Annotated in this window: 56 protein-coding genes and 2 pseudogenes (2 of these 58 only partly in view); 34 read left to right on the top strand and 24 right to left on the bottom strand. The window is 59.0% G+C overall.

What is annotated here, in order from left to right:
- From FGE05_RS18170 to FGE05_RS18160, 3 genes are all read left to right on the top strand, one after another.
- Nucleotides 1-552, top strand: partial view of a DegT/DnrJ/EryC1/StrS aminotransferase family protein gene (locus FGE05_RS18170; protein WP_139647084.1) — the final stretch only. It extends 627 nt beyond the left edge of the window; the window shows 552 of its 1,179 coding nt (coding positions 628-1,179); its start codon lies beyond the left edge, outside the window; the stop codon is at nt 550-552.
- 279 nt (nt 553-831) lie between these two features.
- Nucleotides 832-2,826, top strand: coding sequence for a nucleoside-diphosphate sugar epimerase/dehydratase (locus tag FGE05_RS18165; RefSeq protein WP_139647082.1), 1,995 nt, complete (start codon nt 832-834; stop codon nt 2,824-2,826).
- A 113-nt stretch (nt 2,827-2,939) separates the two neighbouring features.
- Complete coding sequence (locus FGE05_RS18160; RefSeq protein WP_139647080.1) at nt 2,940-3,272, top strand: helix-hairpin-helix domain-containing protein; 333 nt, start codon at nt 2,940-2,942, stop codon at nt 3,270-3,272.
- A gap of 274 nt (nt 3,273-3,546) precedes the next feature.
- Here FGE05_RS18160 and rffA read toward each other — a convergent pair whose 3' ends face one another.
- The 6 genes from rffA to FGE05_RS18130 all read right to left on the bottom strand — a co-directional run bounded on the left by rffA (nt 3,547) and on the right by FGE05_RS18130 (nt 8,840).
- A complete protein-coding gene (rffA, locus tag FGE05_RS18155; RefSeq protein ID WP_139647078.1) occupies nt 3,547-4,686 on the bottom strand; it encodes a dTDP-4-amino-4,6-dideoxygalactose transaminase in 1,140 nt (379 codons plus the stop codon).
- Between the two features lie 80 nt (nt 4,687-4,766).
- Complete coding sequence (locus FGE05_RS18150; protein WP_139647076.1) at nt 4,767-5,732, bottom strand: lysylphosphatidylglycerol synthase transmembrane domain-containing protein; 966 nt, start codon at nt 5,730-5,732, stop codon at nt 4,767-4,769.
- A 125-nt stretch (nt 5,733-5,857) separates the two neighbouring features.
- Nucleotides 5,858-6,100, bottom strand: coding sequence for an acyl carrier protein (locus FGE05_RS29885; protein ID WP_176563019.1), 243 nt, complete (start codon nt 6,098-6,100; stop codon nt 5,858-5,860).
- Nucleotides 6,101-6,364: 264 nt separating this feature from the next.
- A complete protein-coding gene (locus FGE05_RS18140; protein ID WP_139647072.1) occupies nt 6,365-6,994 on the bottom strand; it encodes a hypothetical protein in 630 nt (209 codons plus the stop codon).
- Nucleotides 6,991-7,887 carry a DapH/DapD/GlmU-related protein gene (locus FGE05_RS18135; protein ID WP_139647070.1) on the bottom strand — a complete coding sequence of 299 codons (897 nt, stop codon included), beginning with the start codon at nt 7,885-7,887 and terminating at the stop codon, nt 6,991-6,993. The genes FGE05_RS18140 and FGE05_RS18135 overlap by 4 nt, the downstream gene beginning before the upstream one ends.
- A gap of 2 nt (nt 7,888-7,889) precedes the next feature.
- Entirely contained in the window at nt 7,890-8,840 is a 951-nt protein-coding gene (locus tag FGE05_RS18130) for a glycosyltransferase family 2 protein (RefSeq protein ID WP_176563018.1), read from the bottom strand.
- A gap of 290 nt (nt 8,841-9,130) precedes the next feature.
- Between FGE05_RS18130 and FGE05_RS30140 the strand changes: the two genes are divergently transcribed.
- The 4 genes and pseudogenes from FGE05_RS30140 (at nt 9,131) to FGE05_RS18115 (ending at nt 12,266) form a co-directional block, all read left to right on the top strand.
- Nucleotides 9,131-9,274, top strand: coding sequence for a hypothetical protein (locus tag FGE05_RS30140; protein WP_257225675.1), 144 nt, complete (start codon nt 9,131-9,133; stop codon nt 9,272-9,274).
- Between the two features lie 8 nt (nt 9,275-9,282).
- A pseudogene (locus FGE05_RS30135) lies at nt 9,283-9,531 on the top strand (transposase); the annotation flags it as partial.
- Nucleotides 9,532-9,671: 140 nt separating this feature from the next.
- Nucleotides 9,672-11,315, top strand: coding sequence for a hypothetical protein (locus tag FGE05_RS18120; RefSeq protein ID WP_257225674.1), 1,644 nt, complete (start codon nt 9,672-9,674; stop codon nt 11,313-11,315).
- 99 nt (nt 11,316-11,414) lie between these two features.
- The gene (locus tag FGE05_RS18115) at nt 11,415-12,266 is read left to right on the top strand and encodes a DUF1989 domain-containing protein (RefSeq protein ID WP_139647064.1); all 852 of its coding nucleotides are present in this window, start codon (nt 11,415-11,417) and stop codon (nt 12,264-12,266) included.
- A gap of 79 nt (nt 12,267-12,345) precedes the next feature.
- Here FGE05_RS18115 and FGE05_RS18110 read toward each other — a convergent pair whose 3' ends face one another.
- Nucleotides 12,346-12,513 (bottom strand): DUF2897 family protein, encoded by a 168-nt coding sequence (locus tag FGE05_RS18110; protein ID WP_003183831.1) that lies wholly within the window; start codon nt 12,511-12,513, stop codon nt 12,346-12,348.
- Between the two features lie 257 nt (nt 12,514-12,770).
- Between FGE05_RS18110 and kdpF the strand changes: the two genes are divergently transcribed.
- The 6 genes from kdpF to FGE05_RS18080 all read left to right on the top strand — a co-directional run bounded on the left by kdpF (nt 12,771) and on the right by FGE05_RS18080 (nt 20,783).
- Nucleotides 12,771-12,860: a K(+)-transporting ATPase subunit F gene (kdpF, locus tag FGE05_RS18105; RefSeq protein WP_003218754.1), complete on the top strand. Its 90-nt coding sequence runs from the start codon at nt 12,771-12,773 to the stop codon at nt 12,858-12,860.
- Between the two features lie 8 nt (nt 12,861-12,868).
- Entirely contained in the window at nt 12,869-14,563 is a 1,695-nt protein-coding gene (kdpA, locus tag FGE05_RS18100) for a potassium-transporting ATPase subunit KdpA (protein ID WP_139647062.1), read from the top strand.
- Between the two features lie 10 nt (nt 14,564-14,573).
- Nucleotides 14,574-16,625 (top strand): potassium-transporting ATPase subunit KdpB, encoded by a 2,052-nt coding sequence (gene kdpB, locus FGE05_RS18095; RefSeq protein WP_139647060.1) that lies wholly within the window; start codon nt 14,574-14,576, stop codon nt 16,623-16,625.
- Nucleotides 16,626-16,679: 54 nt separating this feature from the next.
- Nucleotides 16,680-17,225, top strand: coding sequence for a potassium-transporting ATPase subunit KdpC (gene kdpC / locus FGE05_RS18090; RefSeq protein WP_139647058.1), 546 nt, complete (start codon nt 16,680-16,682; stop codon nt 17,223-17,225).
- 160 nt (nt 17,226-17,385) lie between these two features.
- Nucleotides 17,386-20,037, top strand: a complete 2,652-nt coding sequence (locus FGE05_RS18085; RefSeq protein ID WP_139647056.1) for a sensor histidine kinase KdpD — start codon at nt 17,386-17,388, stop codon at nt 20,035-20,037.
- A 47-nt stretch (nt 20,038-20,084) separates the two neighbouring features.
- A complete protein-coding gene (locus tag FGE05_RS18080; RefSeq protein WP_139647055.1) occupies nt 20,085-20,783 on the top strand; it encodes a response regulator in 699 nt (232 codons plus the stop codon).
- 174 nt (nt 20,784-20,957) lie between these two features.
- On the opposite strand, the gene FGE05_RS18075 is transcribed toward FGE05_RS18080, so the two are convergent.
- Nucleotides 20,958-21,995, bottom strand: a complete 1,038-nt coding sequence (locus FGE05_RS18075) for a patatin-like phospholipase family protein (protein WP_139647053.1) — start codon at nt 21,993-21,995, stop codon at nt 20,958-20,960.
- Between the two features lie 207 nt (nt 21,996-22,202).
- On the opposite strand from FGE05_RS18075, the gene FGE05_RS18070 reads away from it, so the two are divergent.
- The 3 genes from FGE05_RS18070 to FGE05_RS18060 all read left to right on the top strand — a co-directional run bounded on the left by FGE05_RS18070 (nt 22,203) and on the right by FGE05_RS18060 (nt 24,396).
- Nucleotides 22,203-22,493: a hypothetical protein gene (locus tag FGE05_RS18070; RefSeq protein ID WP_024778753.1), complete on the top strand. Its 291-nt coding sequence runs from the start codon at nt 22,203-22,205 to the stop codon at nt 22,491-22,493.
- A 107-nt stretch (nt 22,494-22,600) separates the two neighbouring features.
- Nucleotides 22,601-23,362: a CHAD domain-containing protein gene (locus tag FGE05_RS18065; protein WP_139647051.1), complete on the top strand. Its 762-nt coding sequence runs from the start codon at nt 22,601-22,603 to the stop codon at nt 23,360-23,362.
- A 236-nt stretch (nt 23,363-23,598) separates the two neighbouring features.
- Nucleotides 23,599-24,396 (top strand): acyl-CoA thioesterase II, encoded by a 798-nt coding sequence (locus FGE05_RS18060; RefSeq protein ID WP_139647049.1) that lies wholly within the window; start codon nt 23,599-23,601, stop codon nt 24,394-24,396.
- 13 nt (nt 24,397-24,409) lie between these two features.
- On the opposite strand, the gene FGE05_RS18055 is transcribed toward FGE05_RS18060, so the two are convergent.
- From FGE05_RS18055 to FGE05_RS18045, 3 genes are all read right to left on the bottom strand, one after another.
- Nucleotides 24,410-24,616 (bottom strand): hypothetical protein, encoded by a 207-nt coding sequence (locus FGE05_RS18055; RefSeq protein WP_139647047.1) that lies wholly within the window; start codon nt 24,614-24,616, stop codon nt 24,410-24,412.
- A 309-nt stretch (nt 24,617-24,925) separates the two neighbouring features.
- Nucleotides 24,926-26,407, bottom strand: coding sequence for a methyl-accepting chemotaxis protein (locus tag FGE05_RS18050; protein ID WP_139647045.1), 1,482 nt, complete (start codon nt 26,405-26,407; stop codon nt 24,926-24,928).
- A 232-nt stretch (nt 26,408-26,639) separates the two neighbouring features.
- Nucleotides 26,640-27,446 (bottom strand): TatD family hydrolase, encoded by an 807-nt coding sequence (locus FGE05_RS18045; protein WP_139647044.1) that lies wholly within the window; start codon nt 27,444-27,446, stop codon nt 26,640-26,642.
- A gap of 235 nt (nt 27,447-27,681) precedes the next feature.
- On the opposite strand from FGE05_RS18045, the gene FGE05_RS18040 reads away from it, so the two are divergent.
- The 3 genes from FGE05_RS18040 (at nt 27,682) to FGE05_RS18030 (ending at nt 30,193) form a co-directional block, all read left to right on the top strand.
- Nucleotides 27,682-29,103, top strand: coding sequence for a transglycosylase SLT domain-containing protein (locus tag FGE05_RS18040; protein ID WP_139647042.1), 1,422 nt, complete (start codon nt 27,682-27,684; stop codon nt 29,101-29,103).
- Nucleotides 29,104-29,202: 99 nt separating this feature from the next.
- Nucleotides 29,203-29,637: a DoxX family protein gene (locus FGE05_RS18035; protein WP_139647040.1), complete on the top strand. Its 435-nt coding sequence runs from the start codon at nt 29,203-29,205 to the stop codon at nt 29,635-29,637.
- Nucleotides 29,638-29,887: 250 nt separating this feature from the next.
- Nucleotides 29,888-30,193: a class I SAM-dependent methyltransferase gene (locus FGE05_RS18030; RefSeq protein WP_139647038.1), complete on the top strand. Its 306-nt coding sequence runs from the start codon at nt 29,888-29,890 to the stop codon at nt 30,191-30,193.
- Here the strand turns inward: FGE05_RS18030 and FGE05_RS18025 are convergent.
- From FGE05_RS18025 to FGE05_RS18010, 4 genes are all read right to left on the bottom strand, one after another.
- Nucleotides 30,180-31,067, bottom strand: a complete 888-nt coding sequence (locus FGE05_RS18025) for a hypothetical protein (protein ID WP_139647036.1) — start codon at nt 31,065-31,067, stop codon at nt 30,180-30,182. The genes FGE05_RS18030 and FGE05_RS18025 overlap by 14 nt on opposite strands.
- 136 nt (nt 31,068-31,203) lie before the next feature.
- Entirely contained in the window at nt 31,204-31,701 is a 498-nt protein-coding gene (greB, locus tag FGE05_RS18020; RefSeq protein ID WP_139647034.1) for a transcription elongation factor GreB, read from the bottom strand.
- Nucleotides 31,702-31,735: 34 nt separating this feature from the next.
- Nucleotides 31,736-34,240, bottom strand: a complete 2,505-nt coding sequence (locus FGE05_RS18015) for an ABC transporter permease (RefSeq protein ID WP_139647032.1) — start codon at nt 34,238-34,240, stop codon at nt 31,736-31,738.
- The gene (locus tag FGE05_RS18010) at nt 34,240-34,923 is read right to left on the bottom strand and encodes an ABC transporter ATP-binding protein (RefSeq protein ID WP_139647030.1); all 684 of its coding nucleotides are present in this window, start codon (nt 34,921-34,923) and stop codon (nt 34,240-34,242) included. Before FGE05_RS18010 ends, FGE05_RS18015 begins: the two co-directional genes overlap by 1 nt.
- Nucleotides 34,924-34,933: 10 nt before the next feature.
- On the opposite strand from FGE05_RS18010, the gene FGE05_RS18005 reads away from it, so the two are divergent.
- The 3 genes from FGE05_RS18005 to FGE05_RS17995 all read left to right on the top strand — a co-directional run bounded on the left by FGE05_RS18005 (nt 34,934) and on the right by FGE05_RS17995 (nt 37,156).
- Nucleotides 34,934-35,539, top strand: coding sequence for an arylesterase (locus FGE05_RS18005; RefSeq protein WP_139647028.1), 606 nt, complete (start codon nt 34,934-34,936; stop codon nt 35,537-35,539).
- 56 nt (nt 35,540-35,595) lie between these two features.
- Entirely contained in the window at nt 35,596-35,889 is a 294-nt protein-coding gene (locus tag FGE05_RS18000; protein WP_041020059.1) for a hypothetical protein, read from the top strand.
- Between the two features lie 295 nt (nt 35,890-36,184).
- Complete coding sequence (locus FGE05_RS17995) at nt 36,185-37,156, top strand: L,D-transpeptidase family protein (protein WP_041020060.1); 972 nt, start codon at nt 36,185-36,187, stop codon at nt 37,154-37,156.
- Nucleotides 37,157-37,281: 125 nt separating this feature from the next.
- Here FGE05_RS17995 and oprI read toward each other — a convergent pair whose 3' ends face one another.
- A complete protein-coding gene (oprI, locus tag FGE05_RS17990) occupies nt 37,282-37,533 on the bottom strand; it encodes an outer membrane lipoprotei OprI (RefSeq protein WP_025113130.1) in 252 nt (83 codons plus the stop codon).
- A gap of 603 nt (nt 37,534-38,136) precedes the next feature.
- On the opposite strand from oprI, the gene FGE05_RS17985 reads away from it, so the two are divergent.
- Entirely contained in the window at nt 38,137-38,418 is a 282-nt protein-coding gene (locus tag FGE05_RS17985; RefSeq protein WP_024776680.1) for a GNAT family N-acetyltransferase, read from the top strand.
- Nucleotides 38,419-38,487: 69 nt separating this feature from the next.
- On the opposite strand, the gene FGE05_RS17980 is transcribed toward FGE05_RS17985, so the two are convergent.
- Entirely contained in the window at nt 38,488-39,564 is a 1,077-nt protein-coding gene (locus FGE05_RS17980) for a 3-deoxy-7-phosphoheptulonate synthase (protein WP_003183777.1), read from the bottom strand.
- A gap of 266 nt (nt 39,565-39,830) precedes the next feature.
- Here FGE05_RS17980 and FGE05_RS17975 point away from each other — a divergent pair, with 266 nt between their 5' ends.
- The 4 genes from FGE05_RS17975 to cysB all read left to right on the top strand — a co-directional run bounded on the left by FGE05_RS17975 (nt 39,831) and on the right by cysB (nt 43,382).
- Entirely contained in the window at nt 39,831-40,784 is a 954-nt protein-coding gene (locus FGE05_RS17975; protein ID WP_139647026.1) for a putative 2-dehydropantoate 2-reductase, read from the top strand.
- A gap of 19 nt (nt 40,785-40,803) precedes the next feature.
- Nucleotides 40,804-41,709 carry a 5'-nucleotidase gene (locus tag FGE05_RS17970; RefSeq protein WP_139647024.1) on the top strand — a complete coding sequence of 302 codons (906 nt, stop codon included), beginning with the start codon at nt 40,804-40,806 and terminating at the stop codon, nt 41,707-41,709.
- Nucleotides 41,710-41,796: 87 nt separating this feature from the next.
- Complete coding sequence (locus FGE05_RS17965) at nt 41,797-42,297, top strand: universal stress protein (RefSeq protein WP_024776684.1); 501 nt, start codon at nt 41,797-41,799, stop codon at nt 42,295-42,297.
- Nucleotides 42,298-42,407: 110 nt separating this feature from the next.
- A complete protein-coding gene (gene cysB / locus FGE05_RS17960; RefSeq protein ID WP_041020064.1) occupies nt 42,408-43,382 on the top strand; it encodes an HTH-type transcriptional regulator CysB in 975 nt (324 codons plus the stop codon).
- 6 nt (nt 43,383-43,388) lie between these two features.
- On the opposite strand, the gene FGE05_RS17955 is transcribed toward cysB, so the two are convergent.
- Both FGE05_RS17955 and FGE05_RS17950 read right to left on the bottom strand, forming a co-directional pair.
- The gene (locus FGE05_RS17955; protein ID WP_139647022.1) at nt 43,389-43,871 is read right to left on the bottom strand and encodes a GreA/GreB family elongation factor; all 483 of its coding nucleotides are present in this window, start codon (nt 43,869-43,871) and stop codon (nt 43,389-43,391) included.
- 2 nt (nt 43,872-43,873) lie between these two features.
- A complete protein-coding gene (locus tag FGE05_RS17950; protein ID WP_139647021.1) occupies nt 43,874-44,260 on the bottom strand; it encodes a cytochrome b/b6 domain-containing protein in 387 nt (128 codons plus the stop codon).
- Nucleotides 44,261-44,381: 121 nt separating this feature from the next.
- On the opposite strand from FGE05_RS17950, the gene earP reads away from it, so the two are divergent.
- Both earP and FGE05_RS17940 read left to right on the top strand, forming a co-directional pair.
- Nucleotides 44,382-45,515 carry an elongation factor P maturation arginine rhamnosyltransferase EarP gene (gene earP / locus FGE05_RS17945; RefSeq protein ID WP_139647019.1) on the top strand — a complete coding sequence of 378 codons (1,134 nt, stop codon included), beginning with the start codon at nt 44,382-44,384 and terminating at the stop codon, nt 45,513-45,515.
- 48 nt (nt 45,516-45,563) lie between these two features.
- Entirely contained in the window at nt 45,564-46,133 is a 570-nt protein-coding gene (locus FGE05_RS17940; RefSeq protein ID WP_007955690.1) for an elongation factor P, read from the top strand.
- An 87-nt stretch (nt 46,134-46,220) separates the two neighbouring features.
- On the opposite strand, the gene FGE05_RS17935 is transcribed toward FGE05_RS17940, so the two are convergent.
- From FGE05_RS17935 to FGE05_RS17925, 3 genes are all read right to left on the bottom strand, one after another.
- Nucleotides 46,221-47,234, bottom strand: a complete 1,014-nt coding sequence (locus FGE05_RS17935) for an alpha/beta hydrolase (RefSeq protein ID WP_139647017.1) — start codon at nt 47,232-47,234, stop codon at nt 46,221-46,223.
- 35 nt (nt 47,235-47,269) lie between these two features.
- On the bottom strand, nt 47,270-47,689 hold the full coding sequence (locus FGE05_RS17930) for an organic hydroperoxide resistance protein (protein WP_139647015.1): 420 nt from the start codon (nt 47,687-47,689) through the stop codon (nt 47,270-47,272).
- 360 nt (nt 47,690-48,049) lie between these two features.
- Nucleotides 48,050-48,511: a MarR family winged helix-turn-helix transcriptional regulator gene (locus tag FGE05_RS17925; protein ID WP_139647014.1), complete on the bottom strand. Its 462-nt coding sequence runs from the start codon at nt 48,509-48,511 to the stop codon at nt 48,050-48,052.
- 128 nt (nt 48,512-48,639) lie between these two features.
- On the opposite strand from FGE05_RS17925, the gene FGE05_RS17920 reads away from it, so the two are divergent.
- Nucleotides 48,640-49,407: a sulfite exporter TauE/SafE family protein gene (locus FGE05_RS17920; protein ID WP_217505605.1), complete on the top strand. Its 768-nt coding sequence runs from the start codon at nt 48,640-48,642 to the stop codon at nt 49,405-49,407.
- Here the strand turns inward: FGE05_RS17920 and FGE05_RS17915 are convergent.
- A complete protein-coding gene (locus tag FGE05_RS17915) occupies nt 49,397-50,251 on the bottom strand; it encodes a LysR substrate-binding domain-containing protein (protein WP_024776693.1) in 855 nt (284 codons plus the stop codon). The genes FGE05_RS17920 and FGE05_RS17915 overlap by 11 nt on opposite strands.
- A 97-nt stretch (nt 50,252-50,348) precedes the next feature.
- Between FGE05_RS17915 and FGE05_RS17910 the strand changes: the two genes are divergently transcribed.
- A complete protein-coding gene (locus tag FGE05_RS17910) occupies nt 50,349-50,567 on the top strand; it encodes a DUF1127 domain-containing protein (RefSeq protein WP_041020071.1) in 219 nt (72 codons plus the stop codon).
- 64 nt (nt 50,568-50,631) lie between these two features.
- On the top strand, nt 50,632-51,861 hold the full coding sequence (locus FGE05_RS17905) for a winged helix-turn-helix domain-containing protein (RefSeq protein WP_139647009.1): 1,230 nt from the start codon (nt 50,632-50,634) through the stop codon (nt 51,859-51,861).
- 110 nt (nt 51,862-51,971) lie between these two features.
- On the opposite strand, the gene FGE05_RS17900 is transcribed toward FGE05_RS17905, so the two are convergent.
- Nucleotides 51,972-53,318 carry a class II 3-deoxy-7-phosphoheptulonate synthase gene (locus FGE05_RS17900; RefSeq protein ID WP_139647007.1) on the bottom strand — a complete coding sequence of 449 codons (1,347 nt, stop codon included), beginning with the start codon at nt 53,316-53,318 and terminating at the stop codon, nt 51,972-51,974.
- 127 nt (nt 53,319-53,445) lie between these two features.
- Between FGE05_RS17900 and FGE05_RS17895 the strand changes: the two genes are divergently transcribed.
- Nucleotides 53,446-54,201: a spermidine synthase gene (locus tag FGE05_RS17895; protein WP_041020074.1), complete on the top strand. Its 756-nt coding sequence runs from the start codon at nt 53,446-53,448 to the stop codon at nt 54,199-54,201.
- A gap of 364 nt (nt 54,202-54,565) precedes the next feature.
- A pseudogene (locus FGE05_RS17885) lies at nt 54,566-55,231 on the top strand (DEAD/DEAH box helicase); it runs 1,042 nt beyond the window's last position.

Below are 55,231 nucleotides of genomic sequence, written 5' to 3'. Positions count from 1 at the left end.
TACAAGGACCATGGCAAGAGTTGGAATGCGATCTACGAACGTGAGCATCAACCAGGATTCCGCTGGTTGCATGAAAGCTTTGGTACGAATTGGCGTATGCTGGAATTGCAGGCCGTCGTGGGGCGGATACAGCTTCGTCGCATGCAGAAATGGCACGACAGCCGGATCCGTAATGCTGAGCGTATCTGGTCGCATGCCCGGGAGTTGAAAGGTTTACGGGTGCCCGCTGTTCCTGAGGATCATGTCCATGCTGCTTATAAATGCTATGTCTTTGTAGAGCCGCAGCAGTTGAAGTCCGATTGGAATCGTGACCGTATCATTGCCGAAATCAATGCTCTGGGCGTGCCATGCTTTTCAGGCTCTTGCTCTGAGGTCTATCTAGAGAAAGCTTTTGACGACACGGGGTGGCGGCCTGAGGTACGGCTGCCTGTGGCCAAGGAACTGGGCGAGACTAGCCTGATGTTCCTGGTGCATCCAACGCTTACTGATATGGAGATCCAAAAAACATGCGAAGTGATGCGGATAGTGCTGCAACAAGCTTGTAAGTGCTGAGGATCCAGCCGAAGCTTGATCTGAATCGCCGTATTTGCCTCGGAGGCCTACTGGTTCGAGATGCTGGCGATTTGCCGAGGTTGCTGAGATGGGATCTGTCCCATCGGATCATTCATTATCGATGGTGAGTAAATACATTGACTGGCGCAGAGTTTACGAAGCGTGTTGTATTTTCGTTTTACTGTGCTAATCAGGATTCATGGCGTGACGGGTACGCTAGGAAAAGTATGCTCGTGACAGATAATCAATAGGGGCGTTTTCGAGGTGTTCGACAGGTTTATGGATAAGTTACGCACATTTTTGCTGGGCCTGCCACGTCGTCATAAACGGCTTATTCAAGTGTCCACTGACGTCGTTCTGGTATGGGTCGCATTGTGGCTTTCCTTTTTGGTTCGCCTTGGCCTTGATGATATGGTCAATCCGCTTGTCGCTCATACTTGGTTGTTTCTGAGCGCTCCGGTAGTTGCCATCCCTCTGTTTATACGCTTTGGTATGTATCGTGCGGTAATGCGCTATTTTGGTAATGACGCGCTTGTCGCCATTATTAAAGCCGTGACCCTTTCATCATTGGTTCTGGGCTTGGTCCTATATTGGTATAGCAATCATCAGAATATCGTGCCGCGGTCCATAATTTTTAATTATTGGTGGCTGAGTTTAATAATGATTGGCGGATTGCGGCTGGCCATGCGTCAATATTTTCTGGGGGATTGGTTCGCCGCCGCGCAACATGTGCCGTTCGCTAACCGGGATGACGGACTGCCAAGAGTTGCAATCTTCGGTGCGGGAGCTGCAGGAAATCAGTTAGTTGCAGCATTACGAATGGGGCGTGTCATGCGTCCTGTCGCGTTCATTGATGATGACAGCAGTATTGCTGATCGAGTTATTTCTGGACTGCAAGTTTACAAGCCCAAACACATAGAACAGATGATTGAAGAGACAGGCGCGCAAGAAATATTGCTCGCGATACCCTCCGCCACACGGGGGCGTCGGCGGGAGATACTTGGTTTTTTGGAAGGGTTTCCCCTTCATGTCCGTAGTGTTCCTGGCTTCATGAACCTCGCCAGCGGTCGTGTTAAAGTTGATGATATTCAGGAAGTTGATATAGCAGACCTGCTGGGCCGAGATGCGGTGCCGGCGTTAAGGAGTTTATTGCAGCGCTGCATCACAGATCAGTCGGTATTAGTTACTGGTGCCGGTGGCTCAATCGGTTCCGAACTATGCCGGCAGATATTACTATTGAATCCGAAGACGCTTATTCTTTTTGAGCATAGCGAATTTAATCTTTACAGTATTCTTTCGGAGTTAGAGCAGCGTGTCGAACGTGAGTCGCTGAATGTTCGCCTATTTCCTATCCTCGGATCTGTGCGAAATCAGGAAAAGCTGCTGGATGTGATGAAAACGTGGAAGGTGAATACGGTTTACCACGCAGCCGCCTATAAACACGTCCCTATGGTCGAGCATAATATCGCGGAAGGGGTGTTGAATAACGTAATTGGAACGTTATATACGGCTCAAGCCGCGTTGCAGGCAGGGGTCGAAAATTTTGTCCTGATATCCACTGATAAGGCTGTGCGCCCTACGAATGTAATGGGCAGTACCAAACGGCTGGCCGAGTTGACTCTACAAGCACTTAGTTGCGAAAAGGCGCCAGTGTTGTTTGGCGATAGAACTTGTGTCTCCAGAGTCAACAAAACCCGCTTCACTATGGTCAGGTTCGGCAACGTATTGGGGTCGTCCGGCTCGGTTATTCCTCTTTTCCATAAGCAGATCAAATCTGGCGGCCCATTGACGGTCACTCACCCAAAAATCACTCGCTATTTCATGACGATTCCTGAGGCTTCTCAGCTTGTCATCCAGGCCGGATCAATGGGGCAGGGAGGAGATGTTTTTGTTCTCGATATGGGCGAGCCGGTAAAAATAGTGGAACTGGCGGAAAAGATGATTCATCTGTCGGGGCTAAGTGTACGATCTGAAAAAAATCCTCATGGAGATATCGCTATCCAGTTCACAGGGCTTCGCCCAGGTGAGAAGCTATATGAGGAGTTGTTGATTGGGGATAACGTCGAGGCGACACAACACCCAATGATCATGAGGGCCACGGAAAACTACCTTTCATGGGATGTGCTCAAGGTAAAGCTGGAGGAATTGCTGACGGCTATCGATCAATACGATTACGCTCGAGTCCGTCAACTCTTGCGAGATACAGTCAGTGGCTATGCTCCTGAGGGTGAAATCGTGGACTGGATTTATCAACAACGCCGCGTCGAACCCTGATTGTTACACAGATTGTAACGTACGTATTTTTGACAGCGCCCCATTCTCGCCTAGGTTTAGGAAGCAGCTTCGGAGAGCTGCTACTTTCTTAACGATGTCATGGAGCTTCATTAATGCGTACAAGCTATTTCTCCTCCTTGGTTTTTGCCCTTCTGACCAGCGCTTCAATAGCTGTTATCGCCGCACCGGCCGCCAATCCGGAAGCTGTGTCGTCACCGCTAGTCACACAAGCGGCAGCGTCTGTTCCCGGGACAATCGATCTTAACAGTGCTGACGCCGCGACCCTGCAACGAGAGCTTGCGGGGGTTGGCAAGGCGAAGGCTGACGCGATTGTTGCTTATCGCGAAAGTAATGGACCGTTTTCATCGGTAGAAGAGTTGCTTGAGGTTAAAGGAATTGGCAAGGCCATTGTAGACAGGAATCGCGATAAGCTGGAGGTGAATTGAGATACAACTGCCCTAGCGAAAAAAGCCGGTCTTGACGACCGGCTTTTTTGCATGTCGGCCCAACGTAGGCGCGATCTTGGTAAGCGCTCCATGAACCCCACTTTTACAGCTACGCTGTGACCTCGACTGCTGTACTCCCCATTTCTTTCCAGGGCCAGTCTGATGGCTCGGCGTTCAACAGGATGAGGTCATTGCGTTTCTCCTGACCTCAATCTATCTATTCTGTCTTCGTACCTTTGCGATTGCAGAAAAGCCACACGGCGCGTGGCGCTCTTCAGGAAACCGCGTGTTCTAGTGAGTCGACGATGCCCGTCAACTGCTCCTTGGTCAGCCCCATCCACAGCGGTAGGCGGATCAAGCGTTCCGATAGGCTGTCAGTATTTGTCATCGTGCCATGGCTGCGTCCGTAACGAACTCCTGCTGGTGAGGAGTGCAACGGCACGTAGTGGAACACCGAGTAAATATTGTCGTGCTTAAGCTTATCAATCGTGCGTTGACGGTCGATGCCGGGAGCAAGCAAAACATAATACATGTGCGCATTGTGCGTGCAATTTGCCGGAATGATCGGGCGACGTAACGCGCCTAACGATTCGAGTCCTTCGAGTGCTTGGTGATAGTAGTTCCAGCTATCCAGGCGGTTTTGTGTAATCGACTGTGCTTCTTCCAACTGTGCCCAAAGAAAAGCAGCGGTCAACTCACCTGGTAGATACGAGGAGCCAACCTCTTGCCAGGTGTACTTGTCAACCTCACCCCTGAAAAAGCGACTTCGGTCCGTACCTTTCTCTCGGATGATCTCCGCGCGTAACGACATGGACGGATCATTAACCAATAGCGCGCCTCCTTCACCGGAAATCACGTTCTTGGTTTCATGGAAGCTGTATGCCCCTAAGTCCCCGATACTGCCTAGGGCCCTTCCCTTATATGAGGACATGACTCCCTGCGCGGCATCTTCGACCACGTGAAGACCATGCCGACGGGCGATCTCCATTATCGTGTCCATTTCACACGCGACTCCGGCGTAGTGAACCGCAACGATTGCCTTGGTGCGAGGTGTAATCGCGGCTTCAATCAACCTTTCGTCCAAATTTAAAGTGTCTTCTCTGATATCCACAAACACTGGTACCCCGCCGCGCAACACAAACGCGTTAGCGGTGGATACAAATGTGTAGGACGGCATGATGACTTCATCCCCAGGCTGGATATTCAGCAACAGCGCTGACATTTCCAAGGCTGCGGTGCATGAGTGCGTTAAAAGCACTTTTTTGCTGGAACTGTAATGTTCCAGCCACTGATGGCAACGTCGAGTAAAAGGGCCATCGCCAGAGAGCTTGTTGAGGAACTTTGCTTCCGCGATATAATAAAGTTCCTTTCCTGTCATGTAAGGGCGATTAAAGGGGATTTTAGATTCGCTCACTGCATGTCTCCCGGTGATAGTTCTCTCCAACAGACCGATTTAAGAAACGGATACGATCTGAGATTCATTAATCTGTTTCGCTAATTTACTGTATTTTTGAGACGACTTTCCCGAACAGTATCCAATATGTAAATGATTCCACCGAGAGCGGATGGGATCAGCGCCATAATTGCGTAATTTGCTAGCGAGGCGCCTACAGCAATATTTGCAGGTACCCCCAGTAGGCTATAGAAATACACAAAAAAACCCTCCCGCACCCCAAGGCCACCTATGGTTATAGGGATCATGGTCAGGATCGCGATAACAGGATAGAGCGCAAAATGTTGTACGAAGGGAATATCATAGCCATACGATCGAAATACTAGATACACCACTGATATCAAAGAAATCTGATAGCAAAAAATATAAAGTAACGATGATCTAAGTGCTCGCCGATAGGGGAAGTTCACCATGCTTGCATGGAGATTCTGTATATACCTTAGTAAGCGAGAAAGGGTTGCGTTTTTAATGGTGAAGTGATTATAAAGTCTATAGATTTTTTTGCTGATGAGGAAAAGTTGGGCGCCTACCGCTAGACTACTGATGGTACCGACGGTAATGATGAGTGAAGTAGATTCCTTGGATACAGGCAAGAAAGGTAGGGCTGAAAGAGTACAGGCACATAACACCAAAAGCCCCATCATGCGTTCAATGATTACCGTGCTGCCCGCCAAACCCTGCTTATTTGGATGACGGCGTTCGATGTGAAATATACGAAAAGCATCGCCTCCTTGAGTCGATGGAAAAATCAAGCCTTGGAATTGAGACATCAAACTTATTTTCCACAGCGTTGCAAATTTTTCATCTATTGAGTTAAGGCGTAAAAATACTTTCCAGCGGTTAGCGGAAAAAAATGAGCTTAGGGTTATTGGGATGCAAGCCGCCAGAAGAAAATAATGCCACTCTGTAATATCGCCGATTAGTGCAGTTAGTTTAAGGTCGAACGTCTGCACCAGAAACACACCGAGAAGAACGGCGATAGACATTTTAAATAGCATCACAGGCATATAGGCTGCTCAAAGTTGAGGGGCGAAACTAACACTGCGCTGAGACATGGGGTGAATATCCTGTCGCGTTTGAATACAGCGTAAGGTGAGGGGTACATATTTGTTCCTCCCTTACACGGTAATGACTATTGCAGTTCTTGTTTTGACTCTATGTAGTGGGTCAGATCATTTATGCTGAGAAGACTCTCGATGTCCGAGTCAGGTATCTGAATCTCATAATAATCTTGGATAGCTAGCATAATAGTGAATATGTCCATAGAATCAATCCCCTGATCGGCCAAGTTAATGTTATCGCGCAGCATCGAGGCGTCAGCTACAATATTCGTTTTGGCAATAATTTCGATGATTTTTTCTTTTGTCTTGGACATAGGTAGTATTTCCTCAGGAATCGTAGTCACCCCGGTGGTGCGCTTGTACTGCTCGGGGTTGGTTGGAATTACTAGCGGTAGACGAGATTGTCTGCGGCAATTGAATTCAACGATGGAGATTTTGCCACAATCCATACGGCACAGGGTGCTCCTTGTTGCTATCTGCAGAATGACACAACCCATGGAGGCGAAAGAGCCACGGGGCCTGCGTCATAGGCTTGCCAAGGTGGTCCTGATCCAATCTCATATGCCGGTCGGAAAAAGCTACTCGACGTTGAGGGCACTGAAGTAGATTGTCCCGATGTGCTCTGCGTTGAGCTGAATGTTGCTGCGGGTCAATCGAGTCCCGAGCGTTTGCTCCAGTGTCAGCTCTGCCCCGCTCAAGTCATGGTTCAACGGCCATTTGGGGCTTTCCCAGCGACAGAAAACCCACTGGCTATTGGTGGGCAGGCGCAGTTCTTTGAGATGTAACACCTTGTTTAGGGCTATCAGCACTTCTATCGAAGAAAAGCCTTCTGGCATGCTCGTCAGGCTAATCGAATGCTTAGCATTGGAGTATTGGCTGTTGCTTTCTATCAGTGACTCGTCATAGGCGCGTCGATCTTCGGCAAATCCTTCGGCTTCAGTCAATTTACCCTCATGTTCAACACCATCGAGGTGAAAGGTGAAGCTAGCGATAGCTTTACCCGCTGGTGCCTGGAGAGTGGATTTTGGCCACCAATAACAATTGAGCAAATGGCTAGTCATTGCGCCTATTTTGAAATCGAGCTTTTCGACTCGTGCGTGCGGCGTGTTATCCATAATGGATTGCATCGTGGCGTTGAGCATGTCGGTGCCATGGACATAAGTCCGTTTGCCCTTGAAACCCAATGAGAGTTCAATGGAGTGCATCACTTCAATCTCCCCAGATGGGCCGTCATGTTCGCCCTATGATTGATAGCGAAGTTTCCGGACACAACGCTATGTGGTGCGATGTCGCTGATAACCACCGAGCCCATTTTTATTTGTACCGCATCCCCTATCACCAAACCCTGGGCGATGGAGCAGGAGGCACCGACCCATACACCTGCTCCCAAGCGGGAGCGCCCGGCGACCACGGTGTTGCCAGAGACCACGCAGTTTTTTCCAATCACCGCGCCGTGACCAATATTGGTCATGATGCCAATCTGACAATTATCGTGGATGGTGGTCGGTTGCTGGAATAAAGAACGTGCAATCACCGCGCCAGCGAGTACTTGACAGCCCGACCCGATGCGTACTCCACCCTGATGCTTGACCATCATCAGTGTTCCGTCGGCGTTGCGCAGGGTGATGAGGCCCTCAGCGCCCACTACGGCATTCGAACCGATGAAAACGTTGTCTCCGATCTCGACAGGGCCTTCGATGACAACGTTTGCTGAAACTTCGACATTGTTACCCAGCTTGGCCAACGGCGAAATGATCGCGCTAGGGTGCACGGTACAGTTTTCACCAATGGTGGGTGCTGATTCAGCCTCGCGTGTAGTTTCTTCAACCAAACGATTATATAGGTGAAAAAAGGTAGTGCGAGGATCGGCGCAGAATACAATTGATTTTTCTGTTGCCAATACTTCATCTTTTAAATTTTCAGGACAGAGGATGCAGGCCACATTGGGCATGCTCAGTGCTTTATATAGATAGTGAAAGTTCTGACAATACACCAGTGCGCCTGGTGCTTGGGCTTCAATTTCGTCGAGGTGCGTGAAGGTACCACTGTTTAAAACCTGCTCAGCAGGGAAATAATCCATGACGCGGTAGGCAGATGTCATTGTTATTCTACGTGCTCTTCAATAATTGGAAACTGACCAAGATCAGTTGCGTTTTCGACCAATCTTCCGAGGTATTCGCCTTGCACGCCCAAGGCCAGAAGAATGTTGCCAGCGAGGAATGAGACCAGGATCGCCAGTGAGGCCCAGCCGGGTACCACATGGTCAGTCAGAAGGGTTCGAAGCAAAACAAAAACAGCAAACAGAATGCTCGATGCACTGACTAAAAAGCCCCAGATCACGACATACCGTAGGGGGAGGAGTGAGTAATTGACGATAAGGAACGATAGCGTTTGGAACATCTTGCCAAGAGTATAGGTACTCGGACCGCCATCGGCCCGGGACGCGTGGCGAATAGTCACATTAGCCATCATGCTTACTGGCACGGAGTTGAACAGCATCGCGGCGACATGCGGGTGTGAACCTTGATATCGGGCGAGTTGCTTTGCCACTTGTTGGCTCATCGCTCTATAACTCGAGAGGCCGAAACTGGTCGGCTTGCCAAGTATCTTGCTAATCAGTTTTTGGTTGAGGCGAGATGCCAAATTACGCCAGGCGCTGTGCTGTTTTTCAGCCTTGGGAATCTTTCCAATGACGACATGCGAACCAGCTTGAAGTAGGTCAATGAACAAGGGAAGATCTTCAGGGAAGCACTGTAGGTCATCATCGATAGTAACGACAAAGCGTTTGCGCGCATAGGTGATGCCGCAAAGCGTAGCATGTTGTTGCCCTTTGTTCTTCGCGAAGCGAACAATCTTGATTCTGGGATCTTTTTCGTGAAGTGTCAGAGCGGCGCACCAGGTCTGATCCGGACTCGCATCATCGATTAGAATTATTTCCCAATCGTTGCAAATCTGATCGAGTGTGGCGCTTGCCCGTGCGTAAAACTCCGGAAGTGTACTTGCGCTTTTATAAACGGGTACAACTAAGCTAACTGAAACGGTTTTATCAATCACCTGGAGCCTCGCCCTGACCATTGGATTTTGTACGATGATAGGTCGCTTCGGTTATAAAGACGGAAATTTTAGACGATGGGGCAGCAGGTGTCACTGCTTGTGAGCGTTGGCCCCGTTTCTGTGCAATACCGACAAATTTTGCCGCCGCAATCAATGTATCCCTGCCGGGGATTTCCAAGGAACGGCAGCCTCCTCCTCAGGCGGTCGTGATCAACCCTCTCGACGCGATGAGGAAGAAGCTTTTTTCGAATGTTCGATGGAAGGTGCGCATTGGCCGGCGGTGATGTGACGTGGAGCTCGTCAGGGAAGCTCTGGAAAAGACTTTCTCGCTTGGCAAAATCCCCGAACATCAGACGCCGAGTTTTTTCGATGAGGAAAAAATGACCTTTGCCAAAGCCGAGCACGCTGGCAAGCGCAAGCAGACCAGCTGGTGAGCGAAGCTCTTGGCGTGATGAATGGCTATTGGAGACCGTGGTTTGTCGTCGCGTCAAGACATCATCATTGACGGAACGCGGAATCATGCGCCCAGTTCCACGAGGAACAAAGATGGGGAACGCGACCCAAAGAGGCACCAAACCAGGCAGGGTAGCCAGTACTATGTCGGAGCCAAAGCTCACTCGTGGCCGACGACGAGTCAGGCTTGGTGCTCAGCGTGGTGAACACAGTGGCCAATGTCGCAGGCATCACTAAGACCGCCCCTTGAGGAGAAAGATTCTTGGTGGGTAGTTTGCAGTGTAGGATTAAGCGTAGAGTTCGAGCTATCGTTGCTGCAGGTTATGGGTTTTATTGGCCAAGATAGGGCTTCGTTGGTATTTAAATAGGTGTGAGCGAATGAGAGCTGTTGTAGGTAAGGTAGTCCCTGTTGTTGTTTTGGTGTTATTTTTTGGAACTCTGCTAAGTGGTTTTTTTCTTCCGGTTTACTCCGATGAAGTAATGACTAAGTTTAGAATTGCCAGACTCTTCCTGGAGGGAGGGGATGCGGTTACTCTTTATCCGCAATGCACCACTACGGCGGGGCGGGCAGTTTCATGGATATTTTATCCCGCCGGTGTGGTGTTATCGGGATTATATGCCCACCTTGGCCCTATGGGGCTGAGAGTGAGCGGAATTTTCTTATCACTGGTTTGGTTTGCTCTGCTTGCTTATTGGTGCCTGAAACAGACGTGTGATTCGGAGGGTGCTCTTCAACGTTTCGCTGGGTTGGTTGCAGTAGCTTCATTAGGTGTTCTGCCCTATCTGTGGGTTATGGCACGTCCTGAACAGTTGTTGATGCTGACGATTTTGATGCTTTGTTCATTAGCGCTTTTTTCCAGGTCACCGAGGTCTACGAGTGCCCAGGCTGCGATGGCCCTGGGGTTGGCGTTATTGCTCTCAATTTTTTTCTATTCCCACCCGAAAAGCATGTTCTATATGCCGTTCGCGCTCACGGCTGTATGGTTGGCAACTGCGACGTATCATAAGGTGGTTCGCTATGGTCTACTGTTATTTGGAGTGGTTCTATGTGTTAAGCTCTTTCAATATTTCAGTGCGTTGGCGGAGTGTCAGGATGCACCGAGTATTCAAAAAATGTTGGCGGCGAACACTTTGTTGCCCAGCATGTTGTTCTCCTCGCCCATTGCGTTTGTTAGCGCCGCCTATAACAACTTGATCAGCTTTCCCGGTCGGATGTTGGCGCATTTGATTTTCAGTGCTAATTTTCAATCAGGCTGGCTGCCTCCTATAGCTGATGGCGTTAAATCCCTACCCTATATTAATCTAGCCATTTATTACTCTCTGTATGCATTCGTAATAGGAACTCATATTCTCGGTATCTGGGTGTTTTTGTTGCACTTGGTTCGCCGGCAAGCGTGTGGCCCTGTCGTGCTTGCACTTCTCCTGATCGGCGCGGATGTAATCAACGCTTTTTTTTACAACCTGCAAAATTTTTATGCGGGCCTACAATTCGTGCCGGCGTCCATCATCGTCGCTGCTTTGTTGATGCATTCCAGACATCCAGCGAAGCTAGGTAATACACCCGCGCTATTTGCTTATTCGTTATTGATGGTGTTGTCAGTAGTCTCGATGACTACGCTGCTGATCCTCGTGACCCCCGCCGTAGTACGCAATTCCTCCTCCGCCCAATCGAGCTTGCCCGGGCAGCCACTTTCGATTCCGGTGTTGGGCGTTCGGGACCATTTGGACTCGATCAGAAGATTGGGGGAATCGTGTGGCATCCCTGCTAGATCGGCGGAGAACGTCGTCGTGGATCACATGACGTATTTTGCCTTTTTAAACGACAAGAAACCGATCCACGTGCTCTACGTATCTGAGTATGGCTATGGGGGCGATTTAAGTAATGGCAGGCTGTTGCCATTTCTAAAAGGGTTGAATAGCCCGGGCCTGATTACGCGCTGCGAATGGGTGCCAAGTCAATTCCGACCGGTGCAGAAGAAGGGCGAGATGGATTACTGTTGTGTAAATTTCGGGAATATCTGAGCAGTATATCGGTTCTCTGCGCCCCGGAGACGGGACGCGGGCAAAGCTATCTTAAGAGAACGCTACTCGCCCAACCGTTGGATATGAGGGTCAAATGCCATGTACAAAGACTACCCAGCCGCCTACCAAGTCAGCAAAGGCTCGGCCCTGCAGGTGGACAAGCCCTTCTACGACCGCATCCGCGCCGAGCAGGACAAACGCACACTGATCAAGCAGTTCGAGGTGCCGATCCGCACCGGTCGTGCCTGGCATGTGCCGGCCGGCCACGTGTTTCGCGTCACCACCCCGGTAGGTCCGCAAGTAGGCGATTTCAACGTTTGGAACGCTCACGATCCGCGGGAGCGCTTGTGGGCGGCGCGCACTCGGCAGCTGCAAGGTGCTCATGTCAGCACTCATGACCGGCTCTGGTCGAACCTGCCTTTTTTGAGACCCCTGGTGACCATCACCGATGACAGCTTGGCCGGCTACGGCATCGACGAGCATGGCGGGCGGCTACACGATTTGCTGGGAACCCGTTGTGACCCCTACGTGAACAGGATGCTGACCGGTGAGGATTTCCATCATCACTGTCATTCGAACCTGACCCGTGCGGTATTGCCTCACGGTCTTACGGAGTTCGACGTGCACGATGTGCTGAATATTTTCCAGTGCACCGGGCTCAACCATGACGACATGTACTTCATGAAGGCCTGTCCGGCGCAGAAGGGCGACTACCTGGAGTTTTTTGCCGAGATCGATCTGCTATGCGCCTTATCCACCTGCCCTGGCGGTGACCTGTCGTTGGCGATGTGGGGGCCGGATGCTCAGGATCCGCTCAGCGTCTGTCGTCCGCTGGGCGTGGAGATCTATCGGTTGGAAGATGCGTTACTCGAAGGCTGGAGCCAGCCCGAACGGGCTGCGTACAAGGGGCTGCATGGCTTGCAGATTGCCAAGGCGGATTGGGAGAAATAACACTTCCTTTGTGGCGAGGGGCGGTGCGACGTTTCGCTAAATCCCCTCGCCACAAAAAAGCGGTGCGCAGCTCAAGCCATCAACGATCCTTGGCCTCCTTCGCATCCATCTCTGCATTCCTCTCGGCCACGCGCTTGCGTTGCTCATCAGTCAGTTCGACCTTGTTGGCGGTGTCGCGCAGCATCATCAGGCCTCCGACGATCGAGCCGATTGCAACGATCAAAATCAGCCAGGCATACCAGGGCATAGGATTCTCCTTGAGGGCGGGCCAGTGGGCGTCGTTCACCCAATCCGCCACACCTACCACTTATGAGCGAAGGTTGCTCGCAGTGGTTCAATACTACCCCTGTTCTACCGGATGTAGCTCATGACGCGGCCAGTAGGCCATCGTTCATTTTTACGAATTCTTTATTCCTCGACCCCACCCTCGATCTCGTTCCTTTACAGCCTCCCTGCCGACAATCACTCCACACGCGGCACGACGCCGCACCACGGAGAAATCCCATGAGTGTCCTGGACGGGGTGTCATTGCTGCTGGCAGTGGCGCTGTTCATTTATCTGCTGGTTGCGCTGTTGCGCGCAGACCGGAACTAGGAGCGGTTATGCACGGTTATGACTACGGGCTGATCATTGCCTTTTTCGCGCTGGTACTGATCCCGGCTCCATTTCTCGGGCGGTTCTTTTACAAGGTCATGGAGGGGCAGCGCACCTGGCTTTCCCCGGTTCTCGGGCCGCTGGAGCGAGGCTGCTATCGGTTGTCGGGGGTGGATCCGCAGGTCGAGCAGACCTGGCAGAAATACACCCTGGCCTTGCTCGCCTTCAATCTGGCGGGTTTCGTGTTGCTGTTCGCAATTCTCCTGTTGCAAGGGCACTTGCCGCTCAACACCGAGCAACTGCCCGGCATGGAATGGACCCAGGCCTTCAATACGGCCGTCAGTTTCATGACCAACACCAACTGGCAGTCCTACAGCGGTGAAGCGTCCTTGAGCTACCTGAGCCAGATGATTGGCCTCACCGTGCAGAATTTTGTCAGCGCCGCCACCGGCCTGGCTGTGCTGGTGGCGCTGTGTCGCGGGATCGGGCGTAAATCGGCCAGGACCCTCGGCAATTTCTGGGTCGACATGACCCGGGCCACCCTCTACGGACTCTTGCCGTTGTGTCTGTTACTGGCCTTGTTCCTGGTGTGGCAGGGCGTGCCGCAGACGTTTGCGCACTATGTGCACGGCGTGACGATGCAAGGGGCCGACCAGGTGATCCCGCTGGGTCCGGCTGCCAGCCAGATTGCGATCAAGCAATTGGGCACCAACGGCGGCGGTTTCTTCGGCGTCAACTCGGCGCATCCGTTCGAGAACCCGACGGCCTGGAGCAACTTGTTCGAGCTCGCTTCGATCATCCTGATTCCCGCCGCGCTGGTGTTCATGTTCGGCCACTACGTCAAGGATCTGCGGCAGAGTCGGGCGATCATCGCCTGCATGCTCGCGCTTTTCTTGATCGGCGGCGCGACTTCGTTGTGGGCCGAATATCAACCCAATCCGGCATTGGCCGATGCGGCCGTGGAGCAGACCGCGCCGCTGGAAGGCAAGGAGGCGCGTTTCGGCACCACCGCCTCGGTGTTGTGGTCGGTGACCACCACGGCGGCGTCCAACGGCTCGGTCAACGCCATGCATGACAGCCTCAACCCCCTCAGCGGCATGGTCGCGCTGGTGAACATGATGGTCGGCGAAGTAATTTTCGGTGGCGTTGGGGCCGGGCTCTACGGGATGTTGCTGAATGTGCTGATCGCGGTGTTCCTGGCCGGTTTGATGATCGGCCGGACCCCGGAATACCTGGGCAAGAAACTGGGCGCCCGGGAAGTGCAACTGCTGGTGGTAACTCTGCTGGTGATGCCTGTGAGCGTGCTGGTGCTGGGCGCCGTCGCCGCAAGCCTGCCCGGGCCTGGCGCTGCGGTGAGCAACCCTGGCGCTCATGGTTTCAGCCAGTTGCTGTACGCCTACACGTCGGCGGGGGCCAACAACGGTTCGGCATTTGCTGGATTTGGCGCCAACACGGCGTTCCATAACCTGATGCTGGGGCTGGGCATGTTGATCGGCCGTTTCGGCTACATCCTGCCGGTGCTGGCGTTGGCCGGCAGCCTGGCGCTGAAGAAAACCGCCCCGATTGGCCAGAACAGTTTCCCGACCCACGGCCCGCTGTTCGTGACCTTGCTGACCGTGACCATTTTGCTGGTGGGCGGCCTGACCTTTCTGCCGACCCTGGCCCTGGGCCCGATTGCCGAACACCTGAGCATGGGCTTCTGAGGATCCGATGATGAATATGCCCGCACCCCAAGCGGTTACCACCCAGGCACCGCAAGCTAAAACCGCCATCTCCGCCCTCTGGCGGCCGGCGTTGATACAAGCTTTCGTCAAACTCGATCCGCGCCAGTTGCACCGTGCACCGGTGATGCTGGTGGTGGAGCTGACGGCAGTACTCACCACTGTGCTGTGTTTCATCCCCGACAGTGCCGTGCCGACGTTCGTTGCCGCGCAGATCGCGCTCTGGCTTTGGTTCACCGTGCTGTTCGCCAATTTCGCCGAGGCCCTGGCCGAAGGGCGCGGCAAGGCCCGGGCCGACAGCCTCAAGGCTGGCAGCGAAGGCCTGAGCGCACGTCGCCGGACTGTCAATGGGTTTGAAGTCGTCCCCGCTACCCGATTGCGCACGGACGATGTGGTGCGCGTCGAGGCAGGGGAGATGATTCCGGGCGACGGCGAGGTGATCGAAGGCATTGCTGCGGTCAACGAGGCGGCGATCACTGGTGAGTCTGCACCGGTCATTCGTGAATCCGGCGGTGATCGTTCGGCGGTCACCGGCAACACGCGGTTGGTCTCCGACTGGTTGCTGGTGCGCATTACCAGCAACCCCGGCGAGTCGACCCTGGACCGCATGATCGCCCTTGTCGAAGGCGCCAAGCGGCAGAAGACGCCGAACGAGGTGGCGCTGGACATCTTGTTGATTGGCCTGACCCTGATCTTCCTGTTGGTGGTGGTGACGCTGCAACCGTTCGCCCACTTCGCCAACGGCAGCCTGCCACTGGTGTTCCTGGTGGCGCTGCTGGTCACGTTGATTCCCACCACCATCGGCGGGTTGCTGTCGGCCATCGGCATCGCCGGGATGGATCGGCTGGTGCGCCTGAACGTGATCGCCAAATCCGGTCGCGCGGTGGAAGCGGCGGGGGATGTGCACGTGCTGATGCTGGACAAGACCGGCACCATCACGTTCGGCAATCGTCGTTGTGCAGCGGTTCATGCCGCCCCTGGTGTGAGCATCAAGGCGCTGGCTGAAGGCGCGTTGTTGGCGTCGTTGGCGGACGACACGGCGGAAGGCAAGTCCATTGTGGAATACCTGCGGGCTCTGCATCCGCAGCCCGAGCCTGCCTTGCAATCGCTGACGGCGGTACCGTTCAGCGCTGAAACCCGTTTGTCCGGTGTCGATCATCAGGGGCGGGTATACCGCAAGGGGGCAGTGGATTCGCTGCTGGGTTTTATTGGCCTGCCGCGCAGCCAGTTGCCGTCGATGCTTGCCCAAGAGGTCGACAAGATCGCCCAGAGCGGCGGCACGCCCTTATTGGTGTGCGTGGACGGCAAGCTGCTGGGCGCCATCCATCTCAAGGATGTGGTCAAGCCGGGTATCCGCGAGCGTTTCGCCGAGCTGCGCAAGCTGGGGATTCGTACTGTGATGGTCACTGGCGACAACCCGTTGACCGCCGCCGCGATTGCCGCCGAAGCGGGCGTCGACGACGTGCTGGCCGAGGCCACGCCGGAGAAAAAGCTGGCGCGTATTCGCCATGAGCAGAATGACGGTCGGCTGGTCGCCATGTGCGGCGATGGCGCCAACGACGCTCCGGCCCTGGCCCAGGCCGATGTCGGCATGGCGATGAACGACGGCACGCAAGCGGCGCGGGAGGCGGCCAACATGGTCGACCTCGACAGCGATCCGACCAAGTTGCTGGACGTGGTGCAGATCGGCAAGGAACTACTGGTCACCCGTGGGGCACTGACCACCTTTTCCATCGCCAATGACGTCGCCAAATACTTCGCGATCCTGCCGGCACTGTTCGCTTCGATTTATCCACAGCTCGGCGTGTTGAACGTGATGCACCTGAGCAGCCCGCAGAGCGCCATTCTCTCGGCCATTGTGTTCAACGCGCTGATCATCGTGGTGCTGATCCCCTTGGCCCTGCGCGGCGTGCGGGTGCAGGCGGCGAGCGCGGCGGCGCTACTGCGGCGCAACCTGTTGATCTACGGCTTGGGCGGGATCGTGGTGCCGTTCGTGGGGATCAAGGCGATCGATATGTTGTTGACGGCATTGGGGCTGGTTTGAGCCCGTTACTGCTGTCTGCTCGCCACAGATGTGTTTTCAACTGAGGATTTTGGAATGTTCAGATTAGTTCGCCCGGCCTTGAGCCTGCTACTCCTGATGACGTTGATCACCGGGGTCGCCTACCCGCTGCTGGTTACGGGCGTGGCGCAAATCGCCTTTCCCGTCCAGGCCAACGGCAGCCTCGTCGAGGGGGCCGACGGCAAAGTGCGCGGCTCACTGCTGATCGCCCAGGATTTCCAGGGGGATGCCTGGTTCCATCCACGTCCCTCGGCCGGCACCTTCGCCACGGTTGCCAGCGGCGCCAGCAACCTTTCCCCGAGCAATCCGGCCCTGGCCACGCGGATAATCGATGATGCCCACACGCTTTTGGTGCCGGGCCAAGGGCCGGTGCCGCTGGCGCTGTTGACCACTTCCGGCAGCGGGCTGGATCCGCACTTGCCACCGGCGGCGATTGCCTATCAACTGGCGCGAGTCGCCGCGGCGCGCAACCTGCCGGTCTCGACCTTGCAGCAGTTGCTCGACACTCACATCGAGCAACCTCTGGTAGGGCCGCCGGTGGTGAATGTGCTGGCGTTGAACCTGGCGCTGGAAAAGCTGTAACCCCCTTTGTGGGAGCGAGCCTGCTCGCGATAGCGGTGTATCAGTCACACATCTGCAAGCTGATACATCGTCATCGCGAGCAGGCTCGCTCCCACAAGGATTCCATGGAGCCTGTGAGAATGGGCGTGCCCTCAGTATCTGAAAGCAAGAGAACCACACCATGAGCGACTCCGGCCGCGCCGATGCCCTGTTAGCCAATCTGCCCCGCGCTGGCCGTGGTCGGCTCAAGGTCTTTCTTGGCGCGGCACCGGGTGTTGGCAAGACCTTCGCCATGTTGCAAGCGGCCCACACCCAGTTGCGGCAGAACGTGAAGGTTATCGCCGGTGTGGTGGAGACACACGGTCGAGCCGAAACCGAAGCCTTGCTCGGCGGCCTGGTACAACAGCCTTTGGTGCGCTCCCAGTACCGGGGCGTGATGCTCGAGGAGATGGACCTCGACGGTCTGCTCGCCGCCCGGCCAAAGCTGGTGCTGGTGGACGAACTTGCCCACAGCAATGCCCCCGGCAGTCGCCACGCCAAGCGCTGGCAAGACATTCAAGAGCTGCTTGCTGCCGGCATCGACGTCTACACCACCGTCAATGTGCAGCACCTGGAAAGCCTCAATGACCAGGTGCGCGGCATCACCGGGGTGCAGGTTCGCGAAACGCTGCCGGATTGGGTCCTGCAGGAGGCCGATGAACTGCTGCTGATCGACCTGCCGCCCCGTGAACTGCTGGAGCGCCTGCGCGATGGCAAGGTCTATGTGCCGGAGCAGGCCCGCGCGGCAATCGACGCTTTCTTCACCCAGACCAACCTGACGGCCCTGCGTGAGCTGGCGATGCAGACCGCCGCCGCGCAAGTGGACAACGATCTGGCGCTGGGCTATCGACAACTGGGGCAGGCCGCTCCGGTGGTGCGGGGGCGGTTACTGGTGGGGGTGGACGGCGACGCCCAAGCCGAGCGCCTGGTGCGCCATGCCAGCCGCGTCGCTCAGCGTCGGCATCTGCCGTGGAGCCTGGTGCATGTGGACAACGGTGGCGCCCGGGACGAGGCCTCGCGCCAGCGCCTGCAAAACGCCCAGCAACTGGCGGAACGTCTGGGCGGCGAAGTGGTGTTGTTGCGGGCCGGCGAAGTAGCCAGGACCCTGGTTCAACATGCCATCGAGCGTCGGGCCACTCTGCTCCTGGTAGGGCAGTCCCGACCGCGCCTGCGCAGGCGATGGTTTGGCGGCGGCCTGGCCTCACGCTTGTTGCGCGTTGCCATGGGGCTGGAGATCAATGTACTGGACAGCGATGAACAACTGCGTCCCGCCCGCGTTTATTCAAGCCGCGTCCAGACCGGCTTCGACTACGTGTTGGCGTTGCTGGCGACCGTGGTGGCCAGTGCGTTGGCCTGGGGCATTTCCGGGCTGCTGGCGTTGCCCAATATCTCCCTGGTGTTTCTGATGGCGGTCTTGCTGGTAGCGGTGCGCAGCAGCCTCGGCCCGGCCTTGGCCTGCGCGGCGCTGTCGTTCCTGGCCTACGATTTTCTGTTCATCCCGCCGAACTTTTCCTTCACCATCCAGCGTGATGAAGATGTGTTGACGTTGGTGTTCTTTCTGCTGATGGCGGCGCTGACCGGTAATCTTGCTGCCCGCCAACGTAGACAGTTGCAGGTGCTGCGCGACACCCAGCAGGAAACCGGCGAATTGCTCGATCTGTCCCGCAAGCTCACGGCTGCCACCGACCGCCAGGCCGTGATCAGTGCCGCCGCGCAGCACTTCAACGGCTGGCACGACTTGCAGCTATGCCTGCTCAATCGAGAAGGCCAGAGTGGCTGGAAGGTCGAGACTGCTGAGTCGCTGACGTTCGTCGAGGCCGAACGCGCGGCGGCCGACTGGGCCTGGCAGCACGACCAGCCGGCCGGCGCCGGTACCGGGACACTGCCCCTCGGGCGCTGGTGGTGGTGGCCGTTGTCGGTGGAGGGTGGACCGCTGGCGTTGCTGGGCGTGCGTTCGAAAGACGACAGTCCCTTGAGCGGTCAACGTCGGCGCTGGTTGGCGGCCCTCAGTCAGCCGCTGGCCCAGGCGCTGGCCCGGGCGCAGTTGGCGCAGGACCTCGAGGCGGCGCGTCTGCACGGCGAGACCGAGCAACTGCGCAGCGCCTTGCTGGCCTCGGTCTCCCATGATCTGCGCACGCCGCTGACCGCCATGCGTGGCAGCATCGACAGCCTGTTGGCGTTGGGGGAGGCGATCCCGCTGGCAGATCGTCGCGAATTGCTTGAAGGCACCCGCGATGAAGCTGAGCGTCTGGACCGCTACATCCAGAACCTGCTGGACATGACCCGTCTCGGCCACGGCGCCCTGAAACTGGCGCGGGACTGGGTGGCGCCGGCGGATATCGTCGGCAGTGCACTGAATCGTCTGAGGGCGGTGCTGGCGCCGCTGATGGTCAGCGTCGAAGTGCCCGCTCATTTGCCATTGCTGCATGTCCACGCGGCGCTGATCGAACAGGCCCTGGTGAATGTGCTGGAGAATGCCGCGCGTTTTTCGCCGGCTCACGGGCGCCTGCAACTGAGTGCAGGCACGACGGACAGCGAAGTGTTGTTTGCCGTGGCTGATGAAGGGCCGGGGATTCCCGAGCAAGAACGAGAGAAAATCTTCGACATGTTCTACACCGCTGCGCGCGGCGATCGGGGCGGGCAGGGCACGGGGTTGGGGCTGGCGATCTGTCAGGGCATGGTGGGCGCCCATGGTGGGCGGATCAGCGTGGGCGATGGCATCGACGGGCGCGGCACCTGCATCACCCTGCATCTGCCATTGCAGGCACAACCGGACATGGACGATGAAGCTTGAGCCGGGCTGCGTTACTCTCTGCCATTGATTTTCAGTGAACCGAACCCATGAGCCAAACCGCGACCCTCCTGGTCATCGATGATGAGCCGCAGATCCGCAAATTCCTGCGCATCAGTCTGGTTTCCCAGGGCTACAAGGTGCTGGAGGCCGGTACAGGGGCCGACGGCCTGGCCCAGGCTGCATTGAACAAGCCTGATCTGCTGGTGCTCGACCTGGGCCTGCCTGACATGGATGGTCAGCAGGTGCTGTGCGAGTTCCGCCAATGGTCGACGGTGCCGGTGCTGGTGCTCTCGGTGCGAGCCAGTGAAGCCCAGAAAGTCGAGGCGCTGGACAACGGCGCCAACGATTACGTGACCAAGCCGTTCGGCATCCAGGAGTTCCTCGCCCGCGTCCGCGCCCTCTTGCGCCAGGCACCGGCAGGCGAGGCCCGGGAAGCGGCGCTGACGTTCGGTCCGCTGACGGTGGACCTGGCCTATCGACGGGTATTGCTGGACGGCGCCGAAGTGGCTCTGACCCGCAAGGAATACGCCGTGCTGGCACAACTGGCGCGGCACCCCGGACGGGTCATCACCCAACAACAGTTGCTCAAGGACATCTGGGGCCCGACCCACACCGAGGACAGTCACTATCTGCGCATCGTGGTCGGCCACCTGCGTCAAAAACTGGCGGACGACCCGACGCGTCCCCGGTTCATTGCGACCGAGGCGGGGGTGGGGTATCGGTTGTTGGGAGAGGGTGGGTTTTAACCTCTCGGTCTTCAGCCAAGCACTGTTGTGGCGAGGGGATTTATCCCCGCTGGGGTGCAAAGCGCCCCCAAACCCGTCGACTCGATAAAGCTGGCAAACCGAGTTGCCTGATTTTAGGGCTGCTTCGCACCCCAACGGGGATAAATCCCCTCGCCACAGGATCAAGGTGTTGCTTCAGCTCTGTTCACTTTCATACCGATCCAGGGTGTCACTGGCAATCTCCCGCCCCAGGGCGATCAACTCCGGCGCCTTGTAGAACTCGAAGAACCGGCACACCCGTTTCGGCACGTTGATCAGTACATCCGGGGGATACCCGGCGATCTTGTATTGGGCCAACGAGGTTTGCATTACCTCGAAACTCTGGTTGATCAAATCCAGCAACGAGGCCGGGCCGACGTTATCGATGATGAACGAACCGGTGGCGGACTTCGGTGCGCCTTCAGTCTCGGGCGCTGCGGCCGGTTGCTGGCCTTCAGGCTCGGCGGATTCGAGCCATGGGTTGATATCGGCGGCCTCGGCCTTCAACGCTTCCTGTTCCAGCAGTAACAACTGCTCGGCCTGCTTGCGCCGAAAGGGCAATTTCGACCCCAGGGAACTGATTAGATTGTCGAATCGGCTCCTGAACGCGGCCGGACGTGGGATGACCGGCAGACTGTATTGTCGCTGGTTGGTGGCATTGAGGTTGACTGCGATGATCAGGTCACAGTGACTCGATACTACCGGCACGATCGGCAGCGGATTGAGCAGGCCACCATCCACCAGCATGCGATTGCCTTGCATCACTGGTGTGAACAGGCTGGGAATCGCCGCCGAAGCGCGCATTGCCTGATGCAGGCAACCTTCCTGGAACCAGATTTCCTGTTGGTTGGTCAGGTCCGTGGCTACGGCGGTGTAGGGAATGCGCAGGTCTTCGATATTGAGTTCGCCGACGATCTTACGGATCTGTCCGAAGACTTTTTCACCGCGGATCGCACCGAGGCGAAAACTGACATCCACCAGCCGGAGGACGTCGAGGTAATCCAGGCTTTCGATCCAGTTGCGGTAGTCCCTGAGCTTGCCGGCGGCATAGATCCCGCCCACTACAGCGCCCATCGAGCAACCGGCGATGCAGGCAATGTCGTAGCCACGTCGTTCGATTTCCTCGATCACCCCGATATGGGCGTAGCCCCGGGCGCCGCCCGAACCCAATACCAATGCGACACGTTTTGTCATGACCTGGCCTCTTGTCGAACAGACTTCAACAATGCACTGATCGAGGCTCCGGCTCAATCGTTGTGGCATCAGCGTCGTTTTTTGACACGCTGGGGTGACATTTTTGTATGCTCGCCCACACTTGAATTAAGGCGGTCCGGCCAAGGCACTTTTCGCCTTTGCGACCGTCTTACCAGCACGACTGTTTGACCTGACTGAGGTGTAATGATGAAAGCCCGGATCTGCCTGCCCCTAGTAGCATCCCTGATGGTTCTGGCCCTGGCCGGTTGCGCAGGCAAAACAGCTTATCGTGACAGCTGCGGCACCCAGCTTGACGCCGCCTGGCATGAACTGGACCTGGCCAAGGCCGAAGGTTTTGCCGGTACTGTCAGTTACTCCAAGGCGCTGTCGCTGCTGACCGGTGCCAAGACCCAGCAGCAGTTCGAAGCGTTCGAAGGCTGCTCCAGAAAGGCCGAGAAAGCTCGCTTCTACATCCGCGAGTCCCGTGCGGGACGATAAAAGCAGCGGCTGCTATAGACTGTAAGCTGCAAGAGAGCGGCACGACGTGACCCTCACTTGTGGCTTGCAGCTCGCCACTTGAAGCTGCTGTACGGAGTACGCCCCCCATGATTGATAGGCTGGTGGCCCGGATCGTCGGGCTGGAAGTCGGCCTGCTGGCCTGCCAGGCCCGCTTGAATGCCCATACCGACAGTGAAGCGCTGCATGACCTGCGGACCACGGTTCGCCGTTTGCGCAGCTTGCTCCGCCCATTGCGCGGCTTGCCGGGTGTCGAACAGCTGGAAACAGCCGCTTCGGCGGTTGGAACCCTGACCACGCCGTTGCGTGACCGGGAAGTGCTGGCGGCTTATCTTGAGTTGCACGACAACACCGATGCCGCGCAACGGCGTCGGCTGCAGATGGCCGAGGCCTATCCTGCCGTGGCCGCGAGCCGGGAGTTGGCGCAGCTGTTGATGATCCTCGATGCATTTCCGCGCTTCATTCGCGCGGCCCAGCGTCAGGGGCTGCTCAAGGGATTGCGCAAACGCATTGAAAAGCGCCTGGACAAACAATGGAAACAACTCGGTGAAGCGTTGCGTGATCCGGCCCATGACCGCCACCGGTTGCGGCTGCTGATCAAGCGCGTGCGCTATGCGATCGAAGCCTACCCGGAGCTCGATCGACTGCCGGAAGCGGCCATGCCGCGGCTCAAGTCCGCCCAAGGCGCCCTGGGCGATTGGCACGACTGCTGGCAATGGCTGGCCCAGGCCGAACGGGAACACGACCTGCAACCCTGTGTGCCGGTCTGGCGCACTACCATGACCGAGGCCGAAGCCAAGGCTGACAAGGTGCTCGATAAGCTGATCGCGAGCTGCTTCGAGAAATCCTGAAAAAACCACCCTCTATCTCCCTGTGGGAGCGAGCCTGCTCGCGATAGCGCCGACTCAGCTTGCCCCATGCTGACCGACCCTCCGCTATCGCGAGCAGGCTCGCTCCCACAATGCTCTGTGCGTTGATTAAAGTGTGGCGGCCTATCTGTCAGCCTCTTTGGCCGGAATGAGCGCTGTGTCGTTTATCCCGGCTGGTTAAGATTCCTTCATCTTTCTCCCATGCTTTCGAGGTTGCCATGCGCTTTTCCGATTTGATCGATGCTGTGCGCCGTCAGCCTGGCGCCGTGACCATCGCACCCGAATGGGGGCAGGGACGCGCCACTTTTGGTGGGCTGGTGGCGGCGCTGCAGTATGAGGCGATGCGCGCACGGGTGCCGGCGGATCGTCCGGTGCGTTCACTGGCGATCACCTTCGTCGGCCCGGTCGAACCGGACGTGCCCGTCAGTTTTGAAGTCGAAGTGCTGCGCGAAGGCAAGGCGGTCAGCCAGGTGCAGGGACGCGCTGTGCAGAACGGCCAGGTGGTGACCGTGGTGCAAGGCAGCTTCGGTGCATCGCGCTCTTCCGTGGTGGCGGTGCAGGCCGACCCTGCGCCTGAGTTCAAAAGCATCGAGCAATGCCAGGAGCTGCCTTATATCAAGGGTGGCACGCCGGAGTTCATGCGGCACCTGGCGATGTGCTGGAGTGTCGGTGGTCTGCCATTCACCGGCAATAAATCCCGCAGCATGGGCGGTTGGGTACGGTTGCGTGGGGATGTAAAGGAAGAGCCGCTCAACGAGGCCCACATCCTCGCGTTGGTGGATGCCTGGCCGCCCGCGTTACTGCCGCACCTGACACAGATGGCGCCGGGTAGCACGCTGACCTGGACCATCGAATTCGTCCAGCCGGTGCTGGCGCTCACGACGTTGGACTGGTGCAAGTACCTGGCCGAGATCGAGCACGCCCAGGACGGCTACGGTCACGTCGCTGCGAAGTTCTGGAGCGCCGATGGCCGCCTGATCGCCATGAGCCGGCAGACGGTGACGATTTTCGGCTGAGGTATGTGGGCGCTCAATGAGTGTGGCGCAGTAGTCCCAGCGAGGCGAATACAGCGATGATGCCGATGCTGATGTCCGCCAGGTCCAGGTTGAGCGCGCCCGAGATGATCAGCAGCGATGCGATGATGAGCAAGGGCACGGCGATCAGTTGCAACGCCAGATGGGTTGGGTTGAAGGCGTGCCATTGCCAGCCTGCGAGGGTAGGGTGACGTTTGTGCATGATGCTGCTCCTTATGCCTGACATCTGTTGATACAAGAATAGGCATGGCGGGGCAGGGCGGCGAATCGCGGTTGGCTATGGGAGCGATAGATCCGAGTCAGTTCTCGGATGAAGCAATCGCGGGCAAGCCTTGCTCCCACAGGTCCATGTGTCCTTTATGGGATGAAGTTTACCTCTCCACAGGTCCACATTTTCTTTGTGGTGTAGGGCTTGCCTCTCCACAGGTCCACATTCCCTTTGTGGGCTAAGGCTTGCCTCTCCATCGTCCACATTCCTTTGTGGGAGCAAGGCTTGCCCGCGACGGCGGTCTCAGAGTCTGAGCTGCCCGATCGCCTTGCTCAATTCACCCGCCAGGGTCGCCAGTTCATGGCTGGTCGTGGCCGAGTCCACGGTCTGGCGCACGGTGTTTTCAGTGACGTCGCGAATGCCCACCACCGCCCGGTTCATTTCCTCGGCAACCTGGCTTTGCTGCTCGGCCGCGACGGCGATCTGGGTATTGCTCTCGCGCATCTGGGCCACCGCGTCGGTGATCTGCGCCAATGCCTCGCCGGCCTCGCGGGCCTGTTGTACGCAATCGTCGGCTTTGTAGGAGCTTTCCTGCATGAAGTCCACCGCGTCCTGGGTCCCCGCCTGCAGGGCCGACACCATGGTGGTGATTTCATCTGTTGAGATTTGCACCCGTTTGGCGAGGTTGCGTACCTCGTCGGCTACCACGGCGAAACCCCGGCCCATTTCCCCGGCCCGCGCGGCTTCGATGGCGGCGTTGAGGGCCAGCAGGTTTGTTTGCTCCGCTATGCTGTGAATCACGCTGACCACGCTGTTGATCTTCTGGCTGTCTTCGGCCAGGCGCTGGATCATTTCGGCGGTCTGCTGCACCCCGGAGGAGAGGCCGGTGATTGACTGCTCAACACGATTGACCACGTTACGGCCATTGCCGGCCAGGGTGTCGGCGGCTTTCGACAGGTCGCGAGTGGCGCCGGCATGTTGGGCGATGTGATACACTGTGGCGGACATCTCGTTGATCGCCGTCGCTGCCTGATCGGTTTCGCTCTGCTGCCCAAGCATGCCGTGGCGAACCTCGCTCATGCTCGAGGCCAGTCGTGCTGCGCCACTGTCCAGTTGGCGGGCCGTGCTGGCCACGGTATCGACTACCCGTTGATAACCGGCTTGCATGGCATTGAATGCGGCGGCCATCTGGCCCACTTCATCCTTGCAGGCCAGAGGCACGCGGGCGGACAGATCGCCGGTCTTCTCCACATGCAGCATCACGTCCTTCAGGGTGTTGAGCTGGCTCAACAGAAAGCGGATCAACAATTGCGACGCGCCCAGCATGGCCAGCATCAACACGAACACCGCCACGGCGTATTGGCTGAAGCGCTCGCCGAGTACCTGGCTCAGGCTTGCGCCCTGAGCCAGGACGGCGAGTTGTTGGCCGTCGCCGCGTCGGATGACGTCAGCGCCCAGCAACGGCTGATTGCCGACGAGCGGTTTGGAGTCCAGATCGACCCAGCCCTGCGCCTGCGCCAGTGAAGGCAACGACTGACCGTTGAGCGCGGGCGCCTGGCCTTGCTTGAACGCCAGCAGGTTATCGGCCCTGGGCAATGCTTGCTCGGCGGGCCAGGCACTGAGCAGGCGCGCCTGGGCCTGGGCATTCACCCGGGCCGCATCATTGCGGGCCTGTTGTTCAAGCTGCAGTGCATAGAGCACGAGCAGCAAGGTGGTTACAAAGGCGACCGCGTTGACCGCCCAGAATTTGTATTTCAGCGAGATATTGCTAAGCCAGGCACCCATGGAGGTCTTCTCTGATAGCGGAAACAGTTTTGGCAAGGTGCCATTATTTTGCCGCTATCCCGGGAGGTGGAGTGTTGATGTGGGTCAACAGACCTGATGCTAGGAGCCATGGGCTGGCCCGGATTCCCTGTGGGAGCGAGCCTGCTCGCGATAGCGGAGTGTCAGCCACTGACTTGCAAGCTGATTCACTGCTATCGCGAGCAGGCTCGCTCCCGCAAGGGATTTCGGGGGCTCAGGAGATCGTGGGCAGCCCGAAAAACGCCCGCGCACATGCTGTGCTGTGAGCGGCCAGGTCTTCTTGGGTTTCGCCTCGATGCAAGGCGATTTCCCGCAAGACTTCGGTCAGGTAGGCCGGCTCGTTGCGCCCGTTCTTCGGTTTGGGACGCAGGGTGCGGGGCAGCAGGTAGGGCGCATCGCTTTCGAGCATCAGCCGGCCGCGGGGGATTTCGCGTACCAACGGGTGCAGATGCGTGCCCCGGCGTTCATCGCAGATCCAGCCGGTGATGCCGATGTGCAGGTCCAGGTCCAGGTAGTTGAACAGCGCCTTTTTCTCACCGGTAAAGCAATGCACCACCGCAGCCGGCAGACGGTCGCGGAAATCCCGCAAAATCTCCAGTAAGCGCTGGTCGGCGTCGCGTTCGTGAAGAAAGACTGGAAGTTGCAGTTCCGCCGCCAGGGCGAGGTGTTCTTCCAGGACTTTCTCCTGTTGTGGGCGAGGGGAGAAGTCCCGGTTGAAATCCAGTCCGCATTCTCCAACGGCACGGACGTGGCTTTGCTTCAGCAGGTCCTTGAGGTGCCGGGCGCTGTCGGCTGTCCAGTCGCTGGCGCTGTGGGGATGGATGCCGGCGGTGGAGAACAGGCGCTCGCCGGTCTCATCCAACTGTTGGCACAGCTCGAGAGCCTTTTCGCTGCCCTCGATGCTGGTGCCGGTCAATACCAGTTGGCAGACCCCTGCTTCATAGGCGCGCTCAAGCACTGCCTGCTGTTTGTCGGCGAAACTGGGGTTGGTCAGGTTGACGCCGATATCGATGAGTTGCATGGTGCTACCTCGGCCCAAAGGCCGGAAAGCATATCAGAGCTGTAGATTTATAAGAAAAGCCAAGAACTACAACGAGTTGAGGCTGTCTGTTGAGGCCATGAGACAGGTCGGGTTGGTATAAACGCCATCACTGTGCCAGTCTTGCGCACTTTTCAGCGCCCCAGGTGCTCTGTTCCTGTCGACCCAAGCCTCTTTTTTCAAGAAGGCGGGTCGCGGTATTCCTTCCGGAGAGTGGATGACACGTCCCCAGGTGTTCTTACTGCTGTGTTGTTCGCTGCTGCTGCCAATGCCGGCGGAGGCGCGGCTGCCTGGGCCGGTGCAGGCGGTGGCGCCGGGTACGGTGCGTGACCTGGCGCAGATCCGCAGCAGTCGAGTGCTGAAAGTATTGGTCAACCAGAGCCGCAACAGTTCCGGTGAAGTCCAGGGGCAACCCATCGGCGTCGAATACCACCGGTTGCGGGCGTTCGAACAATACCTTAACGGTCATGCCCGGGATGGCCAGGAAATCACCCTCAAGATCATCCCCAAGGCCAAGGACCAGTTGCTCGGTGCCCTGCAACGCGGAGAGGGCGACCTCGTGGCGCCGGGTGAATTGCTTGAGCCCTTGGCCAGTCACGCGGTCAGTGCCAGCGATCCGATTCGCAGTGGCGTGCCCTTGATGCTGGTGGGCATCAAGGGGGAGAAGCGCTACACGCGGGTGGAGCAGTTGTCCGGCAAGACCCTGGCCTTGCCCAACGGCAGTGCGGCGGGGGACGCGGTGGGGCAGATCAACCAGAAGCTGGCTTTGCTCAAGTTATCACCGGTGAAGATCGAATGGGTCGACCCCACCCTGGCGGTCGAGGATGTGCTGGAAATGGTCCAGGGAGGGATTTTCCATCTGACCATTGTCGAGCAACCCATCGCCGAGCGCTGGGGCAAGATTCTGCCCAAGCTGCGCTTCGACCGGCAGTTGCTGATCGGTGAGCCGGATAACGAGCACTGGTTCGTTCGCCGCGACGCCGCCATGCTGCGGGCGAGCATCAACGGCTTCCTGACGACCTACAAGGTACCGTCCAACGAGGACGCTGCGTTCCTGCGCATCTATCGTCGTTTGTACCAGGTTCATTATCCGCTGGCTCGGGCCGACCGCCAGCGGCTGGAGAAACTGCGCCCGGTGCTGCAAAAACATGCCGAGGCCCAGGATATGGACTGGCTCAACCTCGCGGCCCTGGCCTTCAAGGAGTCCGCTCTGCAACCCAGCGCCCGCAGCGGAAGCGGTCCCACCGGGCTCATGCAGATCACTCCGGCGGCGGCGCAGCGGGTCGGGGTCGGCAACATTCAGAACCTGGACGCCAATGTCCAGGCCGGCGCCAAGTACCTGGCCATGATCCGCCGCAAGTTTTTTTCCAGCCCCAAGCTCAACGAGCGCGAACGCATGGCCTTTGTATTGGCTGCCTACAACATGGGCCCCGAACGCGTCCAGGGCATGCGTGCCGAGGCCCGGCGGCGTGGACTGAATCCCAACCAGTGGTTTTTCCAGGTCGAACGTATTGCCATGGAGCAGGTAGGAATGGGCGCCGTCAGCTACGTTAATAGTGTGAATAAATACTATCTGGCGTTTGATCGGGAGCGGGAGTCGTTGGAACCGAAGGAACAAAAGGTTGCACTGCGCAAGTGATCGAATAAGTTGATTGGTATGACGGAGATATTGCGTTTTTAACATGAGCTTTATTGATTAATATAGCGACCAACCCAACCTTCCCAAGGAAATGAACCCATGAGCTCTTTCGTCAACAAAATCCTGTCCACCCGTGCCGGCTACGGCCTGACTGTCCTTCGCATCGCGGTCGGTGTCATTTTTGCGGCTCACGGCTCGCAAAAGCTCTTTGGTCTGTTTGGTGGCTACGGGCTGGCGGGAACCGCGCAGTGGATGGAAAGCATCGGCCTGACACCCGGCTACCTAATGGCCACATTGGCCGGTGGCACCGAGTTTTTCGCCGGGCTGGCCTTGATCGTTGGCCTGCTGGTTCGTCCGGCGGCGTTGGGGTTGGCTTTCCTGTCCCTGGTGGCTATTTTCTCCGTGCACATCGGCAATGGCCTGTTCATGGCCAACAACGGTTATGAGTTTGCCCTGGCGCTGCTGGCCGCGAGCATTGCGGTGTTGATCGAGGGTGCAGGCAAGCTGTCGGTCGATCGCGCCATCGCTGGCTGATCACCGAGTACAACCATCGAAGGCCCGTCTGGTACGGGCCTTTTTTGTGGCTGCAGATTCTTGACACTGGCCCGTCGGCTTCTCTAGGATGCTGCCCATGCGCCGATTTAAACAGCTACTTGCGGGGCGCCAGGTGACTCATCCAGTCATCGTCAGAAGCTTGGAACAGGCTTCGAAATACCGCTAAAGCGCTGGTTCGGTGTTGCCTCTCACCTGCCATGCAGACTTTTTGAGGCAGAGACACGACACGATGAACGCACCCAGTCCCCTTGTACGTCTTGCGCCGATTACGGCGAGCCTTCAGCGCAATCCCAAAATCCTCTTGGGCGGTACCCATCAGCCAACGTTGTTGCGTTATCTCGACGGCTGGCCGCGGCGCAGCCACGGGCCCGCTGCATTCCTGATCCAGTTTGTCGAAGATGGCGAGTCCCTGGCACGTTTCGCCAGCGATAGCTTCGATCTGGCGGTCATCCAGTCACCCAGTGCGGCGGATGCGCCTGAAATGATCCGGCAGTTGACCCGTGTGGCGCGGCAAGGGCTGATCACCCGGCGCTGAGGCTGCCTGCCTTGGCCGACGCCTTGAGACCGTTGGCATGCATGCAGTTGAATACAATCCGGCTGCGAGTCGACCAATCGGTGTTGATGATGTGGAAGCGCTGGATATAGCTGCTATTGTCCCTGGACTCGAACCACTCATCTATCTTTTCACTGAAGTCGTCGGGAAGATGAAGAGGCAACACGTATTTCGCGCATTGTATCGAGCGCAATACGAAGTCGGGTTTCTGCCTGGCGGATTGCTCATCCATGAATGCTTTCAAGGCCGCGGTGGAGTTCAGGTTCTTACCGCTCCATTGATGCTCCACGCCCTTCCAGTACTTCGCCCTGACGCGGTGATTGTAGGAAATCACAACGGTCTTCTCCGGACGATGGGTCCATATATCTTCCAGCGTTGAACGCCGCCAGTTCCGGGGGATCAGCCGTTGTCCGATTTTCGAATCGATCAGGCTGTGCAGTTCCTGGTGGATGGTCCGGTTGAAATGCTTGAATTTATGAAAGTTCAAGATAACGATTTCCTTGGCCCTCGTGGCCTTGTGCTCGGGGTCGTCGTAAAAATCATTCAACGGAGCCAGAACGTCACCGCCCACCGTGCGTCCGGAGGAGGTGAGGTGAAACAGTTGGAAGCGCTTGTCACTGCCGACAGGGGCGGTTGCGGAGAACACCACGCGCAGGTCGAGCACGCGAAAGCCCGCCAGGACCTGTTCGATGATCGGCACGTCCTGGGTCTTTTCCTGAGGCAACGTAGGGTTGGGGGCTTTTTTGTCTGCGCCGGAGTCATGGGTGCCGGGCAGAATCAATTCGTCGATACGCAGTTTGTATAACTGAGGGGTGTTGTACATCCAGCAGTCCAATCCATGGTGGGTAGCCTTCATGATTATTCATCCTTGAATAATGTTCTGAGCGAAAGGCACGAGGCAGCGTGCGCCGGTCATTTTGCGCAGCGCTGTCATCTTGTCAAAGGATCAAGTTTGCTGGGATGTTTCGAGGCCGCTGGGCTTTATCGGCGGCTCATGGATAAGTGATGTCCACGACATACACCCGCTTCTCGCCTGTCGGTGTCTGCACCCTGACTTCAGCATCCAATGCCTTGCCAATCAGCGCCCGTGCCAGTGGCGAGTCGATACTGATCAGGTTCTGTTTCAGATCCAGCTCGTCGGGGCCGACGATGCGATAGCGAGCCTCGTAACCGTCCTCGTCTTCGACCGTGACCCAGGCGCCGAAATACACCTTGTTCGGGTCGCTGGGTTTTTCACTGACGACTTTGAGTGCTTCGAGGCGCTTGGTGAGGAAGCGGACGCGGCTGTCGATTTCCCGCAACATTTTCTTGCCGTAGGTGTATTCGGCATTTTCCGAGCGATCACCCTGGGCCGCCGCCTCGCTGACCGCCTGGGTCACTTGAGGGCGGCGCACATGCCAAAGCTCGTGGAACTCGGCGCGCATCCGCGCCTCGCCCTCGGGGGTGATCAGCGCGGTGCCTGCGGTACGAGGTGGGCGATAACGGCTCATGGCAACTTCTTGTGGTGGTAAGGACGGAAGTCTATCAACCCTCGCGCAACACTGTCAGCGGGCTGGCGTTGAGCGCTCGTCGGGTGCCGAACACCCCCGCAGCGCCGATCAGCAATGCGCCCGCCAGCGGCAACATCAGCAACCATGGATGCGGATGCCAGGGCAGGTCGAAGGCAAAGCGGTAGAGCACCAGGCTGACCAGTTCCGAACCCAGGGCCGCCAGTAACCCGCTGACTGCACCCAACAGGCCGAATTCGATGCGTCGGGCCTTGACCAGCAAGGGACGTTCGGCCCCCAGGGCCCGCAGCAACGCGCCTTGACGAATCCGTTCATCGAGGGTGGCCTGCAGGCCGGAGAACAGCACGGCCATGCCCGCCGCCAGGACAAACAGCAGCACGTACTCCACGGCCAGGGTCACCTGGGCCAGAATGCTGCGCAGTTGTTGCAGCAAGGCTTCGACCTGCAGAATCGTCACTGCCGGAAAGGCCCGGGCCAGGTCGACAATCTGCTGGTCGTGACCGGCGGCCAGATAGAAACTGGTGAGGTAGGTGGCCGGCAGGTCCTTCAGGGTGCCGGGTTGGAAGATCATGAAGAAGTTGGGCTGGAAGTTGTCCCAGTTGATCTCCCGCAGGCTGGTGACCTTCGCTTCTCGGTTGACGCCACCCACGCTGAACACCAGCCGGTCACCCAGTTTGATCTGCAGGTTCTCGGCCACTTTGCCCTCCACCGAAACCCCCGGTATATCGTCCGGTGGCTGCTGTGGCCACCAGTTCCCGGCGGTGACGACGTTGCCTTCCGGCAGGTCCGCAGCCCAGGTCAGGCTCAGGTCGCGCTGCAGTGCCCGGTCCCCGGCCGAGTCCTTGGTGACGAACTCCTTGGCCGGCTCGCCATTGATGCTGATGAGTCGCCCCGGCACCACGGGATAGAGCGGGGCCGATTGCGCCGACAACTGCAACAGCTTGTCGGTGAAGGCCTGCTTGTCATTGGGCAGGATGTTCAGGGCGAAGTAGTTGGGGGCATTTTTCGGCAGCTGGTTTTGCCAGGTATCCAGCAACTCGCCACGCAACAGTGCGATCAACGCCATGGACAACAGGATCAGGCCGAATGCCAATGCCTGGCCGGCCGCAGCCAGGGGATGGCGCAGCAATTGGCCGAGCCCCAGCCGCCAGGGCAGGGACGCGCGGGCGAGCATCCGGCGCAGGCTCTGGAGCAGCAGCAACAGCAGGCCGCCCAGCACCAGCGCGGCGACGACGCCGCCGCCGAGCAGGGCGAAGGTCAGCACCAGGTCCAGGCTCAGGCGCCACATGATCAGGCCAAGGGCACCCAGCGCGGCACCATAGACCACCCAGGTACTGGAGGGGATGGGCAGCATGTCCCGGCGCAATACGCGCAACGGCGGCACCCGCCCCAGCGCGGCCAGGGGCGGCAGGGCGAACCCTGCCAGCGCCACCAGCCCGGTGCCGATCCCGGCGATTGCCGGCAGCAGGCCGCCGGGCGGTACGGTGGCGGGTAGCAGGTCATGCAGCAAGGCGAACAACCCCAATTGGGCGACCCAGCCGAGCAGGGCGCCGCTGAGGCTCGCCAGCAGGCCCAGTACCGTCAGTTGCAGGCTGAACAGCACCATGGTTTCCCGACGTGACAAGCCCAGGCAGCGCAGCAGCGCACTGGCATCGAAACGTCGGGTGGCGAAACGGTTGGCGGAGAGCGCGACCGCAACGCCGGAGAGGAGCACAGCCACCAGGCTGGCCATGTTCAGGTAGCGCTCGGCCTTGCCCAGGGCGCCACCGATCTGCCGGTTGCCGTCGCGGGCATCCTGCAGGCGCTGGTTGGCTTCCAGGCCCGGCTTGATCAGGTCGCGATAGGTTTGCAGGGCGGACGCCGGGCCTCGCCAGAGATCGCGATAGCTGACACGACTGCCCGGCTGTACCACGCCAGTGGCTTCCAGGTCCTTGAGGTTGATCATGACCCGGGGTGTGAGGCTGTAGAAATTGCCGGCGCGATCCGGTTCGTAAGTCAGCACCCGGCTCAGGCGCAAGGTGATGTTGCCGACATCGATGCTGTCGCCGATCTTCAGGTCCAGTGCTGTCAGCAGTCGGGCTTCGACCCACGCCTCGCCCGGGTTCGGTCGTCCTCCGGATTCTTCCGGGGCGAAGGGGGACGGGGCGCTTTTCAGTTCGCCGCGTAACGGGTAGAGGTCGTCGGCAGCCTTGACGCTGGACAGCTGGATACCGTTGTCGGTGGCGACGACGCTGGAGAACTCCACGACAAGAGCGTGCTCCAGACCCAGCTCAGTGCCGCTGCGGATCTGTTCGGGGCGGGCAGGCGAGCTGCCTTCAAGCAGCAGGTCCGCACCGAGGAATTCGGTGGCGCGCAGCATCATCGCGCCGTTGAGACGGGCGCCGAAGTAGCCGATGGCGGTGCTTGCCGCCACCGCGACCAGCAAGGCGAAGAACAACACACGCAACTCGCCGGCGCGGGCGTCGCGCAGCAATTGACGGACGGCGAGACTGAACAGGCGCAACAGCGGCAAGCGTGCCATCAAGGCTCCAGGGGGGCGACCATCTGGCCGGCTTCAAGTCGGATCAGGCGCCGGCAACGATGGGCCAGGCGTTCGTCATGGGTGACCAGCACCAGGGTCGTGCCGCTTTCCTTGTTCAGTTCGAACAAAAGATCGCTGATGCGCTCGCCGGTGTGGCTGTCGAGGTTGCCGGTGGGCTCGTCGGCGAAAAGCACGTCGGGCTCGGCGGCGAAGGCCCGGGCAATGGCCACGCGCTGCTGCTCGCCACCGGAGAGCTGGCGCGGCGAGTGGGTGAGGCGTTGGCCCAGGCCGACCCGTTGCAACAGTTCCGTGGCGCGTTCGCGGGCATCCTTGCGACCGTCCAGCTCCAGCGGCAGCATGACGTTTTCCAGCGCATTGAGGCTGTCGAGCAGTTGGAACGACTGGAAGACGAAGCCGACGTGCTCGGCGCGGATTCGCGCCCGCTGGTCTTCGTCCAGCGCACTGAGGGCCTGCCCGGCGAGGGTCACTTCACCCTTGCTGGGCAGGTCCAGGCCGGCCAGCAGGCCCAGGAGAGTGGATTTGCCGGAACCGGAGGCGCCGACGATGGCCAGGCTGTCGCCCTTGTTCAGTTCCAGGCTGAGTTCGTGCAGGATGGTCAGTTCACCTTCCGCGCTGGGAACCACTTTGCTAAGGTCCTTCGCGGTGAGAATGCTTGAGCCCATGGAGAATCCGATGCGTGTGTGGTTTTTGAGTGCCGGCCTGGCCTTGATGTGCATGGCCCAGAACGCAGCGGCGGGTACAGTCCTGATCGTTGGCGATAGTATCAGCGCGGCTTTCGGCCTGGATACCCGGCAAGGCTGGGTGTCATTGCTCGAACAACGGCTCAAGGCCGAGGGTTTTGACGACAAAGTGGTCAATGCGTCCATCAGTGGCGACACCAGCGCAGGAGGCCAGGCGCGGCTGCCGGCGCTGCTTGCAGCCCATAAGCCGGACCTGGTGATCCTGGAGTTGGGCGGCAACGATGGCCTGCGTGGGCAGCCGCCAACACAATTGCAACAAAACCTTGCAGCGATGATTGACGCCTCCCGCGCCAGCGGTGCGAAGGTGTTGCTGCTGGGTATGCAGCTGCCTCCCAACTACGGTCGGCGCTACACCGATGCCTTCGCCAAGGTCTATAGCGCTCTGGCCGATGAGAAAAAAGTGCCGCTGGTGCCGTTTTTCCTCCAGGACATCGGTGGTGTTCCGGGGATGATGCAGGGCGACGGATTGCACCCGTCCGTCGCGGCCCAGGGCAAGTTGCTGGAAAATGTCTGGCCGACACTGAAACCGCTGCTTTGACGCTTTTCTACAGGCGGGCTTTCGGCTAATGTGGCGCCCCCGATTTGGAGCCCCCGATGCCGCGTCCCGCCTGGTCCTTGTTTGCCTACCAACTGATCGAGCCTGACGAACAGCTGGACCTGTTCGCCTGCCAGGAAGTGCGGGTGCATCTGGTGACCCGGCAGCTGGAGCTCGGTGGTTCGGCGGACCGGACCCTCTGCGGCAGCCTGCTGCCGGCCCAGCCGCGCTGGTCTGGCGTTGATCGCCGGATATTCCAGGATCATCGCCTGTGCTCGCTGTGCCGGGCGATCCTCGAGTCCCAGAAGCGCGGTACCTCACCGATCTGGCCGGAGCTGCGGTTCGAGCTGTAATCGCAGGATTCAAGGCATGCCCTTGGGGGGGACTGTGGGAGCAAGGCTTGCCCTGATGCCAGTCAGTTAAGCCACAAACTGTGGGAGCCAAGCTTGCTCGCGATTGCGATAAGCCAGTCAGCAACAATGTTGACTGGTCTGTCGCTATCGCGAGCAAGCTTGGCTCCCACAGGGGCATATCGAGTCCCATATTGCTGCATATCGGACGTGCCATCGCCGCTCTCCCCGTAATACCGGCCTGCGGTGTACAATCGCCGTTTTAATACCTCTATTCGATCTGCGAAGGATGTCCCGGATGTTGCTGCGCTTGCCTGCCGTCGCCCGCTGCCTGTCTCTTGCCGCCCTGTGTATGGCGGGACCCGTTGCTGCACTGCAGCTGCCCCTGCCACCGCCGGGTGAGGACATTGTCGGCCAGGTACAAGTGATCAAGGCCAAATACGAAGACACCTTCGCCGACCTGGGCACGACCTATGACCTGGGTTACACCGAGATGGTCGCCGCCAACCCGGGCGTCGACCCCTGGTTGCCGGGCGCCGGTACGGAGATCGTGCTGCCGACCCGTTTCATCCTGCCGCCAGGTCCGCGCGAAGGCATCGTGATCAACCTTGCCGAGTACCGCCTCTACTACTTCCCCAAGGGCCGGAACGTGGTCTACACCTTCCCGCTGGGGATCGGCCGTGAAGGTTGGGGCTCGCCAATCGCCCACACGAGCATTACGGCCAAGACGCCGAACCCGACCTGGACCCCACCGGCCTCGATCAAGGCCGAGCATGCCGCCGATGGCGACCCGCTGCCGAATGTGGTGCCGGCTGGCCCGGACAACCCGCTGGGGCCTTTCAAGTTCACCCTGGGCACCCCGGGCTACCTGATCCACGGCTCGAACAAGAAATTCGGTATCGGCATGCGCACCAGCCACGGTTGCTTCCGGATGTTCAACAACAACGTTCTGGAGATGGCCGGCATGGTGCCGGTGGGCACGTCGGTGCGGATCATCAACGACCCCTACAAGCTGGGCTTGAGTGGCGGCAAGGTTTACCTGGAAGCCCATACACCGCTGGACGACAAGGGCAACCCGTCGGTGGTGGACAAGCACACCGCAGTGATCAACGCGATGCTCAAGCGCGAAGACATCACCAGCAACCTGCGCATGGACTGGAACGTGGTGCGTGACGTGGTGGCTGCCGAAGATGGCCTGCCGGTCGAGATCGCCGTGCCAAATGCGTCGGCACCGATGGTTTCGAGCGCACCGATCGACTTGCAGCAGTAAGGTTCTGTTTCGACCCGCCGGCGTTTTGCGATGCCGGCGGGTTTTTTATTGCCCGGGGAAAACACCAGGCAATAAAAAAGCCGACCCAAAAAATGGGTCGGCTCGATAACAATCCCGAGGGACTATTACTTGCGGCTAGCTTTGTCCAGCATGCGCAGAGCACGCTCGTTAGCTTCGTCAGCAGTCTGTTGTGCTTTTTGAGCAGCAGCCAGAGCTTCATCAGCTTTACGGTAGGCTTCGTCTGCACGAGCTTGGGCGCGAGCTGCTGCGTCTTCGGTAGCAGTCAGACGTGCTTCGGTTTCTTTCGATGCGCTGCTGCAACCGGTAGCCAGAACTGCGGCCAGGGCCAGAGCAGAGAATTTCAGAACGTTGTTCATCGTGTTCCCCTTCAAGGACTTTCTATTTAGTGACTGTCTCCTCAGAGTGAGGAGTTAGCCGGCGTACATACTACCCATTACTTGTAGTAAGTAAACTGACGTAGCGCAAGAAGCAAAAAAATTGTAGGCGGTGATTCTTTTTCGAGCAACTTTTCTTGCTGTTGTTTAAAAAATACACAGCGCCAAGCCCTTGAATGGAGCGCGTCAGTGCACAAAAGTTCCGCTGGCGAGAGGAACTCCGGCAGGGTCGCTAAAGTCGCTGTTTATTGATTCGCCTACACTTTTGTTCATTTTTTGCGCAGCGTCCCGGGCATCTTTATTGGTAGGAGTGGTGACTTTAACTACGCGCGCTCGTCTCAAGACTCAACAACTGGCGATGTTCAGCTATTGCGCCTTCGCTAAATCCGACGAGGCTACCCTCCAATGACAGGTGTGCCTTGAGCATTTGCGTCATTGGTGCCTACTATTCACGACGTGCTCGGGTTTGAGTGATTGATTTTTTTGCGCTCGGTGACCGGACAGGCACGGGGTGGCGTAGATGTTCCTTCGCCGGAAAAACATCGGTAAGGTAGGGGTCAGCATTCAGACCCGCGAGGAGTAGTGATGAGCGAGGCGTTGTCCATCCACCATGACCAGGCTGGTCATCAGTTCGAGACCACTGTGGACGGTCATCGTGCCTATCTGACCTATATGGACCTGGGCAAACAGACCCTGGATATCTATCGGACGTTCGTGCCCAACGCCTTGCGTGGCAGAGGGATTGCGGCAGCACTGACCGAAAAGGCGCTGCAGTACGCCGAAGATATGGGCTACACGGTGATCCCGTCCTGCTCCTATGTGGAGCGCTACATGGAGCGGCACCAGCGGCACGCGGCGAAGCTCTGACGCAACGGATTCCACAATAAAAAACGCCGGGTTGAAAGCCCGGCGTTTTTTATTGTGCGGTGAATGGCCTCAGCTGCGCTGACGCTTTGGCAGCACGTCCTTGAGTTTGGCGTGCATGCTGCGCAGGGTGTTTTCAGTCGCGCTCCAGTCGATGCAGGCGTCGGTGATGGACACGCCGTACTGCAAGTCGGCGAGGTCTTTCGGGATCGCCTGGCAGCCCCAGTTCAGGTGACTCTCGACCATCAGGCCGATAATCGACTGGTTGCCCTCCAGGATCTGGTTGGCCACGTTCTCCATCACCAGGGGTTGCAGCGCCGGGTCCTTGTTGGAGTTGGCGTGGCTGCAGTCGACCATGATGTTCGGCTTGATCTTCGCCTTGTTCAGCGCCTGCTCACACAGCGCGACGCTGACCGAATCGTAGTTGGGCTTGCCGTTGCCACCGCGCAGCACCACGTGACCGTAGGCATTGCCCTTGGTGGTGACGATGGACACGCCGCCTTCCTGGTTGATGCCGAGGAAGCGGTGAGGGCTGGAAACCGATTGCAGGGCGTTGATGGCGACGGTGAGGCCGCCGTCGGTGCCGTTCTTGAAGCCCACGGCCGAAGACAGGCCGGAGGCCATCTCTCGGTGGGTCTGGGATTCGGTGGTGCGCGCGCCGATGGCGGACCAACTGATCAGGTCCTGGAGGTATTGCGGGGAGATCGGGTCCAGGGCTTCGGTCGCGGTGGGCAGGCCCATCTCGGCCAGGTCCAGCAGCAGTTGGCGACCGATGTGCAAGCCATCCTGGATCTTGAACGAGTCGTCCAGGTACGGGTCGTTGATCAGGCCTTTCCAGCCGACGGTGGTCCGGGGTTTCTCGAAATACACCCGCATGACCAGATACAAGGTATCGGAGACTTCCGCTGCCAGCACTTTCAGGCGCTCGGCATATTCGTGGGCGGCCTTGATGTCATGGATCGAGCAGGGCCCGATGACCACGAACAGGCGATGGTCGGTGCCGTCGAGAATGTTGCGGATGACTTCCCGCCCCTTGGTCACGGTGCGCAGGGCAGCGTCGCTCAGGGGGATATCGCGCTTGAGCTGGTCAGGCGTGATGAGGGTCTCGTTGGAGGCGACGTTAAGGTCATTGATCGGTAAATCAGCCATCGTGTTACTCGTCAGGTCACGGGTGCCGGCCGCCAGCGATCCCCGCGCGGCGGTGCACAGCGGATTTAAGCGCGTCGGGGAGCCGAACCTTAGCGCGTTACGAGGTTGCTCGACAATGGGCTGAGGCCGGTTTCAAGGGGATTTATCCCAGCTTTTGTGGGAGCAAGGCTTGCCCGCGACGAAGGCGCCTCGGTTTCAAGGTAAACCGCGTAGACTTTATCGCGGGCAAGCCTTGCTCCCACAGCTTTACAAGAGGAGTCGCAAAGATGCAGGCAGGCGTAAAACCCAGGATCGGGATGATCGGTACCGGGGCAATCGGCGGGTTCTATGGGGTCATGCTGGCGCGCGCCGGTTTTGATGTGCACTTCTTATTGCGCAGCGAATTCGCAGCGGTGGCCGAGAATGGCTTGCGTATCGACAGCGCGGTCCACGGGCCCTTGAGCCTCGATCCGGTCCAGGCGTATAGCAGCGCAGTCGACATGCCACCCTGCGACTGGTTGCTGGTCGGTGCCAAGACCACCAGCAACGCGGACCTGGCCCCGGCCATCATCCAGGCGGCGGCTGACGGTGCGAAGGTCCTGCTGCTGCAGAACGGCCTCGATGTCGAAGACCAACTTCGCCCCTTGCTGCCCGAGTCGCTGCATCTGTTGGGCGGCCTGTGCCTGATCTGCGTACACCGCGTTGGCCCAGGTGTCGTCGCCCACCAGGCCCTCGGCTCGGTCAACATCGGCTATCACAGCGGTCCATGCCGGGACCAGGCTGAACGCATGGCGGTTGTCGACGCAGCGGCAGGGCTGTTCCGGACAGCCGGCGTGGATTCCCAGGCGATGCCCGACCTGCAACAGGCGCGCTGGCAGAAACTGGTGTGGAACGTGCCCTACAACGGTCTTTCGGTCCTGCTGGGGGCCAGCACCACGCCGCTGATGGCCGACCACCACAGCCGTGGGCTGATCCAGGCGTTGATGGCCGAAGTGGTACGCGGAGCCCAGGCCTGCGGACATCACATTGCACCGGATTACGCCGGGTATTTGTTCGCGATGACCGAAAAGATGGCCGATTACTGGCCGAGCATGTATCACGATTATTCCCACAAGCGCGTGCTCGAACTGGACGCGATCTACGGCCGGCCATTGGCGTCGGCGAAAGCGGCGGGGTGTGATCTGCCGAAAATGGAAGCCTTGTACCAGGCGTTGGCGTTCATGGATCGGCGCAACCGCTGATCGGGCGAAGGGGAGCGACATGGCAAGCAACATCGATGACAAACTGGTGCTGGCGATTTCGTCGCGGGCGCTGTTCGACCTGAGCGAAAGCCACAAGGTGTATCTGTCGGAAGGTGTCGAGGCCTATCGGCAGTATCAGATCGAGCATGAAGACGAAGTCCTCGAACCCGGCGACGCGTTCGCCCTCGTGCAGAAGCTGCTGAGCCTCAACGAGCACCTGGGGCGTGCCCGGGTCGAGGTGATTCTGGTGTCGCGCAACAGCGCCGACACGGGCCTGCGAGTGTTCAACTCGATCCACCACTATGGCTTGGCGATCTCCCGCGCCGCGTTCGTCGGCGGACGCAGTCCTTATCCCTACCTCAAGGCATTCGGCTGTGATCTGTTCTTGTCCACCCATGCCGAAGACGTGCGCAGTGCCCTGGACGCCGGCTTCGCTGCGGCCACCATTCTGTCGGGCGGTGCCAGCCGCGCTGCCAGTGAGGAGCTGCGCATTGCCTTCGATGGTGATGCGGTGCTGTTCTCCGATGAGTCGGAACGTGTCTATCAGACCGGTGGTCTCGAGGCGTTCCAGGCCAGCGAACGGCAGTCAGCCCGCGAGCCGTTGCGCGGTGGGCCATTCAAGGGTTTCCTGGCGGCGCTCAATGCACTGCAACGGGAGTTCCCGGAGGATGCCTGCCCGATCCGCACGGCGCTGGTCACCGCCCGTTCGGCACCGGCCCACGAGCGGGTCATCCGGACCTTGCGCGAGTGGGACATCCGCCTGGACGAATCACTGTTTCTCGGTGGCCTGACAAAATCCGCGTTCCTCGAAGCCTTTGCCGCCGACGTGTTTTTCGACGACCAGACGGGCCATTGCGAACTGGCGCGCGAGGTAGTCGCCACCGGTCACGTGCCCCATGGCATCAGTAACGAAGTGAAGCCCTGACTGTCCCGTTTTCCAGGGCCCGTCGCACTCCTCAAGGCACTGCTAAGCTGAATCCATCTCCGCCATTCTGGCACGCGAGGAGGTCACATGATTCGCTCGATGCTGTACGCCACAGACTTGGGGCTCTATGCCCCTTATGTGATGCAGCATGCCTTGGCGTTGGCACGGACGTTTGAAGCCGAGTTGTATGTAGTGCATGCGGTAGAACCGATGGGGCTGTTCGCCGAATCGGTGTTACAAAGCTATCTCGACGAGCAGGCGCTGAACGAATTTCATCGCCAGGGTCTGAATACGGTGATGGCCAATATCGAACAGAGGGTTCTCGACAGTTTCCGGGAGGAGCTGGGGGAGGGGCAGCAGGATTTGAAGCTGATCAGATCGGTCAGGGTGTTTCAGGGCGATCCTTCCCAGGTCATTCTCGAACAGGCGGCGAAACTCTCTGTCGATTTACTGATCGTAGGCAGTCACTGCCAGGGGGCTAGTGGTGAGACGCCCCTGGGCAGGACCGCCGCCCGGGTTTTGCAGTTGGCCCGGGTGCCGGTCTATCTGGTGCCGCTGGTGCAGCGTCGGCGCCAGGGCGAAGCTTGAGGCTAAATGATGGCAGTTTATAAAAAGTTCTAGATTTATTGTTGCGACCATTCATATAGTTATATACCGCCGCTGATGCCCGTGGCGTCCAACTGCTTTGAGGGATACATATGAAGCTTCAACAACTGCGCTACATCTGGGAAGTGGCGCACCACGACCTCAACGTTTCCGCTACCGCACAAAGCCTCTACACGTCACAACCCGGCATCAGCAAGCAGATCCGCCTATTGGAAGACGAACTGGGCGTCGAAGTCTTCGCCCGCAGCGGCAAGCACCTGACCCGCGTAACCCCGGCCGGTGAGCGCATCATCACCACGGCTGGTGAGATCCTGCGCAAGGTCGAAAGCATCAAGCAGATCGCCCAGGAATTTTCCAACGAGAAAAAAGGCACCTTGTCGATCGCCACCACCCACACCCAGGCGCGCTATGCGCTGCCTCCGGTGATCAGCAACTTCATCAAGCAATACCCGGATGTGGCGCTGCACATGCACCAGGGCTCGCCGATGCAGATTGCCGAAATGGCTGCTGACGGTACGGTGGATTTTGCCATCGCCACCGAAGCCCTCGAATTGTTCGGCGACCTGGTGATGATGCCCTGCTATCGCTGGAACCGCTGCGTGGCCGTGCCCCAGGGCCACCCGTTGACCAAGCTGCCGAAGTTGACCCTGGAAGCCTTGGCCGAATACCCCATCGTGACGTACGTGTTCGGCTTCACGGGCCGTTCGAAACTCGACGAAGCCTTCAGTCATCGCGGGTTGACGCCGAAAGTGGTGTTCACTGCCGCCGACGCCGACGTGATCAAGACCTACGTGCGCCTCGGCCTGGGCGTGGGCATCGTGGCGAAGATGGCTGTCGATGCCAAGCTCGACAGCGACCTGGTGGTGCTGGATGCCAGCGAGTTGTTCGAGTCCAGCGTGACCAAGATCGGTTTCCGTCGTGGCACCTTCCTGCGGGGATTCATGTGCGATTTCATCGAGAAGTTCGCGCCGCACCTGACCCGGGAAGTCATGGCCAAGGCCATTCAGTGCCACAACAAGCAGGAGCTCGAAGAGCTGTTCGAGGGCGTCGAGCTGCCGGTGCACTGATCGTCGCTATATCGCCTCGGTGACAGCGAACTGTTGCCGGGCGCCCGCTACGACGATCTCCACTTCATCCCCTTCGAACTTACCCAGCAGGCCCCGGCCCAGCGGTGAGCGAGGGGTGATGACCGTGATCGGTTGCCCCACCAGCGACACTTTCAGCCCCGCGGCATCCGGCCCCAGGAACAGCCATTGCTGGCGCCCATCCTCATCCTCCAGCCCGATCAGGGTGCCCACCTGGATGCCACGCTGCGCGTCATAGGGCCTGAGGGTCAGGTTCTGGCAGAGTGCGAGGGCCTGGCGGATTTCCTCCACGCGCCTGGCTTGCCCGGCGGCCAGGTAGGACGCTTCGAGGCCCAGGGTGTCGTATTTGTTCTCGGCGATATTTTCTTCGTGGGTCGCGGTTTCGTAGGCGGTCTGCGCGGCGCGTTCGGCGATGTCGAGATCGACCTTGAGCTTGTCGAGGATCAGTTGGTGGACGGTCTGTTTATTCATGGTCAGTCGCAGAATTGCAAAACGTTGGCGCGGGTCTTCTCGCTCGGCGCGTTCCGATCCTGCTCCAGCCAGAACTGGCACTTGGGGTTGGATTGGTTGCGCGGGTTGCTGCGGGCCTGGTCGAGGGCTTGTCGTTGTTCGTTGCGCTGAAGGTTCTGCTGGTATTGCTCGAACATGGGATTCGGCGGTTCGGGAGGCGGTTGCACGGCAGGCGGTTGCGCCAGTTGGTGCACGGCGGCAGCCACCGGGGCGAGCTGTTCGCCCAGGACGAATTTCGACAACAGCCAGCCCGTCAGTACGATGGCGAGGAATCCCAGCCACAGGCCCAGGGCGATGCTGACGGTCAGTTGCAAGGCGGTGAGGCGCGGGGCGGGCGGGTGTTCGGGCATGGTTGCTTCCTGGCAAAGGCATGGATAGACGACGATTGTCGCATGAAGATTAATCGCCGTCGGCTCTTCTGCATCATCGGTTTATTCGGGACAATCAAGGCTTTGCCACAGGGAATCGGGAATGGCCGTGCGTTGGGATATTTTTTGCACCGTCGTCGATAACTTTGGCGACATTGGCGTCACCTGGCGTCTGGCCCGGCAATTGGTGGCTGAGCACCACTGCGCGGTCCGGCTATGGGTCGATGACCTGCGAGCCTTCGAACGGCTGTGTCCGGAAATCGACGTCACGCTGGCCGAGCAATGGCAACAAGGCGTGGATGTGCGCCATTGGCCCAAGGACTGGCTGGGCGCCGATGCCGCCGACGTGGTGATCGCCGCGTTTGCCTGCCAGTTGCCAGGAGCCTACATGGACGCGATGGCGGAGCGCCAGACCACGCCGCTGTGGATGAACCTGGATTACCTCAGTGCCGAGGACTGGGTGATCGGTTGCCACGGGTTGCCGTCGGTCAAATACAGGCATGTCCAGAAGTATTTCTTTTTCCCCGGCTTCCGCGAGGGGACTGGCGGCTTGCTGCGTGAGTCTGGGTTGCTGGCGCGACGTCGGCAATTTCAACAGGATGTCGCGGCGCAACGGACGTTCCTGCAGGGGTTGGGCGTCGAGCGCGCATCGGATGCGCGGCTGATTTCGCTGTTCGCCTACGAAAATGCCGGGCTGGCCAGCTGGTTCGATGCGATGGCCGGCGATGCCCGGCCGTCCCATGTGCTGGTTCCCGAAGGGCGAGTGCTGGGGGATGTCGAGCGTTGGCTCGGGGTGGCCGACCTCAAAGCCGGTGCGTTGCATCGACGCGGCGCCCTGACGGTACAGGTGCTGCCGTTCGTCCGTCAGGATCAGTACGATCAGTTGCTGTGGTGCTGCGATTTCAATGCGGTGCGGGGCGAAGACTCTTTCGTGCGGGCCCAATGGGCGGGTCGACCTTTCCTCTGGCATATCTACCAACAGGAAGAAGACGTTCATCTGGAAAAGCTCGACGCATTTCTCAGGCTGTACACCCAGGAGCTTGCAGAGCCTGCCGCAAAAGCGATGAGCGGTCTCTGGCAGGCGTGGAATGCCGGTCAGGACATGTCCGGGCACTGGAAAACCACCTGCGAACAGCTGCCGGTGCTGGCTGAACACGCCCATGCATGGTGTCTGGAACAGGCCTCGCGACCCGATCTTGCCGCGGCGCTGGTGAAGTTTTATGGAAATTGGATATGATACGCGGCCTAGATTTTTGTAAATCCCATCCAAATTCGGATATTCGCAATGAAAACTGGTAAAGAACTTAAACCCGGTACCGTGATTCGTATCGACAACGATCCTTGGCTGGTTCAGAAAGCTGAATTCACCAAGTCGGGTCGTAACAGCGCGATCATGAAGACCAAGCTGAAAAACCTGCTGACCGGTTACAAGACCGAAACCGTTTACGGTGCGGACGACAAACTGGACGACGTGATCCTCGACCGCAAGGAAGCGACCCTGTCCTTCATCAGCGGCGACTCCTACACGTTCATGGACACCACTGACTACACCATGTACGAGCTGAACGCCGAAGACATCGAAAGCGTTCTGCCATTCGTGGAAGAAGGCATGACCGACGTCTGCGAAGCCGTGTTCTTCGAAGGCCGTCTGGTTTCCGTAGAGCTGCCGACCACCATCGTGCGTCAGGTTGACTACACCGAAGGTTCCGCTCGCGGCGACACTTCCGGCAAGGTGATGAAGCCTGCCAAACTGAAGAACGGTACCGAGTTGTCGGTTGCTGACTTCATCGAAATCGGCGACATGATCGAGATCGATACCCGCGAAGGCGGCTCCTACAAAGGCCGCGCTAAATAAGCGAAGTCTTGTGTATGAAAAAAAAGCCCGACCATTGAGTCGGGCTTTTTCATTTCTGCGGGGGCCTGTCAGTCCCCTCGCCATCCTTCATTTCAGATGCTGTTTCAACTCTTCAGACACCTGCAGCATTGCCGAACGCACTGCCGGCACCTGGCTGACCACGTTGAGCAAGCCATAGTCGTGAATCATGCCGTTGTAGCGTACCGCTGTGACCGGCACGCCGGCCGCATCCAGTTTGCGCGCATAGGCTTCACCTTCATCGCGCAGTACATCGGCCTCGGCGGTCTGTACCAGCGCGGGCGGCAGGCCCTTGAGTTGTGCGGTGCTGGCCCGCAGCGGCGAGGCATAGATCTCGTTACGTTGCCCGGCATCTGTGGTGTAGTTGTCCCAGAACCATTTCATCATGTTCTTGCTGAGGAAATGTCCCTCGGCGAATTGGTTGTAGGACGCGGTCTCGAAGTTTGCATCGGTCACCGGCCATAACAGCGCCTGGAAGCGGATCGCTGGCGTGCCCTTGTCCTTGGCCATCAAGGCCACGACGGCTGCCATGTTGCCGCCGACGCTGTTACCCGCCACGGCCAGGCGCTTGCCGTCGACATTGATCTGCTTGCCATGCTCGGCCACCCATTTCGTCGCGGCATAGGCCTGGTTGATCGCCACCGGGTAATGCGCCTCGGGGGAGGGCGTGTAGTTGACGAACACCGCCACGGCACCCGATCCCGCCACCAGGTCCCGAACCAGGCGTTCGTGGGTCGGGAAATCTCCCAGGACCCAGCCACCGCCGTGGAAGAACATGAACACGGGCAACTCACCCTTGACCCCGGCCGGGCGGACGATGGTCAGGCTGATCGACTGGCCATCGACCTGGATGGTCTTCTCGCTGACATCCGCCTTGGGCAACGTCAGTTTCACCCCCGCCTGGGCACCGACCAGTACTGCGCGGGCATCCTTCGGCGACAGTTGTTCCAGGGGCTTGCCGGTGCCGGCATTCAATGCATCGAGAAACGCCTGGGTATTGTGCTCGACGATGCCGTCGGCGAAGGCGCTGCTGACGCCAAGTGCGAGAAGGGTGCCGGTCAGGGCCTTGGTGAACGTGTTCATGGGAATCTCCTTGGGTTCGGTCCGGATCGGTGGGTTTAAACGGTCACGTGCAGGCGAACATCAACGTTGCCGCGGGTGGCGTTGGAGTACGGGCAGACCTGGTGAGCCGCGTCCACCAGGCTTTGCGCGTCGGTCTGGTCCAGGCCGGGCAAGCTGATGTGCAGGTCGATGTCGAGGCCGAAACCGCCGGGAATCTGACCGATGCCAACATGGGCGGTGATCGAGGCGCTGTCCGGGATTTTGCGTTTGCTTTGGCCGGCGACGAATTTCAGGGCGCCGATGAAGCAGGCCGAATAGCCGGCGGCAAACAGTTGTTCCGGGTTGGTTGCCGCACCGCCGGCACCGCCGAGCTCCTTGGGGGTGGCGAGTTTGACGTCGAGGATGTTGTCGCTGGAGATCGCACGACCGTCACGGCCGCCGGTGGAGGTTGCGATTGCGGTGTAGAGAGTTTGCATGATGAGAGCCTCGTTTCTGGGTTGGTCGTATCGCGCTAAATGTTTGCGCGCTAAGTAGGTGTGAGGAGAATATAGTTCGCTAATATTTAGTGCGCAAGGTAAATTTTTGGTCGAGGTCCTGCTTTTCAGACTCAATAGCCATGAAAGCCTTGAGTTAGAGCTGTTTGATTGGATGAAATTTTTTTAGCGGAGGCTGGAGTGACGCCATCGCGAGCAGGCTCGCTCCCACAGTGGTTCTGGGATGTTCTCGGGAATAGCGTCCACCACAACTTCCCTGTGGGAGCGAGCCTGCTCGCGATATCGGTGGGTCAGTTGAAGAGGGGCTGATGTCTTCGCAGACCTGCCCCTCTGGAGATGGGGTTACAGGCTGTCCTGCAAGTGGCTGCGCAGCGCCTGCAGTTCCAGTTGCAGCTTCTTCAGCTGTTCCATGGTCTGGCCGCTGGCGCCAAGGATGCACTGTGGAATATCGAGGGCCTTCTCCCGCAGGGCCCGGCCCTGTTCGGTGAGTTCGACGATCACCACGCGTTCATCTTCCCGGCTACGGGTGCGGCTCAGCAGGCCTTCGGCTTCCAGGCGCTTGAGCAGCGGCGTCAGCGAGCCGGGGTCGGTGAGCAGGCGTGTGCTGATTTCACCGACGGTCAATCCGTCTTTTTCCCATAACACCATCATCGCCAGATACTGGGGATAGGTCAGGCCGAGAGCTTGCAGCAACGGCTTGTAGACCTTGGTCATCATCAGCGACGTGGAGTGCAGGGCGAAGCAGACCTGGTTGTCGAGCAACAGGGCTTCGCAGGGTTCGGGGGTGTCGCGCTGGGGGCTCATGGCACAACCTTCAATCGATAATCCTGACGAATCTAGCGGGCGAACCTTTAAGGCGCCAGATAATTCTGACGTTCTGATCAGATGTTGCGTTCCCCCACTGGCGCCGACTGCGTAGGATAGACGCTCTGATGAAGGGGGAATCGTCTGTGATCGAAGTTGCGTTGTATCTGGTGCTGGGGGCCGCGTTGGGCACCTTGGGGGGATTGTTCGGCATCGGTGGTGGGCTGATCGCGATTCCGGTATTGGGCGTATGGTTCGGTCTGGACCAGCAGATTGCTCAGGGTACCGCCCTGGTGATGGTGGTCCCCAATGTAATGCTCGCGTTGTGGCGTTATCACCAACGCAACCGCATTGAGTTGCGTCATGTGCTGCCGTTGGCGTCCATGGGTTTTTGCTTTGCCTGGCTCGGCTCGATCTGGGCCGTAGGTGTCGACGCCGAAAGCATGCGCATCGGCTTCGTCGCGTTCCTGGTCGCCCTGGCGGCCTATAACCTGACCCGCATGTTCACCGCTACCGCGCCGGCTTCTGCGCAGATGCGTTATGGCTGGCCATGGCTGGGTGTACTGGGGGCGGCATCCGGGACCATGGGCGGTCTGTTCGGTGTCGGCGGCGCTGTGGTTGCGACGCCGATCCTGACCAGCCTGTTCGGCACCACCCAGGTGGTCGCCCAGGGATTGTCGCTGTCGCTGGCCTTGCCCAGTACCGGCGTGACCCTGGCCACCTATGCATTCCACCATCAAGTGGACTGGTGGATCGGCTTGCCACTGGCTGTTGGCGGTTTGCTGAGCATCAGCTGGGGTGTGAAAGTCGCCCACGCCATGCCGGAGAGGCTATTGCGCGGGCTGTTCTGCGGTTTTCTGGTGCTGTGTGCGGTGCTGCTCGTCTTTAAAGTTTGAAGCCTTCGACGATGTGCTCGGCCAGGCATTCGGTGATGGGCGACGGATTGTGCAGGTTGCGGATCAGCATGATGCTGGCCTCAGGCAGTTCCGGCAGGTTTTCGGCCTCGCCGAGCACACGCATGTCCGGTGTCAGCAGGCTTTCCAATTGCGCGGTGATCGCCAGTCCCGCGCCCACCACCGCCATGAGTGCCGACAGGCTGGAACTGTTGTAGGCCACGCGGTATTCGCGGCCCATGGCATCCAGCGCATTGCAGGCCCATTGACGGCAGAAGCAATCGCTATTGAACATTGCCAGCGGCAGCGGTGTTTTCTCATGGGCGCTGAAACACGCCGCTTCGGCCCAGACAAAGCGTTCCTTGCGCAATAACTGGCCGATTTCATCCCCTGGCTTACGGGTAACGATGGACAGGTCCAGGTCCTGGCGCAGCAGCAACTGCTTGGACGATTCGCAGTGCACTTCAATTTCGATCAATGGATAGAACTGGGCGAAGCGCTGCAGGATGCCGGGCAGGAAGCGCATCACGTAGTCATCCGGCGTGCCGATGCGCACGGTGCCGACCATGTGCGGTTCACGCAAGGTGTTGAACACCTCGCTGTGCAGCTTGAGGATGCGCCGGGCGTAACCCAATAGCACCTGGCCTTCGGCGGTGAGCTTGACCTGGCGCCCGTCACGCTCGAACAAGCGGCGCTGCAAGACATCTTCTTCGAGGCGCTTCATCTGCATGCTGACGGCGGATTGGGTGCGATTGACCAATTCACCGGCGCGGGTAAAACCACCCTGGTCGGCAATGGCGACGAAGGTCCGCAGCACCTCCGTATCGATGCTCGGGTAACTCGACAATTGATCAATCTCCGAGATGTATTGCATAAGAAACATTCGTTGGATTGATCTTAGCCTTGGGGCGAGACTTGAACCACCCCCAACGGAGGACATCACGATGAAAGGTCAGAAAGGATACGTATCGATAGATAGACATTCATTCCATTTTTCCCTCAGCGACCTGCTGCACAAGTTTAGCCGCTGGTATGAATTGCACCACGAGCGCGAATTGCTCGCCGGTCTGAGCGACGAGGCGCTCAAGGACATCGGCGTCAGCCGTGCAGATGTAGAACAGGAAGTGGTTCGGCCATTCTGGGATGACCCAATGCACAAATGAGCCATCCCTCCCTACACAAATCGATGACTGGTGAGGTAGGTTGCGAGCAGAGAAGGAGATCTCCATGCCCGCGACTGTGTCCTTTACCCTCAAACAGGCCCGGCGTCTGGCGTTGGCCGCTCAGGGATTCAATGGGCGGCTGGCGCCGGCTTCGGTGCAACCCGCACGTCTCAACCGCCTGATCGAACGCCTCGGCGTGCTGCAGATCGATTCGGTCAATGCGCTGGTACGTTCACATTATCTCCCGCTGTTTTCCCGCCTCGGTCACTACAACCCCGATCTGCTCGATCAAGCGGCCTGGAGCCAGGGGCGGCGGCGCACGCTGTTCGAATACTGGGGGCATGAAGCGTCGTTGCTGCCCCTGTCGATGTATCCACTGATGCGCTGGCGCATGGCCCGCGCGGCCCGTGGCGAAGGCATCTATCAACAACTGGCGCGATTCGGCCATGAACGACAGGATGTCATCCGCCGCGTCCTGGCGGCCGTCCGGGAGCAGGGCGCCTTGGGCGCTGGCAGTTTGTCCACACGGGCGGAAAAGGCTGGCCCCTGGTGGGATTGGAGTGCCGAGAAGCACGCGCTGGAGTGGCTGTTCGCCGCGGGCGAGGTCACGGTGGCCGGGCGGCGTGGCTTCGAGCGGCTCTACGACTTGCCGGAGCGAGTACTTCCGGCCTCGGTCCTGGAACAACCGGTTCCAGACGAGGCCCAGGCCCAACGTGCCTTGCTGTTGCATGCCGCTGGGGCATTGGGTGTGGGGACCGAGAAAGATCTGCGCGACTATTTCCGCCTCGACCCGGCCGACAGCCGTGCGCGCCTGGCCGAGCTGGAGGAAACCGGTGAGTTGTGGCGCTGCCAGGTGCAAGGCTGGAAGCAACCGGCCTGGTGCCTGCCGGATGGGAAAATTCCCCGCAACGTGACGACCAGCGCCTTGCTCTCGCCGTTCGATTCCCTGGTTTGGGAGCGCAGTCGCACCGAACGCCTGTTCGACTTCCGTTATCGACTGGAAATCTACACGCCGGCCCACAAGCGGGTGTATGGCTATTACGTGTTGCCGTTTCTGCACAACGAACGTATTGCCGCTCGGGTGGACCTGCGGGCAGAGAGAGCCCAGGGCCGGTTGGCGGTGCACGCCGTGCATGAGGAGCAGCCGGGATTGGACGAGGAGGGGATACAGGTCTTGGCGATGAATCTGCGGCGCATGGCCGACTGGTTGGGGCTGGAGCGGGTTCAGCTCAATTGCCAACGGGCGAGTGGGGTTCGGTTGGCGGGGGCGTTGGCTGGAATCGACGGTGGTTGATCGGGCCCCATCGCGAGCAGGCTCGCTCCCACATTGACCGTGCTGTTCACAAATATTGTGTGCACCGAATCACCTGTGGGAGCGAGCCTGCTCGCGATGGCGTTTGGACGTTAGCGCCGAACCTGCTTCAACGTCTCGGCAATCAGGAACGCCAGCTCCAGCGACTGATCGGCATTCATCCGCGGATCGCAATGGGTGTGGTAGCGGTCCGACAGCCCATCCTCGGTAATCGGCCGTGCGCCGCCGATGCATTCGGTGACGTTCTGCCCGGTCATCTCGATGTGAATGCCGCCGGCGTAGGTGCCCTCGGCTTCGTGGACCTGGAAGAAGTGCTTCACTTCGCCGAGGATCTGCGCGAAATCCCGGGTCTTGTAGCCGCTGCTGGCCTTGATGGTGTTGCCATGCATGGGGTCGGAACTCCACAGCACCTGCTTGCCTTCGCGCTGCACGGCGCGCAATAGCTGTGGCAGATGATCGCCGACCTTGTTCGCGCCCATCCGCGCGATCAGGTTCAGCCGACCCGGGTCGTTGTCCGGGTTGAGTACGTCGATCAGGCGGATCAGGTCGTCAGGGTTCATGCTCGGGCCGACCTTGACCCCGATCGGGTTGTTCACGCCGCGCAGGAATTCGACATGGGCACCGTCCAACTGGCGGGTGCGGTCGCCGATCCACAGCATGTGGGCCGAGCAGTCGTAATAATCGTTGGTGAGGCTGTCCCGGCGCACGAAGGCTTCTTCGTAATTGAGCAGCAGCGCTTCGTGGGCGGTGAAGAAGCTGGTTTCGCGCAGTTGCGGCGAACTGTCCATGCCGCAGGCGCGCATGAAGGCCAGGGTTTCGTCGATGCGGTCGGCCAGATGGCTGTATTTTTCCGCCAGGGCCGAGTTGGCGATGAAATCCAGGTTCCACTTGTGCACCTGGTGCAGGTCTGCGAACCCGCCCTGGGCGAACGCCCGCAGCAGGTTCAAGGTGGCGGTGGACTGGTGGTAGGACTGCAGCAGGCGTTCCGGGTCCGGTACGCGACTCTGCTCGTCGAAGCCGATGCCGTTGACGATATCGCCTCGGTACGCCGGCAGGGTCACGCCGTCGATGGTTTCATCGTTGGCCGAACGTGGCTTGGCGAACTGCCCGGCCATGCGCCCGACCTTGACCACCGGGCAACCGGCGGCAAAGGTCATGACGATTGCCATTTGCAGCAGCACCTTGAAGGTGTCGCGGATCTTTGCCGCGGAGAACTCCGCGAAGCTTTCGGCGCAATCGCCGCCTTGCAGCAAAAAGGCCCGGCCCTGGGTGACTTCGGCGAACTGGCGGCGCAGTTCCCGGGCTTCCCCGGCAAACACCAGCGGCGGATAGCTGGCGAGGGTCTGCTCGACTTGCAGCAGGTGCGCTGCGTCGGGGTAGCGGGGTTGTTGCTGGATCGGCAGGGCGCGCCAGCTGTCAGGGCTCCAGGGTTGGCTCATCGTGATCTCTAGGTGGTTGACGCTCGGACGGCCATGTTATCAGCAAATTAGTGCGTGACCTGTTCCCGTCGCTTGGCCGACAATTGCGCTTTTGCCGCAGCCCGCCCGGCAAGCATCAGGAGATGAAATGACAGAGGAGCGCGTCGAGCATCTGCTCGCCGAGGTGCACGACGAGTTCGGCATGATCCGGGTCTTCGAAGTGGCCGATTACCGGTTTCTCGAATTCGGCGATGCCATCGAGCAGAGCTGCGTGTTCACGGCCGATCCTAGCTGGCTCGAATATGACTACACCCGCGCGATGCTGATCGGCGCGTTGTGCCACGAGCAGCCGGAAAGCGCGCTGTTCCTCGGGTTGGGCGCCGGTACGTTGACCCAGGCCTGTCTCAGGTTCCTGCCGCTGGAAGACGTCGAGGCCATCGAACTGCGCCCCGATGTGCCGCGCCTGGCCATCGAGTACCTGGGGCTGGATGACGATCCGCGGCTGTACATCCGTGTCGGCGATGCCTTGGAGTTGTTGGAAACCGCAGAGCCTGCGGACCTGATCTTTGTCGACCTCTACACCGATGTCGGCCCCGGCGTCGGTCACCTGGCCTGGGGATTCCTGGAAAACTGCCAGAAGCGGCTGAACCCCGGTGGCTGGCTGGTGATCAACCAGTGGGCCACCGACGATGGCAAGCCGTTGGGCGCGGCGTTGTTGCGTGGCTTGTACCACCGGCACTACTGGGAACTGCCGGTGAAGGAGGGCAATGTGATCCTGATCGTGCCGGCGGACCTGGAGCAGGCGATGGACATGGAAGGACTGATCGCCCGCGCCGAAGCGTTGGCGCCACGGCTGGGCTACTCGTTGCTGCCGTTGATCAAGGCTATCCGACCGGCAACCTGATACAACCGAGAATCCTGTGGCGAGGGGATTTATCCCCGCTCGGCTGCGAAGCAGGCGTTGGCTTTAAAACCCTATGGGCCTGCTTCGCAGTCCAGCGGGGATAAATCCCCTCGCCACATAGGTGAACCGGTTTAGTGGCTCTAAAAAAATCTCCCTTTTCAGGCGAATTCCGGTATAGTGCGCGCCGGCCTTTAGCCGGGCCGCGTCAAGGTAGCGCAATTTTTCGAAGCCAGCTTCGGTTGCATGTCCCCACAACGGATGCTTCCACGACGTTCTTTTTCATTCATTCGTTTTCGCAAATCCCCGCCGACAAAGCTGCCAGGGCGACTCTTGAGTCTCAACACGGCATGTGCAGCTTTGGAGCATGGGTCTTTGCGGATGCACTTAGAGGCAGACCCATGACCCAGGAAATCGGCGGCTTCGCCGCTCTTGAACTTCATCCCAATATTGTCGCTGCAGTAGTCGCTACCGGCTATGAAGAGCCTTCGGCCATTCAGCAGCAGTCGATCCCGATCATTCTCGCCGGTCACGATATGATTGGTCAGGCGCAAACCGGTACGGGTAAGACCGCCGCGTTCGCCTTGCCTATCCTGCACCGCATTGATCCGTCCAAGCGCGAGCCGCAAGCTCTGATCCTGGCCCCAACCCGTGAGTTGGCGCTGCAAGTTGCAACTGCTTTCGAAACCTACGCCAAGCAAATGCCGGGTGTAACTGTTGTGGCTGTCTACGGCGGCGCGCCGATGGGCCCACAATTGAAAGCCATCCGTAATGGCGCACAGATCGTTGTCGCCACCCCGGGCCGTCTGTGCGACCACCTGCGTCGCGACGAAAAAGTCCTGGCCACCGTGAACCACCTGGTTCTCGACGAAGCCGACGAAATGCTCAAGCTGGGCTTCATGGATGACCTGGAAGTGATCTTCAAGGCCATGCCGGAAACCCGTCAGACCGTACTGTTCTCGGCCACCCTGCCGCAGTCGATCCGTGCGATCGCCGAGCGTCACCTGAAGGACCCGAAACACGTCAAGATCCA

This window comes from Pseudomonas sp. ICMP22404 (assembly GCF_006227205.1).
Lineage (GTDB): Bacteria > Pseudomonadota > Gammaproteobacteria > Pseudomonadales > Pseudomonadaceae > Aquipseudomonas.
This window is presented reverse-complemented; position numbering and strand designations above follow the sequence as displayed.

Excerpts from the sequence above, each read along its gene's own strand:
- FGE05_RS18165 (WP_139647082.1), top strand. The coding sequence starts at position 832 with ATGGATAAGTTACGCACATTTTTGCTGGGCCTGCCACGTCGTCATAAA.
- FGE05_RS18160 (WP_139647080.1), top strand. The coding sequence starts at position 2,940 with ATGCGTACAAGCTATTTCTCCTCCTTGGTTTTTGCCCTTCTGACCAGC.
- FGE05_RS18150 (WP_139647076.1), bottom strand. The coding sequence starts at position 5,732 with ATGCCTGTGATGCTATTTAAAATGTCTATCGCCGTTCTTCTCGGTGTG.
- FGE05_RS29885 (WP_176563019.1), bottom strand. The coding sequence starts at position 6,100 with ATGTCCAAGACAAAAGAAAAAATCATCGAAATTATTGCCAAAACGAAT.
- FGE05_RS18135 (WP_139647070.1), bottom strand. The coding sequence starts at position 7,887 with ATGACATCTGCCTACCGCGTCATGGATTATTTCCCTGCTGAGCAGGTT.
- FGE05_RS18120 (WP_257225674.1), top strand. The coding sequence starts at position 9,672 with ATGAGAGCTGTTGTAGGTAAGGTAGTCCCTGTTGTTGTTTTGGTGTTA.
- FGE05_RS18115 (WP_139647064.1), top strand. The coding sequence starts at position 11,415 with ATGTACAAAGACTACCCAGCCGCCTACCAAGTCAGCAAAGGCTCGGCC.
- FGE05_RS18110 (WP_003183831.1), bottom strand. The coding sequence starts at position 12,513 with ATGCCCTGGTATGCCTGGCTGATTTTGATCGTTGCAATCGGCTCGATC.
- kdpF (WP_003218754.1), top strand. The coding sequence starts at position 12,771 with ATGAGTGTCCTGGACGGGGTGTCATTGCTGCTGGCAGTGGCGCTGTTC.
- kdpA (WP_139647062.1), top strand. The coding sequence starts at position 12,869 with ATGCACGGTTATGACTACGGGCTGATCATTGCCTTTTTCGCGCTGGTA.
- kdpB (WP_139647060.1), top strand. The coding sequence starts at position 14,574 with ATGAATATGCCCGCACCCCAAGCGGTTACCACCCAGGCACCGCAAGCT.
- kdpC (WP_139647058.1), top strand. The coding sequence starts at position 16,680 with ATGTTCAGATTAGTTCGCCCGGCCTTGAGCCTGCTACTCCTGATGACG.
- FGE05_RS18085 (WP_139647056.1), top strand. The coding sequence starts at position 17,386 with ATGAGCGACTCCGGCCGCGCCGATGCCCTGTTAGCCAATCTGCCCCGC.
- FGE05_RS18080 (WP_139647055.1), top strand. The coding sequence starts at position 20,085 with ATGAGCCAAACCGCGACCCTCCTGGTCATCGATGATGAGCCGCAGATC.
- FGE05_RS18075 (WP_139647053.1), bottom strand. The coding sequence starts at position 21,995 with ATGACAAAACGTGTCGCATTGGTATTGGGTTCGGGCGGCGCCCGGGGC.
- FGE05_RS18070 (WP_024778753.1), top strand. The coding sequence starts at position 22,203 with ATGAAAGCCCGGATCTGCCTGCCCCTAGTAGCATCCCTGATGGTTCTG.
- FGE05_RS18065 (WP_139647051.1), top strand. The coding sequence starts at position 22,601 with ATGATTGATAGGCTGGTGGCCCGGATCGTCGGGCTGGAAGTCGGCCTG.
- FGE05_RS18060 (WP_139647049.1), top strand. The coding sequence starts at position 23,599 with ATGCGCTTTTCCGATTTGATCGATGCTGTGCGCCGTCAGCCTGGCGCC.
- FGE05_RS18055 (WP_139647047.1), bottom strand. The coding sequence starts at position 24,616 with ATGCACAAACGTCACCCTACCCTCGCAGGCTGGCAATGGCACGCCTTC.
- FGE05_RS18050 (WP_139647045.1), bottom strand. The coding sequence starts at position 26,407 with ATGGGTGCCTGGCTTAGCAATATCTCGCTGAAATACAAATTCTGGGCG.
- FGE05_RS18045 (WP_139647044.1), bottom strand. The coding sequence starts at position 27,446 with ATGCAACTCATCGATATCGGCGTCAACCTGACCAACCCCAGTTTCGCC.
- FGE05_RS18040 (WP_139647042.1), top strand. The coding sequence starts at position 27,682 with ATGACACGTCCCCAGGTGTTCTTACTGCTGTGTTGTTCGCTGCTGCTG.
- FGE05_RS18035 (WP_139647040.1), top strand. The coding sequence starts at position 29,203 with ATGAGCTCTTTCGTCAACAAAATCCTGTCCACCCGTGCCGGCTACGGC.
- FGE05_RS18030 (WP_139647038.1), top strand. The coding sequence starts at position 29,888 with ATGAACGCACCCAGTCCCCTTGTACGTCTTGCGCCGATTACGGCGAGC.
- FGE05_RS18025 (WP_139647036.1), bottom strand. The coding sequence starts at position 31,067 with ATGAAGGCTACCCACCATGGATTGGACTGCTGGATGTACAACACCCCT.
- greB (WP_139647034.1), bottom strand. The coding sequence starts at position 31,701 with ATGAGCCGTTATCGCCCACCTCGTACCGCAGGCACCGCGCTGATCACC.
- FGE05_RS18015 (WP_139647032.1), bottom strand. The coding sequence starts at position 34,240 with ATGGCACGCTTGCCGCTGTTGCGCCTGTTCAGTCTCGCCGTCCGTCAA.
- FGE05_RS18010 (WP_139647030.1), bottom strand. The coding sequence starts at position 34,923 with ATGGGCTCAAGCATTCTCACCGCGAAGGACCTTAGCAAAGTGGTTCCC.
- FGE05_RS18005 (WP_139647028.1), top strand. The coding sequence starts at position 34,934 with ATGCGTGTGTGGTTTTTGAGTGCCGGCCTGGCCTTGATGTGCATGGCC.
- FGE05_RS18000 (WP_041020059.1), top strand. The coding sequence starts at position 35,596 with ATGCCGCGTCCCGCCTGGTCCTTGTTTGCCTACCAACTGATCGAGCCT.
- FGE05_RS17995 (WP_041020060.1), top strand. The coding sequence starts at position 36,185 with ATGTTGCTGCGCTTGCCTGCCGTCGCCCGCTGCCTGTCTCTTGCCGCC.
- oprI (WP_025113130.1), bottom strand. The coding sequence starts at position 37,533 with ATGAACAACGTTCTGAAATTCTCTGCTCTGGCCCTGGCCGCAGTTCTG.
- FGE05_RS17985 (WP_024776680.1), top strand. The coding sequence starts at position 38,137 with ATGAGCGAGGCGTTGTCCATCCACCATGACCAGGCTGGTCATCAGTTC.
- FGE05_RS17980 (WP_003183777.1), bottom strand. The coding sequence starts at position 39,564 with ATGGCTGATTTACCGATCAATGACCTTAACGTCGCCTCCAACGAGACC.
- FGE05_RS17975 (WP_139647026.1), top strand. The coding sequence starts at position 39,831 with ATGCAGGCAGGCGTAAAACCCAGGATCGGGATGATCGGTACCGGGGCA.
- FGE05_RS17970 (WP_139647024.1), top strand. The coding sequence starts at position 40,804 with ATGGCAAGCAACATCGATGACAAACTGGTGCTGGCGATTTCGTCGCGG.
- FGE05_RS17965 (WP_024776684.1), top strand. The coding sequence starts at position 41,797 with ATGATTCGCTCGATGCTGTACGCCACAGACTTGGGGCTCTATGCCCCT.
- cysB (WP_041020064.1), top strand. The coding sequence starts at position 42,408 with ATGAAGCTTCAACAACTGCGCTACATCTGGGAAGTGGCGCACCACGAC.
- FGE05_RS17955 (WP_139647022.1), bottom strand. The coding sequence starts at position 43,871 with ATGAATAAACAGACCGTCCACCAACTGATCCTCGACAAGCTCAAGGTC.
- FGE05_RS17950 (WP_139647021.1), bottom strand. The coding sequence starts at position 44,260 with ATGCCCGAACACCCGCCCGCCCCGCGCCTCACCGCCTTGCAACTGACC.
- earP (WP_139647019.1), top strand. The coding sequence starts at position 44,382 with ATGGCCGTGCGTTGGGATATTTTTTGCACCGTCGTCGATAACTTTGGC.
- FGE05_RS17940 (WP_007955690.1), top strand. The coding sequence starts at position 45,564 with ATGAAAACTGGTAAAGAACTTAAACCCGGTACCGTGATTCGTATCGAC.
- FGE05_RS17935 (WP_139647017.1), bottom strand. The coding sequence starts at position 47,234 with ATGAACACGTTCACCAAGGCCCTGACCGGCACCCTTCTCGCACTTGGC.
- FGE05_RS17930 (WP_139647015.1), bottom strand. The coding sequence starts at position 47,689 with ATGCAAACTCTCTACACCGCAATCGCAACCTCCACCGGCGGCCGTGAC.
- FGE05_RS17925 (WP_139647014.1), bottom strand. The coding sequence starts at position 48,511 with ATGAGCCCCCAGCGCGACACCCCCGAACCCTGCGAAGCCCTGTTGCTC.
- FGE05_RS17920 (WP_217505605.1), top strand. The coding sequence starts at position 48,640 with ATGAAGGGGGAATCGTCTGTGATCGAAGTTGCGTTGTATCTGGTGCTG.
- FGE05_RS17910 (WP_041020071.1), top strand. The coding sequence starts at position 50,349 with ATGAAAGGTCAGAAAGGATACGTATCGATAGATAGACATTCATTCCAT.
- FGE05_RS17905 (WP_139647009.1), top strand. The coding sequence starts at position 50,632 with ATGCCCGCGACTGTGTCCTTTACCCTCAAACAGGCCCGGCGTCTGGCG.
- FGE05_RS17900 (WP_139647007.1), bottom strand. The coding sequence starts at position 53,318 with ATGAGCCAACCCTGGAGCCCTGACAGCTGGCGCGCCCTGCCGATCCAG.
- FGE05_RS17895 (WP_041020074.1), top strand. The coding sequence starts at position 53,446 with ATGACAGAGGAGCGCGTCGAGCATCTGCTCGCCGAGGTGCACGACGAG.